This is a genomic window from Leclercia sp. UBA2479, assembly GCF_002341985.1.
Classification (GTDB): domain Bacteria; phylum Pseudomonadota; class Gammaproteobacteria; order Enterobacterales; family Enterobacteriaceae; genus Enterobacter; species Enterobacter pneumoniae.
This window is the reverse complement of record NZ_DDPB01000010.1, coordinates 57672-114829: the sequence shown is the minus strand read 5'-3', so window position 1 is coordinate 114829 and position 57158 is coordinate 57672. Positions and strand designations below refer to the sequence as shown.

The 57158-nt window shown below is 56.4% G+C and carries 54 protein-coding genes and 1 pseudogene (2 of these 55 cut by a window edge); 16 read left to right on the top strand and 39 right to left on the bottom strand.

What is annotated here, in order from left to right; genetic code table 11:
* Positions 1-1012, top strand: the 3' end of a protein-coding gene (gene malT / locus B3B59_RS16485; protein ID WP_046886773.1) for an HTH-type transcriptional regulator MalT. It extends 1694 nt beyond the left edge of the window; 1012 of the gene's 2706 nt are visible here — the last part of the coding sequence; the start codon falls outside the window, past its left edge; its stop codon occupies positions 1010-1012.
* Between the two features lie 134 nt (positions 1013-1146).
* Here malT and B3B59_RS16480 read toward each other — a convergent pair whose 3' ends face one another.
* From B3B59_RS16480 to glpE, 3 genes are read right to left on the bottom strand one after another with little or no spacing between them, the layout of a single operon-like run.
* Positions 1147-1905: a DeoR/GlpR family transcriptional regulator gene (locus B3B59_RS16480; RefSeq protein WP_040078270.1), complete on the bottom strand. Its 759-nt coding sequence runs from the start codon at positions 1903-1905 to the stop codon at positions 1147-1149.
* Positions 1906-1923: 18 nt separating this feature from the next.
* Positions 1924-2754, bottom strand: coding sequence for a rhomboid family intramembrane serine protease GlpG (glpG, locus tag B3B59_RS16475; protein WP_040078268.1), 831 nt, complete (start codon positions 2752-2754; stop codon positions 1924-1926).
* A gap of 44 nt (positions 2755-2798) precedes the next feature.
* Entirely contained in the window at positions 2799-3128 is a 330-nt protein-coding gene (gene glpE / locus B3B59_RS16470) for a thiosulfate sulfurtransferase GlpE (RefSeq protein WP_040078267.1), read from the bottom strand.
* A 211-nt stretch (positions 3129-3339) separates the two neighbouring features.
* Between glpE and glpD the strand changes: the two genes are divergently transcribed.
* Positions 3340-4848, top strand: a complete 1509-nt coding sequence (glpD, locus tag B3B59_RS16465) for a glycerol-3-phosphate dehydrogenase (RefSeq protein WP_046886775.1) — start codon at positions 3340-3342, stop codon at positions 4846-4848.
* A gap of 81 nt (positions 4849-4929) precedes the next feature.
* Here the strand turns inward: glpD and glgP are convergent, their stop codons facing one another.
* The 6 genes from glgP to asd all read right to left on the bottom strand — a co-directional run bounded on the left by glgP (position 4930) and on the right by asd (position 15653).
* Positions 4930-7377 (bottom strand): glycogen phosphorylase, encoded by a 2448-nt coding sequence (gene glgP / locus B3B59_RS16460; protein ID WP_040078265.1) that lies wholly within the window; start codon positions 7375-7377, stop codon positions 4930-4932.
* A gap of 19 nt (positions 7378-7396) precedes the next feature.
* On the bottom strand, positions 7397-8830 hold the full coding sequence (gene glgA, locus B3B59_RS16455; RefSeq protein WP_046886776.1) for a glycogen synthase GlgA: 1434 nt from the start codon (positions 8828-8830) through the stop codon (positions 7397-7399).
* Positions 8830-10125, bottom strand: coding sequence for a glucose-1-phosphate adenylyltransferase (gene glgC / locus B3B59_RS16450; protein WP_040078263.1), 1296 nt, complete (start codon positions 10123-10125; stop codon positions 8830-8832). The genes glgA and glgC overlap by 1 nt, the downstream gene beginning before the upstream one ends.
* A 17-nt stretch (positions 10126-10142) precedes the next feature.
* Positions 10143-12116: a glycogen debranching protein GlgX gene (gene glgX, locus B3B59_RS16445; protein WP_286809561.1), complete on the bottom strand. Its 1974-nt coding sequence runs from the start codon at positions 12114-12116 to the stop codon at positions 10143-10145.
* Positions 12113-14299 carry a 1,4-alpha-glucan branching enzyme gene (gene glgB / locus B3B59_RS16440; RefSeq protein ID WP_207292535.1) on the bottom strand — a complete coding sequence of 729 codons (2187 nt, stop codon included), beginning with the start codon at positions 14297-14299 and terminating at the stop codon, positions 12113-12115. The genes glgX and glgB overlap by 4 nt, the downstream gene beginning before the upstream one ends.
* 250 nt (positions 14300-14549) lie before the next feature.
* On the bottom strand, positions 14550-15653 hold the full coding sequence (gene asd / locus B3B59_RS16435; RefSeq protein ID WP_286809560.1) for an aspartate-semialdehyde dehydrogenase: 1104 nt from the start codon (positions 15651-15653) through the stop codon (positions 14550-14552).
* 178 nt (positions 15654-15831) lie between these two features.
* Between asd and yhgN the strand changes: the two genes are divergently transcribed.
* On the top strand, positions 15832-16425 hold the full coding sequence (gene yhgN / locus B3B59_RS16430) for an NAAT family transporter YhgN (protein ID WP_015960802.1): 594 nt from the start codon (positions 15832-15834) through the stop codon (positions 16423-16425).
* A gap of 467 nt (positions 16426-16892) precedes the next feature.
* Entirely contained in the window at positions 16893-17339 is a 447-nt protein-coding gene (locus B3B59_RS16425) for a hypothetical protein (protein ID WP_286809559.1), read from the top strand.
* Positions 17340-17606: 267 nt separating this feature from the next.
* On the opposite strand, the gene gntU is transcribed toward B3B59_RS16425, so the two are convergent.
* The 5 genes from gntU to B3B59_RS16400 form a co-directional block, all read right to left on the bottom strand.
* Positions 17607-18947, bottom strand: a complete 1341-nt coding sequence (gene gntU / locus B3B59_RS16420) for a gluconate transporter (RefSeq protein ID WP_286809558.1) — start codon at positions 18945-18947, stop codon at positions 17607-17609.
* Positions 18948-18950: 3 nt separating this feature from the next.
* Positions 18951-19478, bottom strand: a complete 528-nt coding sequence (gene gntK / locus B3B59_RS16415; protein WP_040078255.1) for a gluconokinase — start codon at positions 19476-19478, stop codon at positions 18951-18953.
* Positions 19479-19604: 126 nt separating this feature from the next.
* Complete coding sequence (gene gntR / locus B3B59_RS16410) at positions 19605-20600, bottom strand: gluconate operon transcriptional repressor GntR (protein WP_040078254.1); 996 nt, start codon at positions 20598-20600, stop codon at positions 19605-19607.
* A 90-nt stretch (positions 20601-20690) separates the two neighbouring features.
* The gene (locus B3B59_RS16405; RefSeq protein ID WP_286809557.1) at positions 20691-21386 is read right to left on the bottom strand and encodes a pirin family protein; all 696 of its coding nucleotides are present in this window, start codon (positions 21384-21386) and stop codon (positions 20691-20693) included.
* 123 nt (positions 21387-21509) lie between these two features.
* Positions 21510-22547, bottom strand: a complete 1038-nt coding sequence (locus B3B59_RS16400; protein WP_286809589.1) for an oxidoreductase — start codon at positions 22545-22547, stop codon at positions 21510-21512.
* 228 nt (positions 22548-22775) lie between these two features.
* Between B3B59_RS16400 and B3B59_RS16395 the strand changes: the two genes are divergently transcribed.
* Both B3B59_RS16395 and yhhY read left to right on the top strand, forming a co-directional pair.
* On the top strand, positions 22776-23447 hold the full coding sequence (locus B3B59_RS16395; protein ID WP_286809556.1) for a bactofilin family protein: 672 nt from the start codon (positions 22776-22778) through the stop codon (positions 23445-23447).
* 186 nt (positions 23448-23633) lie between these two features.
* Positions 23634-24122 (top strand): N-acetyltransferase, encoded by a 489-nt coding sequence (gene yhhY, locus B3B59_RS16390; protein WP_046886781.1) that lies wholly within the window; start codon positions 23634-23636, stop codon positions 24120-24122.
* A gap of 140 nt (positions 24123-24262) precedes the next feature.
* On the opposite strand, the gene ggt is transcribed toward yhhY, so the two are convergent.
* Positions 24263-26008 (bottom strand): gamma-glutamyltransferase, encoded by a 1746-nt coding sequence (ggt, locus tag B3B59_RS16385; RefSeq protein WP_046886782.1) that lies wholly within the window; start codon positions 26006-26008, stop codon positions 24263-24265.
* Positions 26009-26130: 122 nt separating this feature from the next.
* Between ggt and B3B59_RS16380 the strand changes: the two genes are divergently transcribed.
* Positions 26131-26508: a DUF2756 family protein gene (locus B3B59_RS16380; protein WP_040078248.1), complete on the top strand. Its 378-nt coding sequence runs from the start codon at positions 26131-26133 to the stop codon at positions 26506-26508.
* Here the strand turns inward: B3B59_RS16380 and ugpQ are convergent.
* From ugpQ to livK, 12 genes are all read right to left on the bottom strand, one after another.
* Positions 26495-27238: a glycerophosphodiester phosphodiesterase gene (gene ugpQ, locus B3B59_RS16375; RefSeq protein ID WP_286809555.1), complete on the bottom strand. Its 744-nt coding sequence runs from the start codon at positions 27236-27238 to the stop codon at positions 26495-26497. The two genes, B3B59_RS16380 and ugpQ, sit on opposite strands and share 14 nt — an antisense overlap.
* Positions 27235-28305 carry a sn-glycerol-3-phosphate import ATP-binding protein UgpC gene (locus tag B3B59_RS16370; RefSeq protein ID WP_040078246.1) on the bottom strand — a complete coding sequence of 357 codons (1071 nt, stop codon included), beginning with the start codon at positions 28303-28305 and terminating at the stop codon, positions 27235-27237. The genes ugpQ and B3B59_RS16370 overlap by 4 nt, the downstream gene beginning before the upstream one ends.
* Before the next feature lies 1 nt (position 28306).
* A complete protein-coding gene (ugpE, locus tag B3B59_RS16365; protein ID WP_046886785.1) occupies positions 28307-29152 on the bottom strand; it encodes a sn-glycerol-3-phosphate ABC transporter permease UgpE in 846 nt (281 codons plus the stop codon).
* Positions 29149-30036: a sn-glycerol-3-phosphate ABC transporter permease UgpA gene (gene ugpA, locus B3B59_RS16360; protein ID WP_040078244.1), complete on the bottom strand. Its 888-nt coding sequence runs from the start codon at positions 30034-30036 to the stop codon at positions 29149-29151. Before ugpA ends, ugpE begins: the two co-directional genes overlap by 4 nt.
* 116 nt (positions 30037-30152) lie before the next feature.
* Entirely contained in the window at positions 30153-31469 is a 1317-nt protein-coding gene (gene ugpB / locus B3B59_RS16355; protein WP_040078243.1) for a sn-glycerol-3-phosphate ABC transporter substrate-binding protein UgpB, read from the bottom strand.
* A gap of 282 nt (positions 31470-31751) precedes the next feature.
* Positions 31752-32120 (bottom strand): type II toxin-antitoxin system death-on-curing family toxin, encoded by a 369-nt coding sequence (locus B3B59_RS16350; RefSeq protein WP_286809554.1) that lies wholly within the window; start codon positions 32118-32120, stop codon positions 31752-31754.
* Positions 32117-32338, bottom strand: a complete 222-nt coding sequence (locus tag B3B59_RS16345; RefSeq protein WP_040078241.1) for a type II toxin-antitoxin system Phd/YefM family antitoxin — start codon at positions 32336-32338, stop codon at positions 32117-32119. The genes B3B59_RS16350 and B3B59_RS16345 overlap by 4 nt, the downstream gene beginning before the upstream one ends.
* An 86-nt stretch (positions 32339-32424) precedes the next feature.
* Positions 32425-33138 (bottom strand): high-affinity branched-chain amino acid ABC transporter ATP-binding protein LivF, encoded by a 714-nt coding sequence (gene livF, locus B3B59_RS16340; RefSeq protein ID WP_046886786.1) that lies wholly within the window; start codon positions 33136-33138, stop codon positions 32425-32427.
* Between the two features lies 1 nt (position 33139).
* On the bottom strand, positions 33140-33907 hold the full coding sequence (livG, locus tag B3B59_RS16335) for a high-affinity branched-chain amino acid ABC transporter ATP-binding protein LivG (RefSeq protein WP_046886787.1): 768 nt from the start codon (positions 33905-33907) through the stop codon (positions 33140-33142).
* The gene (locus B3B59_RS16330; RefSeq protein WP_207292543.1) at positions 33904-35181 is read right to left on the bottom strand and encodes a high-affinity branched-chain amino acid ABC transporter permease LivM; all 1278 of its coding nucleotides are present in this window, start codon (positions 35179-35181) and stop codon (positions 33904-33906) included. Before B3B59_RS16330 ends, livG begins: the two co-directional genes overlap by 4 nt.
* Complete coding sequence (gene livH / locus B3B59_RS16325) at positions 35178-36104, bottom strand: high-affinity branched-chain amino acid ABC transporter permease LivH (protein ID WP_040078237.1); 927 nt, start codon at positions 36102-36104, stop codon at positions 35178-35180. The genes B3B59_RS16330 and livH overlap by 4 nt, the downstream gene beginning before the upstream one ends.
* A gap of 46 nt (positions 36105-36150) precedes the next feature.
* Positions 36151-37260: a high-affinity branched-chain amino acid ABC transporter substrate-binding protein LivK gene (livK, locus tag B3B59_RS16320; protein ID WP_286809552.1), complete on the bottom strand. Its 1110-nt coding sequence runs from the start codon at positions 37258-37260 to the stop codon at positions 36151-36153.
* Between the two features lie 423 nt (positions 37261-37683).
* On the opposite strand from livK, the gene panM reads away from it, so the two are divergent.
* Positions 37684-38067, top strand: a complete 384-nt coding sequence (gene panM / locus B3B59_RS16315) for an aspartate 1-decarboxylase autocleavage activator PanM (RefSeq protein ID WP_040078652.1) — start codon at positions 37684-37686, stop codon at positions 38065-38067.
* 178 nt (positions 38068-38245) lie between these two features.
* Here the strand turns inward: panM and livJ are convergent, their stop codons facing one another.
* From livJ to ftsY, 6 genes are all read right to left on the bottom strand, one after another.
* Complete coding sequence (gene livJ / locus B3B59_RS16310; protein ID WP_072039552.1) at positions 38246-39346, bottom strand: branched chain amino acid ABC transporter substrate-binding protein LivJ; 1101 nt, start codon at positions 39344-39346, stop codon at positions 38246-38248.
* Between the two features lie 229 nt (positions 39347-39575).
* Complete coding sequence (locus B3B59_RS16305; RefSeq protein WP_286809551.1) at positions 39576-40841, bottom strand: 4-aminobutyrate--2-oxoglutarate transaminase; 1266 nt, start codon at positions 40839-40841, stop codon at positions 39576-39578.
* A 258-nt stretch (positions 40842-41099) separates the two neighbouring features.
* Positions 41100-41957 (bottom strand): RNA polymerase sigma factor RpoH, encoded by an 858-nt coding sequence (gene rpoH / locus B3B59_RS16300; protein ID WP_040078232.1) that lies wholly within the window; start codon positions 41955-41957, stop codon positions 41100-41102.
* Positions 41958-42212: 255 nt separating this feature from the next.
* Entirely contained in the window at positions 42213-43268 is a 1056-nt protein-coding gene (ftsX, locus tag B3B59_RS16295; RefSeq protein WP_040078231.1) for a permease-like cell division protein FtsX, read from the bottom strand.
* The gene (ftsE, locus tag B3B59_RS16290) at positions 43261-43926 is read right to left on the bottom strand and encodes a cell division ATP-binding protein FtsE (protein WP_040078229.1); all 666 of its coding nucleotides are present in this window, start codon (positions 43924-43926) and stop codon (positions 43261-43263) included. The genes ftsX and ftsE overlap by 8 nt, the downstream gene beginning before the upstream one ends.
* A 2-nt stretch (positions 43927-43928) precedes the next feature.
* Positions 43929-45440 (bottom strand): signal recognition particle-docking protein FtsY, encoded by a 1512-nt coding sequence (gene ftsY, locus B3B59_RS16285; RefSeq protein WP_040078228.1) that lies wholly within the window; start codon positions 45438-45440, stop codon positions 43929-43931.
* A gap of 137 nt (positions 45441-45577) precedes the next feature.
* On the opposite strand from ftsY, the gene rsmD reads away from it, so the two are divergent.
* On the top strand, positions 45578-46180 hold the full coding sequence (gene rsmD / locus B3B59_RS16280; protein ID WP_046886836.1) for a 16S rRNA (guanine(966)-N(2))-methyltransferase: 603 nt from the start codon (positions 45578-45580) through the stop codon (positions 46178-46180).
* Positions 46164-46445, top strand: a complete 282-nt coding sequence (locus B3B59_RS16275; protein ID WP_040078227.1) for a DUF1145 family protein — start codon at positions 46164-46166, stop codon at positions 46443-46445. Before rsmD ends, B3B59_RS16275 begins: the two co-directional genes overlap by 17 nt.
* A 60-nt stretch (positions 46446-46505) precedes the next feature.
* Here B3B59_RS16275 and B3B59_RS16270 read toward each other — a convergent pair whose 3' ends face one another.
* Positions 46506-46862, bottom strand: a complete 357-nt coding sequence (locus B3B59_RS16270) for a DUF2500 domain-containing protein (protein ID WP_046886792.1) — start codon at positions 46860-46862, stop codon at positions 46506-46508.
* Positions 46863-46989: 127 nt separating this feature from the next.
* Between B3B59_RS16270 and B3B59_RS16265 the strand changes: the two genes are divergently transcribed.
* Complete coding sequence (locus tag B3B59_RS16265) at positions 46990-47616, top strand: lysoplasmalogenase (RefSeq protein WP_040078225.1); 627 nt, start codon at positions 46990-46992, stop codon at positions 47614-47616.
* Positions 47617-47691: 75 nt separating this feature from the next.
* On the top strand, positions 47692-49866 hold the full coding sequence (gene zntA / locus B3B59_RS16260) for a Zn(II)/Cd(II)/Pb(II) translocating P-type ATPase ZntA (protein WP_286809549.1): 2175 nt from the start codon (positions 47692-47694) through the stop codon (positions 49864-49866).
* A 74-nt stretch (positions 49867-49940) separates the two neighbouring features.
* On the opposite strand, the gene B3B59_RS16255 is transcribed toward zntA, so the two are convergent.
* The 4 genes from B3B59_RS16255 to tusA all read right to left on the bottom strand — a co-directional run bounded on the left by B3B59_RS16255 (position 49941) and on the right by tusA (position 53163).
* Positions 49941-51227 carry a TRAP transporter large permease gene (locus B3B59_RS16255; protein WP_286809548.1) on the bottom strand — a complete coding sequence of 429 codons (1287 nt, stop codon included), beginning with the start codon at positions 51225-51227 and terminating at the stop codon, positions 49941-49943.
* Positions 51228-51237: 10 nt separating this feature from the next.
* Positions 51238-51747, bottom strand: a complete 510-nt coding sequence (locus B3B59_RS16250; RefSeq protein WP_207292551.1) for a TRAP transporter small permease — start codon at positions 51745-51747, stop codon at positions 51238-51240.
* A gap of 12 nt (positions 51748-51759) precedes the next feature.
* Positions 51760-52731, bottom strand: coding sequence for a TRAP transporter substrate-binding protein (locus B3B59_RS16245; protein WP_046886796.1), 972 nt, complete (start codon positions 52729-52731; stop codon positions 51760-51762).
* A 186-nt stretch (positions 52732-52917) separates the two neighbouring features.
* Complete coding sequence (tusA, locus tag B3B59_RS16240; protein WP_046886797.1) at positions 52918-53163, bottom strand: sulfurtransferase TusA; 246 nt, start codon at positions 53161-53163, stop codon at positions 52918-52920.
* 169 nt (positions 53164-53332) lie between these two features.
* On the opposite strand from tusA, the gene B3B59_RS16235 reads away from it, so the two are divergent.
* Positions 53333-53998 (top strand): 7-cyano-7-deazaguanine/7-aminomethyl-7-deazaguanine transporter, encoded by a 666-nt coding sequence (locus B3B59_RS16235; RefSeq protein WP_040078217.1) that lies wholly within the window; start codon positions 53333-53335, stop codon positions 53996-53998.
* 72 nt (positions 53999-54070) lie between these two features.
* Positions 54071-54628, top strand: a complete 558-nt coding sequence (locus tag B3B59_RS16230; RefSeq protein WP_046886799.1) for a DcrB family lipoprotein — start codon at positions 54071-54073, stop codon at positions 54626-54628.
* A gap of 4 nt (positions 54629-54632) precedes the next feature.
* Here B3B59_RS16230 and B3B59_RS16225 read toward each other — a convergent pair.
* Positions 54633-55881, bottom strand: a pseudogene (locus tag B3B59_RS16225) (MFS transporter).
* Positions 55882-55991: 110 nt separating this feature from the next.
* On the opposite strand from B3B59_RS16225, the gene B3B59_RS16220 reads away from it, so the two are divergent.
* Both B3B59_RS16220 and acpT read left to right on the top strand, forming a co-directional pair.
* Complete coding sequence (locus tag B3B59_RS16220; protein WP_046886801.1) at positions 55992-57041, top strand: AI-2E family transporter; 1050 nt, start codon at positions 55992-55994, stop codon at positions 57039-57041.
* Positions 57042-57143: 102 nt separating this feature from the next.
* A protein-coding gene (gene acpT, locus B3B59_RS16215) for a 4'-phosphopantetheinyl transferase AcpT (protein WP_006177964.1) crosses the window boundary here: on the top strand, positions 57144-57158 show its start. It continues 606 nt past the right edge of the window; 15 of the gene's 621 nt are visible here — the first part of the coding sequence; the start codon lies at positions 57144-57146; the stop codon falls past the right edge of the window.

The window sequence follows — 57158 nt, the reverse complement described above, 5'->3', positions numbered from 1 at the left end:
ATTACCGATGCACGAATTCCTGCTGCGTATTCGCGCACAGCTGCTGTGGGCCTGGGCCCGTCTGGATGAAGCAGAAAGCACCGCCCGCCACGGCGTGGAAGTGCTTTCGGCATTCCAGCCGCAGCAGCAGCTGCAGTGCCTGGCGCTGCTGGTGCAGTGTTCACTGGCGCGCGGCGATCTGGATAACGCCCGTAACCACCTTAATCGCCTGGAAAACCTGCTTGGCAACGGCCAGTACCATAGCGACTGGGTCTCTAATGCGGATAAAGTGCGGGTGATTTACTGGCAGATGGTGGGTGATAAAAAATCGGCCGCCAACTGGTTACGCCAGACGCCGATGCCAGAATTTGCCAATAACCACTTCCTGCAGAGCCAGTGGCGCAACATCGCCCGGGTGCAGATTTTACTGGGTGATTTCGAACCGGCAGAGATCGTGCTGGAGGAGCTGAACGAAAACGCACGCAGCCTGCGTCTGATGAGCGACCTGAACCGTAACCTGCTGTTGCAAAACCAGCTCTACTGGCAGGCAGGTCGTAAAACTGATGCCCAGCGCGTCTTACTGGAAGCGCTGCAGCTGGCTAACCGCACCGGTTTTATCAGTCACTTTGTGATTGAGGGCGAAACCATGGCGCAACAGTTACGTCAGCTGATTCAACTGAACACCCTGCCCGAGCTGGATCAGCATCGTGCGCAGCGTATTCTGCGTGAAATTAACCAGCACCATCGGCACAAATTCGCCCATTTCGATGAGACCTTTGTCGAGCGTCTGCTGACCCATCCGGAAGTGCCTGAGCTTATCCGCACCAGCCCGCTCACCCAGCGTGAATGGCAGGTACTGGGGTTAATTTACTCGGGATATAGCAATGAGCAGATCGCCGGGGAGCTGGCGGTAGCCGCAACCACTATCAAAACCCATATCCGTAATCTGTACCAGAAACTTGGCGTGGCGCATCGCCAGGATGCAGTACAGCATGCCCAGCAGCTGCTGAAGATGATGGGGTATGGCGTGTAGTTATGCGCGTACAGAAATGAAAATGGCAACCTCGGGTTGTCATGCCATATTCCGCTGAACATGAGGTGAACGGAACAATTTCACCCTGTTTAACCGATCGGCATGACAACCGAAGTTTTCGTGTTGCTTTTACCTCAGCACAGCTCAAGCTGCATTTTATGGTCGTTAATCACCTTCAGCACCCCTTCAGGCGGCACCTCATCGGTATAGACCGCATCCACCATGCTGATACTGCCCATATTCACCATCGCGTTACGCCCGAATTTCGAGTGATCGACCACCAGCATGACGTGGCGGGAATTCTCAATAATGGCGCGCTTGGTACGCACTTCATGGTAATCGAATTCCAGCAGCGAGCCGTCGGTATCAATGCCGCTAATGCCAAGAATGCCGAAGTCGAGGCGGAACTGGGAGATAAAATCGAGTGTCGCTTCGCCAATGATCCCGCCGTCGCGGCTGCGCAACTCTCCCCCGGCGAGGATGATGCGGAAATCCTCTTTCTGCATCAGCGTATTGGCCACGTTCAGGTTGTTCGTCACCACGCGCAGATTCTCATGGTCCAGCAGCGCGTGGGCCACCGCCTCCGGTGTGGTACCGATATCGATAAATAAGGTGGCGCCGTTTGGGATCTGGCTCGCGACCTTACGGGCGATACGCTCTTTTTCTGACGTCTGGGTCGCTTTACGATCATGCCAGGAGGTATTGACCGAGCTGGAGGGAAGCGCCGCACCGCCGTGGTGGCGTAAAATTCGGTTCTGATCGGCCAGGTCGTTCAGGTCACGGCGAATGGTTTGCGGGCTGACGGCGAACTGTTCAACCAGCTCTTCCGTACTGACATACCCCTGCTTTTTCACCAGTTCGATAATGGCATCATGACGTTGTGTCTGTTTCATCAAATATCCCTGCCAGAATTATGTTCGTTTTCGCGCATGCAGCGTATCGGCAAACGCCATCGCCAGCCCAACGGCCAGACCGGCCACGTGTGCACCGTTAGCTATCGCCATTCCGAACAGATCAAACCATCCGGCAATTAACCATATTAACGCAAAGGCAATTAAGCCGCGCTGAAGAAAGATGCCGCTTTCAGGATCGCGCTCGCCGCGCAGCCAGACGTAGCCCATCAAGGCGTAAACGACGCCCGAGAGCCCACCGAACCACGGGCCGCTGAATTTATGCTGCACATAGCCGCTCAGCAAGGCGCTGATAAGGGTGATAACAATGAGTTTACCGCTGCCGAGCCGTTTCTCTACGGCACCGCCGAGATACCACCACCACAGCAGGTTAAAGAGAATGTGCAGGAAGGAGAAGTGCATCAGCGCATGGCTGAAGTAGCGCCAGACATCGAACTGCACCGACGGATCATAGGGCCAGGCCAGCAGCACCATCACACTTTGGTCACCTACGACGTTCATGATGATAAACGTCAGGATACAGGCCGCCATCAGCAGCAGCGTGAACGGGCCGGCACGCTCACGCACCGTGGCTAAAAACGGAAAACGGCGGTAGTGCAGCCCGCTACCGGTGTGGCCGGATTGCCAGCTGGCCGCCAGATAGCGCGGGTCGCCCGGGTTTTCCAGAAAGCGCGCCAGCTCGGCATGCACGCGTTCGGCCTGGCTCTCATCTGCCAGCCAGACGTCCGTTTGCGTATGTTGTTGGATAGTCAGGATCACACCCTGCGTCGCCATGTAATCGACAAACGCCTGAGCGACGCGCGGGTTGGTAAAGGAGGTAATCATCAGCATTGGCAGCGGTCGCTTATTCCACACAAAGGGGGACAGTATATACCTTAAAACCCAGTGTGCTCGACTTCCGCCGGGAAATGACGGTGCCAGGCGTCGAAACCGCCATCCACGCTGTAGACCGCGTCATAACCCTGTTGCAGCAAGTATTGTGCTGCACCTTTGCTACTGTTGCCGTGATAGCACATCACCATCACCGGGGTATCGAAGTCGTTGTCACGCATGAAATCACTAAGGGAGGCGTTAGTGAGGTGAAACGCACCCGGGGTGTGACCCATGGCAAAGCTTTGCGGGTCGCGAATATCTACCAGTACAGCGGTTCCCTGGTGCATCTTCTGGTGGGCTTCTTCGACATTAATACATTCAAACTGATCCATGCGGCTCTCTTTCGGTTATTCAAGGTGGTGCGAAGTGAGGTAAGGACCCCACTATTTTACCTTCTAGTGTACGTCCTGGCGGCGGGTAAACGCCATTATGTTAGCTGTATCACTCTAAATTGTTTTTTTAATGTTACCAAAGGCGCGTTCCTTTGCTATTATGAGCGATATCGAACATTTTTGAACGTAAGCGAAAGTGCGTGAGGATACGATGGAAACCAAAGATCTGATTGTGATAGGTGGCGGCATCAACGGTGCCGGGATTGCGGCCGATGCCGCTGGCCGTGGTCTGTCGGTATTAATGCTGGAAGCGCAGGATCTCGCTTGCGCAACCTCCTCCGCCAGCTCCAAGTTGATTCACGGCGGCCTGCGCTACCTTGAACACTACGAGTTTCGCCTCGTGAGCGAAGCGCTGGCTGAGCGCGAAGTGTTACTGAAAATGGCCCCGCATCTCGCCATCCCGATGCGCTTCCGCCTGCCTCACCGCCCGCACTTGCGCCCGGCGTGGATGATTCGTATCGGTCTCTTTATGTACGATCATCTGGGTAAACGCACCAGTCTGCCCGGCTCTACCGGTGTGCGTTTTGGCGCAGAATCGGTCCTTAAGCCAGAAATCGTGCGCGGATTCGAATATTCAGACTGCTGGGTCGATGATGCCCGTCTGGTGCTCGCAAACGCGCAAATGGTGGTTCGCAAAAATGGTGAGGTGAAAACCCGCACCCGCGCGACCTCCGCACGCCGCGAGAATGGTCTGTGGATTGTTGAAGCAGAAGATATCGATACCGGCGAGAAGTTCAGCTGGCAAGCGCGCGGGCTGGTTAATGCGACCGGTCCATGGGTGAAACAGTTCTTTGACGACGGCATGAAGCTGCCTTCGCCGTACGGTATTCGCCTTATCAAGGGCAGCCATATCGTCGTGCCTCGCGTGCATACCCAGAAGCAGGCTTATATTCTGCAGAACGAAGACAAGCGCATCGTGTTTGTGATCCCGTGGATGGATGAGTTCTCCATTATTGGCACCACCGACGTGGAGTACAAAGGCGACGCCAAAAATGTCGAAATCGACGAGAGCGAAATCAGCTACTTGTTGAAGGTGTATAACGCGCACTTCAAAAAGCAGCTGGGTCGCGAAGATGTGGTCTGGACTTACTCCGGCGTGCGTCCGCTGTGCGATGACGAATCCGATTCGCCGCAGGCCATCACCCGTGATTACACGCTGGATATTCACGATCAAGACGGTAAGGCGCCGCTGCTCTCCGTGTTTGGCGGTAAGCTCACCACCTACCGTAAGCTGGCGGAACACGCGCTGGAGAAATTGACTCCGTATTACACCGGCATTGGCCCGGCATGGACCAAAGGCGCTACCCTGCCGGGGGGTGATATCGACGGAAACCGGGATGACTACGCGGCAAAACTGCGTCGCCGTTATCCGTTTATCAGCGAATCGCTGGCCCGCCACTATGCCCGTACTTATGGCAGCAACAGCGTCCAGCTCCTCGGCGATGCCAAAGAGATAGCCGATTTGGGCGAGCACTTCGGACATGAGTTTTACGAAGCGGAGCTGCGCTACCTGGTTGAGCACGAGTGGGTGCGCCGTGTAGAGGATGCGCTGTGGCGTCGTACGAAAGAGGGGATGTGGCTGGATGCCGAACAGCAATCGCGCGTGGCGCAGTGGCTGGTCAGAAACGCCCCAAAGCGTGAATTATCGCTTGCGTCCTGATGGGACAGTGCGGGCTGATGCCCTCACCCATAGGGTGAGGGTGAAAAAATGAAAACGGCAACCGACGTTGCCGTTTTGCTTTTACAACCTTACCGGGTCGATATGCCATATAGTCTCGGCATACTCTTTAATCGTCCTGTCTGAAGAGAAATACCCCATATTGGCGATATTGTGCATCGCTTTGGTGGTCCACTCTTCGGGACGGCGATAAAGCTCGTCAACCTTATCCTGACAATCCACATAGCTCCGGTAGTCGGCCAGTACCTGATAGTGGTCACCAAAGTTAATCAGCGAATCCACCAGGTCGCGGTAGCGGCCAGGCTCGTCCGGATTAAAGACCCCGGTGGCGATCTGCGTCAGCACCTGACGAAGCTCTTCATCCTGCTCGTAGTAGTCACGCGGTGAATAGCCCTTCGCCCTTAGCGCCTCAACTTCTTCGGTGGTATTGCCGAAGATAAAGATATTCTCTTCACCCACGTGCTCCAGCATCTCGACGTTGGCCCCATCCAGCGTGCCGATAGTCAGCGCACCGTTAAGGGCAAATTTCATGTTACTGGTGCCGGACGCTTCCGTCCCTGCAGTGGAGATCTGCTCAGAGAGATCCGCCGCCGGAATGATCAACTGCGCCAGGCTCACGCTGTAGTTAGGTATGAAGACCACCTTCAGCTTATCGCCAATCTGCGGATCGTTGTTGATCACTTTCGCTACATCGTTGATCAGATGAATGATGTGCTTCGCCATGTAGTAGGCCGAGGCCGCTTTACCGGCAAAGATATTGACCCGCGGCACCCAGTTGGCGTCCGGATCGGCCTTGATGCGGTTGTAACGGGTGATCACGTGCAGCACGTTCATGAGCTGGCGTTTGTACTCGTGGATACGTTTAATCTGCACATCGTAGAGCGCTTTCGGGTTCGCGACTACGTTCAGATGCAGCGCCATCCATACCGACAGCCGTTTTTTATTCAGCAATTTGGCGTCACGCACCGCTTTGTTCACGGTCGGGAAGTCGGCATGCTGCTCCAGCTCGCTAAGCTGGCTCAGATCGGTACGCCAGTTGCGGCCAATGTTCGCATCCAGCACCTCAGAGAGCGGCTTATTGGCCAGCGCCAGCCAGCGACGCGGGGTAACACCGTTGGTGACGTTACAGAAACGCATCGGGAATATTTTGGCAAAGTCAGCAAACAGCGACTGCACCATCAGGTTGGAGTGCAGTTCCGACACACCGTTGACCTTATGGCTAATCACCACCGCCAGCCATGCCATGCGCACGCGACGGCCATTAGACTCATCGATAATAGAGGTGCGGCTCAGCAGCCCGGTGTCGTTCGGGTACTGTTCCTGAAGCGTTTTCAGGAAGTAGTCATTGATCTCGAAGATAATTTGCAGATGGCGCGGCAGAATTTTGCCCAGCATGTCCACCGGCCAGGTTTCCAGCGCTTCGCTCATCAGCGTGTGGTTGGTGTAGGAGAAGACCTGGCAGGTTACCTCAAAGGCATCGTTCCAGCTGAACTTATGTTCGTCGATCAGCAGGCGCATCAGCTCCGGAATCGAGAGTACCGGGTGGGTGTCATTAAGGTGGATGGCGGTCTTCTCCGCCAGATTGTTATAGGTTTTATGCAGCTGGTAGTGGCGGTTCAGAATGTCCTGCACCGTCGCCGACACCAGGAAGTACTCCTGACGCAGGCGCAGCTCACGGCCCGAATAGGTGGAGTCGTCCGGGTAGAGTACGCGTGACACATTCTCCGAGTGGTTTTTATCTTCCACTGCCGCAAAGTAGTCGCCCTGGTTAAATTTACCCAGGTTGATTTCACTACTGGCCTGCGCGTTCCACAGGCGTAGGGTGTTGGTGGCGTCGGTGTCATAACCCGGGATAATCTGGTCATAGGCGACGGCAAGGATCTCTTCGGTTTCAACCCAGCGGGATTTTTTCCCTTCCAGTTGAACGCGGCCGCCAAAGCGCACTTTATAGCGGGTATTGTGGCGCTTGAACTCCCAGGGGTTACCGTATTCGAGCCAATAGTCCGGCGACTCTTTCTGCCGCCCGTCGACGATGTTCTGCTTGAACATGCCGTAATCATAGCGAATACCGTAGCCGCGCCCCGGCAACGCCAGAGTCGCCAGCGAGTCGAGGAAACAGGCCGCCAGGCGCCCCAGACCCCCGTTGCCAAGGCCCGGGTCGTTCTCTTCGTCGATCAACTCTTCTAAATCTAACCCCATCTCTTCCAGCGCGTTTTTTACGTCGTCATAAATCCCTAGCGACAACAAGGCGTTGGAGAGGGTGCGGCCAATCAAAAACTCCATCGACAGATAGTAAACCTGACGTGTCTCTTGCGACAGCTGGGCGCGGTTGGATCGCAGCCAGCGTTCTACCAGGCGGTCGCGCACCGCGAATAAGGTGGCGTTAAGCCACTCGTGTTTATTGGCGATGACTGGATCTTTCCCAATGGTGAACATCAGCTTATAGGCAATGGAGTGCTTTAAAGCCTCTACGCTGAGGGTGGGTGATGCATAAGAAAAAGGTGCATTCATATCTATGATTCCAGCGTTGTTATATCAAGCGTTGATAAAGATCGCGGTAAGACTGCGCCGCAACTTGCCAGCTAAAATCCATCGCCATCGCCTGACGCTGCACAAAACGCCAGAGAGAAGGACGAGACCACAACACGAAAGCACGGCGGATCGCACGCAACAGCGACCAGGCATTACTGTCTTCAAACGCAAAACCGGTGGCGATGCCGTCCGCCAGGTTCTCCAGCGAGGTGTCGGATACCGTATCCGCCAGCCCCCCGGTGCGACGCACAAGCGGCAAGGTACCGTATTTCAGGCCATACAGCTGAGTCAGGCCGCAGGGCTCGAAACGACTCGGCACCAGAATCACGTCCGCACCGCCCATAATGCGATGCGAGAAGGCTTCGTGATAACCAATCTGAACCCCCACCTGCCCCGGATGCTCTGCCGCAGCGGCCAGGAAGCCCTCCTGCAACACCGGATCGCCCGCCCCCAGTAGCGCCAGTTGCCCGCCTTGCTCCAGCAGGCCTGGCAAGGCTTCCAGCACCAGATCCAACCCTTTCTGGCTGGTCAGACGGCTGACGACCGCGAACAGCGGGACTTTGTCGTTAACCTTCAGCCCCATTGCTATCTGCAGCTGGCGCTTGTTTTCGGCCTTATCTTCAACCGAATCCCGGTTGTAGCGCGAGGCCAGCAGCAGGTCTGTTTCCGGACTCCAGATCTTCTCATCCACGCCGTTAAGAATGCCCGATAAGCGCCCTTCACGGTGGCGCTGGGTCAGCAATCCTTCCATACCGTAGCCAAACTGCGCTTCGGTAATTTCCCGCGCGTAGGTCGGACTCACCGCCGTAATGTGATCGGCGTAATAGAGGCCGGCCTTCAGGAAAGAGATCTGGCCGTTGAACTCCAGCCCGTGCATGTTAAAGAATGACCATGGCAGTTCGATGTCATCCATGTGCTGCGCATAAAACATGCCCTGATAAGCCAGGTTGTGTACCGTAAACACCGACTTTGCCGGACGCCCTCGCGCCGCCAGATAGGCAGGCGCTAGCCCGGCATGCCAGTCGTGCGCATGAACCACATCCGGGTGCCAGAAAGGATCCAGGCCGCAGGCCATTTCACAGCCTACCCAACCCAGCAGCGCAAAACGCAGCACGTTGTCGGTATAGGCAAATAAGTTAGTGTCGTGATACGGGCTTCCAGGTCGGTCATACAGGTGTGGCGCATCAATCAGATAGATACCCACGCCGTTGTAATGCCCGAACAGCAGTGTGATACGCCCGGCAAACGTCTCCCGGCGGCTCACCACCTGTGCATCAGGTATGCCGCGACGGATGTCTGGAAAAGCGGGCAGCAGCACGCGCGTATCAACACCACCGGCAATTTGCGCAGCCGGTAAAGCACCAATAACATCCGCCAGCCCGCCCGTTTTCAATAATGGGAACATCTCCGAACATACATGTAAGACCTGCATTATCGCTCCTGTTTGACCTGCAGTTTGCGCAGCATTTCACGCGTAACCAATACAATGCCTTCTTCTGAGCGGTAGAAACGACGCGCGTCCTCTTCCGCGTTCTCACCAATCACCATCCCTTCCGGAATGACGCAGGCACGGTCTATAACACAGCGGCGCAAACGGCATGAGCGCCCTACCCACACATCCGGCAGCAGTACCGCCGAATCGATATTACAGAATGAGTTCACCCGTACTCGCGGGAAGAGCACGGACTGCACCACCACGGAGCCGGAAATAATGCAGCCGCCAGAAACCAGCGAGTTCAGCGTCATACCGTGGCTACCGGAACGGTCCTGCACAAACTTCGCGGGCGGCAGCGACTCCATATGGGTGCGGATCGGCCAGTTCTGGTCGTACATATCCAGCTCCGGCGTAACGGAGGCCAGATCCAGGTTCGCCTTCCAGTAGGCTTCCAGCGTTCCCACATCGCGCCAGTAAGGCTCTGAGGCCGGATCGGACTGAACGCAGGAGAGCGGGAAAGGATGTGCATAGGCCATGCCAGATTTCGTGACCTTCGGAATAATGTCCTTCCCGAAGTCGTGGCTGGACTGCTCGTCATTGTCGTCCTCTTCCAGCAGTTGGTAGAGGTAGTCGGCGTCAAAGACGTAGATGCCCATACTGGCCAGGGAACGATCGGGGTTACCGGGCATGGCGGGCGGATTGGCAGGTTTCTCGACAAAATCGATCACTTTGTCGTGTTCATCCACGGCCATAACGCCAAAGGCGGTTGCCTCGGCAATGGGCACCGGCAAGCACGCCACGGTGCAACGTGCACCCTTTTCAACGTGATCGATGAGCATGCGCGAGTAGTCTTGCTTGTAGATATGGTCCCCGGCGAGGATCACCACATACTCCGCATCGTAGCGACGAATGATATCCAGGTTCTGGGTGACCGCATCCGCTGTACCGCGGTACCAGTTCTCACCATGCACACGTTGCTGGGCAGGCAACAGATCGACAAACTCGTTCATCTCCTCACTGAAGAACGACCAGCCGCGCTGAATATGTTGCACCAGCGTGTGGGACTGGTACTGAGTGATCACGCCAATGCGGCGAATACCTGAGTTAAGGCAGTTTGAAAGTGCAAAGTCGATAATACGGAACTTGCCGCCAAAGTGGACGGCGGGTTTGGCACGCGTGATTGTTAAATCTTTTAAACGGGTACCGCGACCACCAGCAAGAATCAGGGCTACAGATTTTAATGGCAGTTGACGCGCTAGCATTAATGGATCGTTCTTATCTAACCTAACCATGACTAACTCCTTTTTTATCATTTCTGGAATACGCACACTCCGTGCGCAGGCCCATGCCAGACGGCCATCACCACCGGGTTGTCCTCACCGGCAAAGGGGGGAATAGCTCGCCACTCCCCATCAGGTAAAACCATTTCTGCTACTTCAGTGGTCGCGTTTAGCGTAATCAGCCATCGCTCTGAAAGCAGGATCTGCAGACGTGGAACGCCCCACTGCCACTCTTGCGCACTTAAAGGTTGCGCTTTGCTATTGAGCCAACGAACGTTGCCGTCACCCTCTTCCCACCACCGATCGGCCGTGAGTGCCGGGATTTGCTGGCGCAGGTGAATCAGCGCAGCAGCGAAGTTTGTTAGCCCGGTATTTGCCTCGTCCCAGGCAAGCCAGGTGAGTTCGTTATCCTGGCAATACGCATTGTTGTTGCCATGCTGGCTGTGGCCGTGTTCATCTCCGGCCAGCAGCATCGGTGTACCTTGCGAAAGCAGTAGCGTGGTCAGTAGCGCATGCACGCTGGCCCGCCGACGCTCAATCACATCCTGACTGCCCCCTAAACCTTCTATACCATGATTAAAGCTATGGTTATTGTTGGTTCCGTCGCGATTCTCTTCGCCGTTGGCCTCGTTATGTTTTTGGTCATAACAGACGCAATCACGCAGGGTAAAACCGTCATGCGCCGTGACCAGGTTGATCGAGGCCGACGGCAACCGCCCGCTGCGTTTAAACAGATCGCTGGAGGCGGCAAATCGTCCGGCTACGTCACCGAGCGACAGGTTACGCGTGAGCCAGAATCGGCGGGCTGCATCGCGAAAGTGGTCATTCCACTCGGCAAAGGGGGGCGGGAAATTTCCCACCTGATACCCGCCTTCACCAATGTCCCAGGGCTCGGCTATCAGCTTGACGCGAGAGAGCAGCGGACAATTTTTTATAGCCTCAAACAACGGCGCCTGCTGGCTAAACGTCGGCGTGCGTCCGATAACGGAGGCTAAATCAAAACGAAAACCGTCCACATGGAAGGTCTCGACCCAGTATTTCAGGCACGCATACGCATACTGCATGACTGCCGGGTGGCTAAGATTCAGCGTGTTACCGCATCCGGTCCAGTTGTGATAATCGCCATCCTCTCTGATCCAATAATAGCTACGGTTATCAATTCCGCGCAGGGAGAACGTCGGTCCCTCATAATCCAGCTCCGCGCTGTGGTTCAATACCACGTCGAGGATGACCTCGATTCCCGCCGCATGTAGCGCTTTAACCGCATCGCGAAACTCATCCCGGGCTTTAACAGGATGCGCGGCATAGCGCGGGCTGAGGGCAAACATTGCCATGGGGTTGTAGCCCCAGTAGTTGCTTAACCCCAGCCGTTGCAGACGCGGCTCGCAGGCGTAATGGGCGACAGGCAATAGTTCCAGCGCCGTAATGCCCAGATGTTTGAAATAGCGAATCATGGCCGGATGGCCGAGCGCTTTATAGGTGCCGCGCATCTCCGCCGGAATGGCCGGATGTTTGAAGGTAAGCCCTTTGACGTGGGCTTCATAAATGACCGTATTGCCCCAGGGCGTCGCGGGAGGTGTATCGTCTTCCCAGTCGTAACGGTCGGCGATCACTACCCCTTTGGGCGCGGCGGGCGCACTGTCGCGGCTGTCGGGTTGATCCAGACCGCCGCACAGCAGACCGGTATCCCGCAGCTCGCCCTCCACCTGAAGGGCATAAGGGTCGAGCAACAGTTTCGCCGGGTTAAAGCGGTGTCCGTTAGCCGGATCCCAGGGGCCATGAACCCGATAGCCATAACGCAGACCCGGTTTGACGCCGTCGAGGTAGCCGTGCCAGACCTCACCGGTACGGCCAGGGAGATCGAATCGTTGCTCATTCCCGTGGGCATCAAACACGCAGAGTTCGACCCGCTCCGCATGAGCGGAGAAGAGGGTAAAATTTACCCCCTTACCGTCAAAGCTTGCGCCGAGCGGTTCGGACTGGCCTGCGCTGAGCTGGGTCATTCCCCCTCCCTGACCAGCCAGATGGTAGACAATGGCGGCAGCGTCACGCTGAGGGAGTGAGGACGACCGTGGCTTTCGTGCTCATCGCTTTGCACCAGCCCACCGTTTCCGGCATTGCTGCCGTGGTAGTGCACAGAGTCGGTGTTGAGTATTTCACGCCACTTGCCCGGCTGGTTGATGCCAAACCGATAATTATGGCGCGGCACCGGGGTGAAGTTACTGGCAACGATAATTTCATTCCCGGCTTTATCACGACGCACAAAGACGAAGATTGAGCGTTCGTGATCGTCTACCACCAGCCACTCGAAGCCGTATGTGTCGAAATCCAGTTCATGCAGTGCTTTGTGGTAACGGTAGGTCAGGTTAAGGTCGCGCACGAGGCGCTGTACGCCGTGGTGCCAGTTGTCGCCCCCTTCCAGCAGATGCCAGTCAAGGCTGGCGTCGTGGTTCCACTCTCGTCCCTGGGCGAATTCATTCCCCATGAACAGCAGCTTTTTACCCGGGAAGGCGAACATCCAGCCGTAGTAGGCGCGCAGATTGGCGAACTTCTGCCACGCATCGCCCGGCATCCGATCAAGGATCGATTTTTTGCCATGCACAACTTCATCGTGTGAGAGCGGCAGAACGAAGTTCTCGGTGCCGTTATAGAGCATGCCAAAGGTGAGTTTGTCGTGGTGATACTGACGATGCACCGGATCCAGCTTCATATAATCCAGCGTGTCGTGCATCCAGCCAAGGTTCCACTTATACCAGAAGCCCAGCCCCCCCATTGACGGTGGACGAGAGACGCCTGGGAAATCGGTAGACTCCTCGGCCATGGTTACCGCGCCAGGTACCTGCTCGCCGAGAATACGGTTCGTGCTGCGCAGGAAGTCTATGGCCTCCAGGTTTTCGCGCCCGCCGAACTCATTCGGGATCCACTCTCCCTCTTTACGGCTATAGTCGCGATAGATCATGGATGCCACCGCATCCACGCGCAGAGCGTCGATGCCAAAGCGTTCAATCCAGTAAAGGGCGTTACCCACCAGATAGTTGGTCACTTCACGACGGCCATAGTTGTAAATCAGGGTATTCCAGTCCTGATGATAACCTTCGCGCGGATCGCTGTGCTCATACAGGTTGGTACCGTCGAACTCAGAGAGACTAAAGTCATCCGACGGGAAGTGGCCTGGCACCCAGTCCAGGATCACGTTCAGCCCGGCCGCATGCGCGGCGTCGATGAAGTAGCGGAAGTCGTCACGGGTCCCGAAGCGGCGGGTCGGAGCGTAGAGTCCAGTGGGCTGATAGCCCCAGCTTCCATCGAAGGGGTGTTCGTTAATCGGGAGCAGTTCCAGATGGGTAAAGCCCATCCACTTCGCATAGGGGACCAGTTGGTCAGCCAGCTCACGATAGCTCAACCAAAAATTGTTGTCCGTATGACGGCGCCAGGAGCCGAGATGCACTTCATAAATGGAAATGGGCTGATCGAACTGGTTGGCCTTGACGCGCGCTTCGCTCATGGCGATCTTCTCTGGCAGGCCGCAGATCATTGAGGCCGTATCCGGACGCATCTGCGCCTCAAAGGCATAGGGGTCCGCTTTAATGCGCAGCTGTCCGTGGGCATCGACCAGCTCAAATTTATACAGTTGTCCGGTGTGCGCGCCGGGGATAAACAGCTCCCAAATACCGGTTTCACGGCGCAGGCGCATCGGGTGGCGGCGGCCATCCCAGTAGTTGAACTGACCCACGACCGAAACACGACGCGCATTAGGCGCCCAGACGCTGAATCGGGTACCGGTGATGCCATCCATCGTATCGGCATGGGCACCCAGGGTTTCGTAAGGACGCAGGTGCGTACCTTCAGAGAGGAGCCAGGCATCCATCTCCTGCAGAAGCGGGCCGAAGCTGTAAGGATCGTCAATCAGGTTTTGCTGACCATGCCAGAGTACGGCAAGCTGGTAGCGGAAGGGATTTTTACGACGGGGCATAATGCCCGAGAAGAAACCACGTGAGTCAAGGCACTCCAGTTTGCCCACTTTGCGGCCCGTTTTGGGTTCGATGACCCAGACTTCCGTCGCGTCAGGTAACAGCGCGCGGACTTCCAGTCCGGCCTCTGTACGGTGCATGCCAAGTACAGAAAAGGGGTCCGCAAAATGACCCGTAATAAGCGCATTAATCACGTCTCTATCAATACGAACGGACATGGTGTTCATCCTGTTTTTTTTGTTGTCGGCCCTGGCGTGCTAAGGGTTCGACCTTATTGTGACCTGAATGGAACAGCACATTGTGCATCCTCTCTGTTCCACCCATCCTCCAGGCTGGATGCCACGCATCCAACTTAAAGCATAGCCAACGCTTTATATGACTCCCGATAAATAATGACTCATCTGCGTTTTACTCCGTGTATTACGCAAAAAAAGGGGTGTCTAAGCACCCCTGAGATTTAACAAATTATTACGCCAGCTGGCGAAGCATCCTGCGAAGCGGCTCGGCGGCCCCCCACAGCAGCTGGTCGCCAACGGTGAAGGCGGAGAGATACTCCGGCCCCATATTGAGTTTACGCAGGCGCCCTACCGGGGTAGAGAGCGTGCCGGTGACCGCCGCCGGGGTCAGTTCGCGCATCGTGATGTCGCGATCGTTTGGCACCACTTTTGCCCACGGATTGTGCGCCGCCAGCAGCTCTTCCACGGTCGGAATAGACACATCTTTTTTCAGTTTAAGGGTGAATGCCTGGCTGTGGCAGCGCAGCGCGCCAACGCGCACGCAGAGGCCATCGACCGGGATCGCGGAAGAGGTATTGAGAATTTTGTTGGTCTCTGCCTGGCCTTTCCACTCTTCACGGCTCTGACCGTTGTCGAGCTGTTTGTCGATCCACGGAATCAGGCTACCCGCCAGCGGTACGCCGAAGTTATCGACCGGCAGCTCGCCACTGCGGGAGAGCTGAGTTACTTTACGTTCGATATCCAGAATGGCCGATGCCGGATTCGCCAGCTCGTCTGCAACGTGATGATGCAGCTGGCCCATCTGCGCCAGCAGTTCACGCATGTGACGCGCCCCGCCGCCGGAGGCTGCCTGATAAGTTGCCACGGAAACCCACTCCACCAGGTCCTGTGCGAACAGGCCGCCCAGCGACATCAGCATCAGGCTAACGGTGCAGTTCCCGCCAACAAAGGTTTTCACCCCTTTGTTCAGGCCGTCGGTGATAACATCCTGGTTGACCGGGTCGAGAATGATGATGGCGTCGTCTTTCATGCGCAGTGAAGAGGCTGCATCAATCCAGTAGCCCTGCCAGCCGCTTTCACGCAGCTTTGGATAGATTTCGTTGGTATAATCGCCGCCCTGGCAGGTGACTATAATGTCGAGTGCCTTCAGCGCTTCCAGATCGAAAGCATCCTGCAACGTACCAGTGCTACCGCCGAAAGAAGGCGCAGCCTGGCCGAGCTGGGAAGTTGAGAAGAAGACCGGGCGGATGGCGTCAAAGTCGCGCTCTTCAACCATGCGTTGCATGAGTACAGAGCCGACCATACCGCGCCAGCCGATGAAACCAACGTTTTTCATAGCGTATTTTTCCTGCAGAGGTGTGTGCTGAGTGTGCCGAACCAGATTCCAACTGGCTCCAGCCTTCACATTACAAAATGCAGCCAAAGTCGCAAGCGAAATTAATCGATGATTGCGCCGCAATCAGTAATACCACTTATTACGATAATAACCATAAGGATTCAGGGGATAAATAATAATGACTGAAATAATTTCCGCGGCGGTTCTTTTAATCCTGATTATGGACCCCCTGGGGAACTTGCCCATCTTTATGTCGGTGCTGAAACACACCGAGCCGAAGCGCCGGCGGGCGATCATGATCCGCGAACTGCTCATCGCGCTGCTGGTGATGTTTATCTTCCTGTTTGCCGGGGAAAAGATCCTCGCCTTCCTTAACTTGCGCGCCGAGACCGTCTCCATTTCCGGCGGGATTATTCTGTTCCTGATTGCTATCAAGATGATTTTCCCGAGCGCGGAAGGCAGCAGCAGTGGTCTGCCTGCCGGTGAGGAGCCGTTTATCGTACCGCTGGCCATCCCGCTGGTGGCCGGCCCGACCATTCTGGCCACGCTGATGCTGCTGTCGCATCAATACCCAAATCAGATGAGCCACCTGGTGATTGCCCTGCTGATTGCCTGGGGCGGCACCTTTATTATTCTTTTACAGTCGTCGCTGTTTTTGCGTCTGCTGGGCGAGAAAGGGGTGAATGCTCTGGAGCGCCTGATGGGGTTGATCCTGGTAATGATGGCGACCCAGATGTTCCTCGACGGGATCCGGGCGTGGATGAAGGGCTAGAATGTGTGCCCCCTCTCCCTGTGGGAGAGGGCTGGGGTGAGGGCACCAGACCGCACTGTTGCCCCCTCTCCCCGTGGGAGAGGGCTGGGGTGAGGGCAACAGACCGCACTATTGCCCCCTCTCCCTCTGGGAGAGGGCTGGGGTGAGGGCAACAGACCGCACCATCAAAAATAATCCTGCGTTTTGCGAGCCGCCTTCCAGAGCCTCTCTTGCCACCTGTTCAGCAAAGCAATATCGTCTCGCCACGCCTGCAAAATGAGGCGTCAGGGTTGGTCCCCTGTTATCCTCATCCGTGATAAATAACGTTTTTATCGCGTGGCCAGTTACACCTCAATGGTGGGCTGGACGGTGGCGCCGTAAGGCGCGCCGGTAGCTGATGAGGCCGGTAGGACCAACGCCGTTCAGTCCGCCACCAGTGAGGTTGGTCCCTCCTTTGGCGGCCCATTCAACTCATCAGAGGCTGTCTTATGACTACTACCCCAGGCTTTTCTCACGCTTTATTCACAACTGCGTTCGATCACACCACCGATTTCACCGACCTGGCAGACAACTGCGAGCGATTCGTAGATGTGCTGGTTGAGTGTGAAGACCCGGTACAAAAGATGGCGCTGTGTGGGCGGCTCGCAGCCCGCCTTGCTCTGCTCCAGCCCATGCTGCTTGATCCTGTGCCGGAACATTTGAAAGCAAGTCTCACGGTGGATGACCTGCCGCTGGAGGCGCCGCGCTTCGACCCGGAAATCGATCAACTGGGGAGATACTGCCAACTGCTAACGCAACTGCTGTTGTCTCGCTCGCTCTCGGCGGGTGATGAAAGAGTTGCAGGAGATTTGTTGCAGGATTTGGTGGGGTTTTATAGTGATACGCTGAAAGCGCCGCGCTGGCTGCGCACGGAGAAAGGTGCCGTACTGCTGTAGAAGCTTGCGCTACCGGGGCTGCGGTTCGAGGCGTTTTTCTGGTCGGGTATGGCGAAGCTGCCGCCCGACAAAATAGCACCTTTGCGGCCTGATGCCCTCACCCCGACCCTCTCCCACAGGGAGAGGGGGAAAACAAGGGTCAGCCCGGCGGTTGGATACCCTCACCCCGACCCTCTCCCACAGGGAAAGGGGGAAAACAAGGGTCAACCCGGCGGTTGGATACCCTCACCCCGGCCCTCTCCCAGAGGGAGAGGGGGAAAACAAGGGTCAGTTCAGCAGTGAAAACGCAATCATCCCGACAATCGCGCCTGTGGTGCCGAGAATCGTCTCCATCAGCGTCCAGGTCTTCAGGGTTTGCGCTTCAGTGGCGCCGGTAAATTTACCGAACAGCCAGAAGCCGGCATCATTCACGTGTGAAACCACAATTGACCCACCCGCGATACAGATAGAGAGCGCCGCCATCTGCGCACCGGAGTAGTTCAGCTGTTCAATGACCGGCATCACCAGCCCCACGGCAGTTAAACACGCCACGGTAGCAGAGCCCTGAATAATACGTACCGCTGCCGCCAGCACGAAGCAGGTCACCGCAATCGGCAGCCCCATGCCGGTTAACGCTTCACCGAGCGCCGGGCCGACGCCGGAATCCACCAGCACCTGCTTGAACACCCCACCGGCACCGATCACCAGCAGGATAATCCCCGCAGGTTGCAGCGCCGCGCCGCAGATCTCCATCACTCTGTCTTTCGGCATGCCCTGACGCATCGCCAGACCATAAATCGCTACCAGACAGGCTACCAGGATCGCCGTGAACGGGTGGCCGATAAACTCGAACCACTCGTAGGCGCTGGAACCGACCGGCACAAAGCGTGCGGCGATGGTCTTCAGGCCCACCAGCACCAGCGGCAGCAGGATCAGCGCCAGGCTGAAGCCGAAGGAGGGCATTTTGCCTTCGCCCAGGTGCGGCTCGGTGATGTCGTCAGGAATATGAAGTTCAACGTAGCGGCTAATGAAGTTGCCCCACAGTGGGCCAGCAATAATCATTCCCGGGATAGCGGCGCAGAGGCCAATCAGGATCATCCAGCCGAAGTCAGCGTGCATCTGCGAGGCCAACAGCATCGGCGCGGGCCCAGGCAGCAGGAATGCCGCCGCTGCCGCCACCCCCGCAAACAGCGGAATGACCAGCTTCACAAGATTGGTACCGGTATGGCGCGCCATGGAGAATGCCACGCTTATCAGCAGCACAACGGCCACTTCAAAGAACAGCGGCAGGGCGCAAATCAGACCGGCCAGGCCAATGGCATAATGTGCGCGGCTATGGCCGAACGATTTCAGCATCTTGACGGCAATCTGATCGACCGCGCCCGTTTCATGCAGAATCTTGCCAAACATCGCGCCCAGCGCGACCACTATCGCCAGAAAGCCCAGCGTGCCGCCCATCCCTTTTTCCATTGTCGCTGCGATCTTGTCGAGCGGCATACCGGAAAAGAGACCTGCACCAATAGACACCACCATCAATGCCACGAAAGCGTGCATACGCGCTTTCATGACCAAAAACAGCAGCAGTAAAACGGAGCCCACTGCTGTCAAAACAAGCGTTAAAGTACTCAAAACTTACTGCCTTTTATTAATAACCTCGATGGTGCTTGCTACCACACCGTCCAGCGGCTGATCGATATCAACCACTAATACATCTTGCTCGTCCGCACCCGGCTCTTGCAGAGCTTCAAACTGGGTGACCAGCATCTGGGTTTTGAAGAAGTGACCTTTACGCGCCTTCAGACGGCTTTCAATCACCGCAAAATCGCCCTTTAGATAGATGAAAGAGAGATTCGGGTTACCGTCACGCAGCAGGTCGCGGTAGGTTTTTTTCAGCGCAGAGCAGACAATCAGCGACACTTTATTGGTGCGCTGCATGGCAAAGGCGGCGTCATTCAGCGCCTGCAGCCAGGGCTTACGATCGTCGTCGTTCAGCGGCTCGCCGGCGGCCATTTTCGTGATATTGCTGCGCGGATGGAGGAAGTCACCATCAAGAAACGCAGCATGGAGTTGATGCGCCACTTCGCTGGCCACCGCAGATTTACCGCTACCGGAAACGCCCATCAGGACGTATACGTGGTGATCGTGGTTAGTCGTGCTCAAAGGGAGTCCCTCGGTCAATTGTTACGGGTAACTGTTATCGGTAACATTGTCCTGCCGGGGCTATGGAGAAGCAATATCCAAAGGTGCGAGAAATAAATAAGTGTGAGCTACTTCAAATTTGTCACACTAAATGGATCCACCCGGTGACAAGGTGAAACCTAAATCTAACATTTTCGGCGTCACCGCTTCCCCACGAATACGCGCCAGCAGACGTTCTGCACCGATGCGGCCCATACGCTCGCGCGGTGTTAACACGCTCGCCAGACGCGGCTCCATCACCTGGCCGATGTCGTGGCCGTGGAAACCGGCAATGGCCATATCTTGCGGAATTTTTAACCCCAGGCGCTGGCATTCGAAGGCCGCGCCAACCGCAAGGTCATCGTTAGTGCAGAAGATACCGTCGAGCTGCGGATACTCGCGACGTGCCTGACGCATCAGTTCAATACCGGAAGTGTATGAGGATGATTGTTCCACCATCACGCTGTAGGGCGTTAAACCGGCATCGAGCATCGCCTGCTCATATCCCTTCTGTTTGATGATAGTACGTTCATCCAGACGTGCGCCAAGATAGGCGACGTGACGATGACCACGGGCAATAATGGCTGCGGTCATCTGCCGGGCCGCTTCAAAGTTATCGAAGCCAACGGCAATATCGAGACACGGCGACTGGCTGTCCATCAGCTCCACCACCGGGATACCCGCCACTTCAATCATTTTAAGGGTACGCGGAGTGTGAGTACGTTCCGTTAAAATCAGGCCGTCGATGTTCCAGGAAAGCATGGATTCAAGACGCTCTTCTTCCAGTTCCGGTTTATACCCATAGTGCGCAAGCATGGTCTGATAACCAAAGGCATCCGTCACGCTTTCGATACCGCGTAAGACTTCGGCAAACACCTGGTTAGTTAAGGAAGGTAACAGGACACCCACCGCGCGGCTGGTGGCATTCGACAGAATATCGGGTGCGCGATTGGGGATATAGCCCAGTTCATCCAGAGCAGCGGCAATCTTGCCACGCAACGCCACGGAAACCTGTTCCGGGTTACGTAAAAAGCGGCTGACCGTCATTTTGGTCACACCGACGCGATCGGCGACATCCTGAAGTACGGGGCGTTTCTTTTTCATCGTCCTGAGAAATCGGTAGGGAAAGATTCCTTCAGTTTATCACGGACAAAGCTCAACCTTCCCCGTTTAAAGGGAAGGTTGAGTAATTATTTATACCGGTGGCAGATCGAACAGCAAGATTTCACTTTCGCTGTCGGCATGCACAGAGAGTGCCTGCTCATCCCAGATAGCCAGGCCATCGGCCGTGGTCGCTTTGGTGCCGTTGATAGACACTTCGCCTTTCACCACCTGGATCCAGACGCGGCGGTTAGCAGCAATCTGATGAACAGACTGTTCGTCTTTCGCCAGCGCCCAGCGGTACAGCTCCATATCCTGATGCACTTTCAAAGACCCGTCACGCGCATCCGGAGAGAGCACCAGCTGTTTGCCCTGCTCTGCATCGAAGCGGCACTGTTCATAGCGTGGCGTGATGCCAGTTGTTTCTGGAATGATCCAGATTTGATACAGGTGCAGTTTGTCTGTTTTGCTCGGGTTGTACTCCGAGTGACGCACGCCGGTACCCGCGCTCATAATCTGGAACTCACCTGCCGGAACCTGCTCTTTGTTGCCCATGCTGTCCTGGTGCTCTACCGCCCCTTCCAGCACATAGGTCAGGATCTCCATGTCTTTATGCGGGTGGGTACCGAAGCCCTGGCCTGCATCAATCACGTCATCGTTAATTACCCGCAGTGCCGAGAAGCCCATAAAGTTCGGGTCATAATAATCGGCAAACGAGAAGGTGTGCCATGAGTCCAGCCAGCCATGATTTGCGTGACCACGTTCGTTAGCTTTGCGTAAGAAGATCATCTGTTTTTACCCCAGTTCGTTTCGATGGAGTAAGTGTGGACGCAATCGACCTGGGATCATAGAGGGTGAAAATTGACTCCTCTGTTCAAAATCATTGAACAAGAACAAAGGAGTCAGAACTGCTTATTTGGCGAGGGTTACCGTGGAGGGTGATGCCTGCTCGAAGGCCCGCTCAAGGATTTCAAGATTGGTGAGAACTTCAGTTTCCTTGACGTAATTCAGGACGCCATTGCTGAGGGTGTCATACAGCGCATCGTAGACCCGACCGTAGTCCCCGATTTCCGGCGCAAGCGTCTCTTTTACCGTCTCGCCCGCCTCGTTGACATACTCCAGCACCCCTACGGAGTCATCCGCCGCAAAGCCCGCTTCGCCCGGCATGATATTGGCCTTCAGGCTGGTCTCCTGTTGGTCGATGCCGTATTTGATAAACGAGCCCCGGGTGCCGTGCACGATAAATTTCGGGTAGTCGATTTTCACCAGATGGCTGGTTTTGACGATGGCTTTCAGGTCACCGTAGAACAGCTGAGCCTCGAAGGTGTCATCCGGGTTGGCTTTGTTGCGCAGGCTGCGGATGTCATAGGCCACATGATCCGGGCGGCCAAACAGGGAGATAATCTGGTCCATGGTGTGTACGCCCAGACCGTAAAACGAGCCGTCCTGCGGCAGGCCCGGTTTGGTCTCTACGACCGGGCGGTAGTAATCGAAGTGGCTTTCAATTTCGACAATGTCACCCAGCTTGCCGCTCTCAATCGCCTTCTTCGCGGTCAGGAAGCAGCTGTCGAAGCGGCGGTTCTGATACGGCGTGACGGTCAGCCCTTTGCTGTTTGCCAGCGCGAACAGCTCTTTTGCTTCCGCAATGGTCGGGGTGAAGGGTTTTTCCACCAGCACGTTTTTACCCGCTTCCAGCGCACGCTTCGCGTAATCAAAGTGGCTATCCGCATGGGTGCAGACAATCACCAGTTTGACCTGCGGATCTGTAAGCACGTCATCGAGATCGCTGGTGAAGTGGATATGAGAATATTGCGGGGCCTGCTCTTCGGGCTTTGCGCTGCGGCGAAAGATATGGGCGACATGCCAACTCTCTTTCCGGTTAAGAACGTAAGGCAGATGATACCGGGTGGTGCTTTTACCAAAGCCAATAAAGGCGCAATGTAATGTCATCATGTTGTCCTGATTCAGAAAACTGCTTTAACCATAGCGCAACCCGCGGGTGAATTTAATCAGACCGCTTCACCCTTTCACGATCCCATGCGCTTAAACGCGTTAACAGAGCGGCTAATAGCAGGCTTTGTCCATTCCTAAAATGCGGGCAACAGCTTGACCTGAAGAGAGCGAATCCCGATAAATACTAGCCAAAACCACATGGTCGCTAAGGGAGTAGCTACGCATATGGCTGGCAATTATTTCGCGTTAAATATCGCGCTGGTTTTCTGGTTTCTCACACTGATCTGCTGGACCTTATCAGCCAACCTGCCGGCGCAGATATTCGGCGCGCTCTCCTTACTCCACTTCACTATCCACGCTTTTTCTAATCAGGTTAATCGTATGTTTAAGAAGAAAAAATCCGAAGAGATCGAACAGCCCGTTATCTCCCGTCCCGCCCCCGTTGAAGTTCGTGAAAAAGAGCCGACCGCAACGGAAAAACAGGCCACAACGGTTATCGCCAGCGACGTCTGCTTTGAGGGAAATATCGTGGCCGGCGGCCACGTCTATATTCACGGCACGCTGAAAGGCGATGTTGATGCTAAAGAGAACCTGATCAAGGTGATGCGTGGCGGCGTGATTGAAGGGAATATTAGCTGCCGTGAACTGATCATTGACGGCAGCGTGAATGGCCAGTGCACCTGCGACATCGTGGATATTTGCGAGAATGGCCATGTCACTGGCACCCTCACCTACCGCACGCTGGCGGTGAAAAAAGGCGGTACTTTCTCTGGCCAGGCGGAAGTGATGCCCCTGAAGATTGAGAAGACCAACGTGGTGGGATTGACGCCAGAGGTGGCTGAAAACGCGGTCGAGGCAAAATCGCAGGCAAAAAAAAGCCAGCACGCGGCTGGCTAAAGTAATACTGGAAGCAATGTGAGCAATGTCGTGCTTTCAGGTTCCCGTAGTGGTCTTCCTGAATGCAGAGCAATAATAATCATTCTCATTCGCACTTGTCCAATACTTTTTGCAAAAAAGGTGGGTTGACTCAAATTTTAAAGTCACTGATGTTAAAGAGGACATTAACCTACAGAGGATGAAGGAATGAGTGAGATAGTGATACGCCACATTGAAGCCAGCGATGCCGCAGCATTACGCGAGATCATGACGCATCCGGAGGTGTATCAAGATACGCTACAACTTCCTCACCCCTCTCTGGAGATGTGGCAAGAACGCGTGGCCGCCAGGCCGGGCAGGCGCCATCTCGTCGCCTGTCTGGAAGAGCGCGTGGTGGGGCATATGGCACTGGATGTGATGGAAAATCCACGCCGTAGTCATGTTGCAACCTTCGGCATCAGCGTCGCCGCGGATATGCAGGGACGGGGCGTGGGTCGCCGCCTGATGAGCGAGATGGTTAACCTGTGTGATAACTGGTTACGCATTGAACGTATTGAACTGACGGTGTTTGCCGATAATCCCGCCGCCGTCGCGCTCTATAAAAGTTTCGGTTTTGAAATTGAAGGGACCGGCAAGAAATTTGCCCTGCGCAACGGGGAGTATGTGGATGCGTATTATATGGCGCGGATGAAGTAAGCCTCCCCCCTCACCCCGGCCCTCTCCCCAAAGGGGCGAGGGGGAAAAGACTGCACCGGGCAAATACTCTCCCTATAGGTGCAGACCGCACCGGGCAATCCCCTCTCCCTTAGGGAGAGGGTTAGGGTGAGGGGAAAACATCAATATCCCGCCGTCAAATCATCCACCGAACGCGGATCCGATGCCCCATACAACTCGCCGTCCGGCCCGACCATGATGCTCTGAGTGCTACCCATCGCCTCTTTCACCACCACTTTCTGCCCGCGCTGCTCCAGCAGTTTCAGGGTATCCGGGCTAAAGCCCTTCTCCACGCGTAGCTCGTCCGGTAGCCACTGGTGATGGAAACGCGGGGCGTTGGTCGCTTCGGCAACGTTCATCCCAAAATCGATACTGTTAACCACCATCTGCAGCACGGTGGTAATAATGCGGCTGCCGCCAGGGCTGCCGGTCACCAGCCAGGTCTTACCGTCTTTTACCACGATCGTCGGTGACATAGAGGAGAGCGGGCGTTTCTTCGGCCCCACCGCATTCGCATCACCGCCCACCAGACCATAGACGTTCGGCACGCCAGGTTTGGCCGAGAAGTCATCCATCTCGTTATTCAGCAGAATACCGCTGTTGCCCGCCACGATCCCGGTGCCGAAGGTGGTGTTGAGCGTGTAGGTCACCGCCACCGCATTGCCCTCTTTATCCACCACCGAGAAGTGGGTGGTCTGGTTACTCTCATACGGGGCGAGCTTGCCGGGGCGGATCTGGCTCGAAGGTTTAGCTTTATTGATATCGATCTGCTCCGCAATGGATTTGGCATAGGCTTTACTGGTTAGCGCCTGCCACGGCACCTTCACAAAATCGGGGTCGCCGAGATACTCCGAACGGTCAGCGTAGGCGTATTTCTCCGCCTCGGCCATTACCTGCATCGCATCCGCGCTGCCGAAGCCAAATTTGTGCATGTCGAAACTTTCGAGAATGTTGAGGATCTGCACGATATGGATCCCCCCGGACGAAGGCGGCGGCATTGAGAACACCTGATAGCCGCGATAATCGCCGCTGACCGGCTCGCGCTCAACGGCTTTGTACTCCGCTAAATCCGCTTTGGTGATAAGCCCGTTATGCTTCTGCATCTCGTCGGCAATCTGGTCGGCAATGGCCCCTTTGTAGAAGGCGTCCGGGCCGTTTTCCGCAATCAACTCCAGACTTTTAGCGAGATTCTTCTGCACCAGCTTGTCGCCCTTTTTCAGCGGCTCGCCCTCTTTCCAGAAAATGGCCTTGCTGTTTTCATGATTCGGAATCACTTCACTGCCGTAGGTTTTGAGATCGTCCGCCAGGGCGTCATTCACCACAAAGCCATCACGCGCGAGCTTAATGGCAGGCTGTACCACTTTGTTTAGCGGTAAGGTGCCATATTTTTCCAGCGCCAGTGAAAAGCCCGCGACGGTGCCTGGCGTGCCGGTAGCAAGGTGTGAAGTGAGCGATTTTTTACTGTCCGGATTGCCCTGATCGTCTAGGAACATATCGCGCGTGGCCTGAGACGGCGCCATTTCACGGAAGTCGATGGCGGTTGTTTTCCCGTCTTTGGTGCGCAGCATCATAAAGCCGCCGCCCCCCAGGTTCCCCGCCTGCGGGTGGGTCACTGCCAACGCATAGCCTACGGCGACGGCCGCATCCACGGCGTTACCGCCCTGCTTCAGGATATCGACCCCCACCTGCGTTGCCAGCGCGTCTACCGAGGCGACCATCCCCTGCTTCGCGCGCACCGGATGGAAGACATCCTCCTCTACGCCGTAAGAGACGGGAGGCGCCGCGGGGGGATTGGCTGCCACGCTAAAGGTGCCGCCTGCCATCAGGGCAGCAATGGCTACCCAGCGTAAAAACGTTGGTTTTATCATTGTTGTTCTCCAGGTGAAGGGACCCATATTCCCGTTTAAGCCTGGTTCACAACTCCTAAAAAATCATCGTAGTGACGGAATAGAGGTAAACTTAGAGGAGACCTCAGAAGGGGGAAATCACAATGAAACGACTTCTTTTACTGACGACGTTATTGCCTTTTGCCGTGCTGGCACAGCCGATTAATACGCTGAATAACCCTAATCAGCCGGGTTATCAGAATCCGAGCCAGCAACGGATGCAGACCCAGATGATGAACCAACAGCAGCAACAGAAAGGGATGCTGAATCAGCAGTTGCAGACGCAGACGCGCATCCAGCAACAGCAGCTGCAAACGCAGATGAATAACAATACGCAGAGGATCCAGCAAAGCCAGCCGGGTGTGCAGACGTTACCCAACACCAGCGGCGGCATGCTCAACAGCACCACCAGTCAGAGCGGCATGCAGCAACAGCATATGTTGCCGCAGCAGCAGAATGGCACCCTGCTTAACCAGCCGTAAAGTTCGGGCCTATCTGGTCAATGGCATCGGTGCAGATGCAATCCACTCCCCAGCGCAGCAGCTCGGCTGCACGCTGGGGTTTGTTGACGGTATACACCAGGATATACAGCCCCGCCTCTTTCAACGCCTTAACCCGTGCTTCATCCAACAGCTTGTGGTTTAAGTGAATCGACACGCATTGCAGGCGGGTCGTTAACTCGCGCCAGTCTTCACGCCATTCATCCAGCAGCACTCCGCGCGGCAGTTCCGGAACGGCGGCCTGGGCCGCCTCAAGCGCGTCAATATCAAACGACGATAGCAGCGGTGCGGTCATCCCTTCCCACAGTTGACGTGCGGCGAGGGCAATCACTTTCCCCGTGAGCGGCCCGGTGCCGGTCGTGGGTTTGATCTCAATATTGGCCATCATCCCGTGTTGACGACAACGGTCCGCCACCTCCGCTAACAGCGGCAGCGGTTCGCCTTTGAATTCACCGCTGTACCAGCTTCCGGCATCCACTTTCAGCAGGTCACGCCACGGCAACTCCCCCGCCACGCCCCAGCCGTTGCTGGTGCGCTCCAGGTTGTCGTCGTGCAGCAAGAAGATTTCGCCATCTTTTGACAGCTTGGCGTCAAACTCGATCATCGTATGGCCGAAACGCGCGCCGGTGTCGATAGCCGCCAGGGTGTTTTCCGGAGCCAATTTACCGCCGCCACGGTGGGCGACGATGTGGGGATAAGGCCAGTTACTCATAGTCGTTGTCCTGTTTCACCATCAAAGAGATGCAGGTGATTTTCCGGCAGGTGCAGCCATAGCGTGCTGCCTGCTTTAGGGCGTTCCTGATGGGCCAGACGCACCACCAGCTTTTGCTCGCCCCACCGTCCGTGCGCCAGGTTGTCTGCCCCCAGCATCTCGAGCGTGTCCATCACCAGCGGCACGCCCCCGTCCGCCTGAGAGGTTAAACCGATATGTTCCGGGCGGATACCGAGCGTCATTTTACGCCCGGCGTAACCACGATAGTACCAGTTGATGGGCAATGCCATCCCGCTTTCCAGTTCAAAGTGGGTGCCCGCGCTGCTGATACGCCCTTCCAGCAGGTTCATCGCCGGGCTGCCGATAAAGCTCGCCACAAAGCGGGTGGCCGGCTTCTCGTACACTTCCACCGGCGTGCCAATCTGCTCGGCAATCCCTTTGTTCATTACCATGACCCGCTGGGCGAGGGTCATGGCCTCCACCTGATCGTGGGTCACGTATAACGAGGTTGTTTTCAGGCGGCGATGCAGTTGCTGTAGCTCGAGACGCATCTGCACACGCAGCTTGGCGTCAAGGTTAGAGAGAGGCTCATCGAACAGGAACACCGCCGGATCGCGCACGATGGCGCGCCCCATCGCTACGCGCTGACGCTGGCCGCCGGAGAGTTCACGCGGGCGACGCTTTAGCAGGCCGTCCAGCTCCAGAATGCGCGCCGCCTCTTTAACACGCTCCTCAATATGGCCTTTGCCCATGCCGCGGATTTTCAGCCCCCAGGCCATGTTCTCTTCCACGCTCATGTGCGGATAGAGGGCGTAGTTCTGAAACACCATCGCAATGCCGCGATCTTTTGGCTCCATCTCGGTGACGCGCTGGCGGTCAATCCAGATATCCCCGGAGGTCACGCGCTCCAGCCCCGCCACCATCCGCAGCAGCGTCGATTTGCCGCAGCCGGACGGGCCGACCATGACGATAAACTCGCCGTCCGCTACGTCGAGCGTGAGCGGCTGAATGACCTGGGTTTTGCCATCCCAGCTTTTGGTTACTGCCTGAAGTTTTAAACCTGCCATGTTATTTCTCGCTATCGACCAGGCCGCGGACAAATGCACGCTGCATGGCTAAAACTATGACGACGGGTGGGATAAGGGTGAGCAGCATCGCCGCCATCACCTGGTTCCAGAGGGTGGTGCCTTCGCCGGTGGCGATCATGCCTTTGATGCCTGCCACGGCCGTGCCGAGGTTGACGTCCTGAATAATCAACAGCGGCCACAGGTACTGGTTCCAGCCGTAGATAAAGGTGATCACAAACAGCGCCGCGAGGTTGGTGCGTGAGAGCGGTAGCACGATGTCGCGGAAAAAGCGCATCGGCGAGGCACCGTCGATACGCGCCGCTTCAATCAGCTCGTCCGGCAGGGTCATAAAGAACTGGCGGAACAGGAAAGTGGCGGTGGCCGAGGCCATCAGCGGCAGGGTTAAGCCCGCGTAGCTGTCGAGCATGCCGAGGTTAGCGATCACCTCCACCGTCGGGAAGATACGCACTTCTACCGGTAGCATCAGGGTGATGAAAATCATCCAGAAGAAGAGGTTACGCAGCGGAAAGCGGAACCAGACGATGGCGAAGGCCGAGAGCATCGAGACGGTGATTTTGCCCACCGTAATGCCAAACGCCATGATGAAGCTGTTGAGCATCATCAGCCAGAACGGCGCGCTGTTGGCGCCCACGCCCTGGGTCCAGATGGTCCTCATGTTTTCTAGCAGATGCGTGCCGGGGATCAGCGTCATTGGCGTATCAAACACCGCTTTGGTGTCCAGCGTGGCGGCCACAAAGGCCACGTACAGCGGGAACAGAATAACGACGATCCCCAGAATCAACATGGTATGGCTGAAAATCGTCAGCCCACGACGGTTCTCAATCATTGGTAGCGCACCTTACTTTCAACATAGCGGAACTGCACCACCGTCAGGAGGATGACGAGGAACATGAGCACGACGGACTGGGCGGCGGAGGCCGAGAGATCCAGGCCGGCGAAGCCTTCGCGATAGATCTTATAAATCAGGGTGGTGGTGGCCTGTACCGGGCCGCCTGCGGTGGCGGCGTCGATCACCGGGAAGGTGTCGAAGAAGGCGTAGACCAGATTGACCACCAGCAGGAAGAAACTCACCGGCGCGATTAGCGGCAGGGCAAGACGAAAGAAGCGGCGTACCGGGCCTGCACCATCAATGGCGGCGGCCTCTACCAGCGATCGCGGAATAGACTGCAGCGCGGCGAAGAAGAACAGGAAGTTGTAGCTGATCTGCTTCCACACCGAGGCGAAGACCACCAGGAACATCGCCTGACCGCTGTTCTGCGCATGGTTCCAGTCATAGCCGAGCTCTGCCAGGAAGTGGGTAATCAGCCCGCGCCCCGGATTAAACAGGAAGATCCACAGCACGGCGGCCACAGCAGGCGCCACGGCGTAGGGGAGCAGCATCAGGGTTTGATAGAGGCGGCTGCCGCGCACCACGTAATCCACCAGCGCGGCGAAGAACAGCGAGACGAGCAGGCCGCTGACGGTAACCAGCGCGCTGAATTTCATCGTTGTCCAGAATGCGTCGAGGTAATAGCTGTCGTGCCAGAGGGCAGCGAAATTATCCAGGCCAACAAACTGGCTGGAGAGCCCGAACGGATCGACGCTTTGTACCGAGTACCAGAGCGCTTCGCCCGCAGGCCAGATAAAGAAGATAACGGTGATAACCAGCTGCGGCGCGACCAGCAGATAGGGTAGCCAGCGGGAGCGGAACACCGGACGGGATGAGGACATAGGTTAGCTCAGGTAGTTTTTCACCCCTCACCCTAACCCTCTCCCCAAAGGGGAGAGGGGACGATGACACCCTCTCCCCTTTGGGGAGAGGGCCGGGGTGAGGGGATGAGTTTTAATTACGATTTCGTCGACTGTTCAAAGCGGCGCAGCAGCTGGTTCCCGCGCTCTACCGCAGAATCCAGCGCCTGCTGTGGCGTTTTCTTCCCGGTCCAGACGCTTTCCAGCTCTTCATCCACGATGGTACGGATCTGCGGCATGTTGCCCAGACGCAGACCTTTAGTGAACGGCAACGGCGGCTTGTTCAGCATCTGACGCGTGGCGATATCCGCCCCCGGGTTCTTCTCATAGAAGCCCTGCTCGCGGGTCAGGTCGTAGGCGGCTTTGGTGATCGGCAGGTAGCCGGTCTTCTGGTGCCATTCGGCCGCATTTTCTGGCTTCGCCAGGAAGTCGAGGAACTCGGCCACACCCTTGTAGGTGCCGTTATCTTTACCCTGCATGACCCACAGGCTCGCCCCGCCGATGATGGCGTTCTGCGGCGCGCCCTTCACGTCGGCGTCGTAAGGCATCATGCCCACGCCGTAATTGAATTTGGCGTAGTGACGGATGTCCGCCAGCGAGCCGGAGGAGGCGGTAGTGATAGCGCAGTCACCGCTGTAGAACTTCTCGGTGGATTCGTCTTTACGACCGAAGTAGCTGAAGTCGCCCTTCTTGTTCAGATCGGCAAGCAGCGCGATGTGTTTTACCTGCTCTGGCTTGTTGAACTCCAGCACTGCGTCGGTGCCGTCGAAGCCGTTGTTTTTGGTCGCCACCGGCAGGCCGTGCCAGGCGCTGAAGTTTTCAATCTGGATCCAGCCCTGCCAGCCGCTGGCGTAGCCGCACTTCATCCCTGCAGCTTTCAGCTTCGCAGTGTACTCGGCGAGATCCTGCCAGGTTTTTGGCGGCTGCTCCGGGTCTAAACCGGCTTTCTTAAAGGCGTCTTTGTTGTAGTACAGCACCGGGGTAGAGCTGTTGAACGGCTGAGACAGCAGGTGGCCGGTTTTGGAATCGGTGTAGTAACCGGAAACCGTCGGCACGAACTGGGATTCGTCGAAGTTGATGCCCGCGTCTTTAAACACTTCGTAGACCGGTTTGATGGCTTTCGAGGCCATCATGGTGGCAGTGCCCACTTCATATACCTGCAGCAAGGCCGGTGCGTTGCCGGTACGGAAGGCGGCGATGCCCGCGCTCAGGCTCTGCTCGTAGTTACCTTTGTACACCGGCACAATTTTGTAATCCGGGTGGGTGTCATTGAAACGCTGCGCCAGGGAGTCTACTTCTTTACCCAACTCCCCTTCCATGGAATGCCAGAATGGAATGGTAGTGACAGCCATTGCGTTCGTTGCAAAAGCCAGACCGATTGCCAGACCCAAAGCTGTGTGTCGTAACGATGTCATTGTCATCTCTCTTATTGTGCCGGATGCGCGATATCACGCGTTTTGTGCTCGCGAGGTAACATGACATGCTCGAATGACAGAAAAATAACTGTTTGTTTACAGATAGGTTACAACAAGACGTCAGGGGGATGATGGTTGTGTGAAGGGGATCGTTGCTGTTTGATGCCCTCACCCCGGCCCTCTCCCACGGGAGAGGGAGCAAACACTAAAAAAGGCAACGTACGTTGCCTTTTTGCTTTTACCTTGGTCTGGTACTTACCCACGCGAAGAGAAGGCTTCGGGCTAACAACGTAGACGCTGGACAACCTCGTCAAGCGTCAAATGCCCTGCCGCTGCCTCAACGGTCATATCCACATAATCGGGATTGGCCTTTAACGAAATACCATTACGTTTGAGAAACAGCAGGGTAATAAACAAAGCCGTTCGCTTATTGCCGTCATTGAAGATGTGACCGCGAGAGATAGCCAGCAGGTGCATCGCCGCCAGCATCCAGACATCGGTAACGCCTTCGTATTCGTACTTATTCAGCACGCGATACAGCAGGGCTTCCGCCCGGCCTGGATCCGGCATTCCCGCAACGCCCGGCGTCACGCTAAGCAGCTTGTCGTGAAACAGCACTATCTCTTCCGCTGAGATAAATTGCAGCGTCATTTGTCAGCCAGCTCCCTGATTTCGCTGCCATGAATACCCATAATGGCGTCAAACTCTGCGTCGAGCTTTGCCGTCTGATAGCGCTCAAACTCTTCCATACTGATGATCACCGCAGACTTATGACCACGACGTGAAATAGTGACTGGCGTTCCTGCTGCCGCGGACTCGAGCGCGGAGGCAAGATTCTGCCGGGCTTCGCTATAGTTCATTGTACGCATAGAGCCTCCTTTTAAGTACAGGTTTATTGTACAGGTAAGGCGTACAAAAAAGGAGCCAGATGGCTCCTTTTTAAAAGATGAATCTCTCAACCGCCCAAATACGCACTCCGCACGGCTTCGTTCGCCAGCAGCGCGTCGCCGGTATCGGACAGCACCACGCGACCGTTCTCCAGCACGTAGCCGCGGTCGGCGAGCTTCAGCGCCTGGTTGGCGTTCTGCTCGACGAGGAAGATGGTCATCCCCTCTTTGCGCAGCTGTTCGATGGTGTCGAAAATCTGCTGGATAATGATCGGCGCAAGGCCGAGCGAGGGTTCGTCAAGCAACAGCAAACGCGGCTGGCTCATCAGCGCGCGACCAATCGCCAGCATCTGCTGTTCACCGCCGGACATGGTGCCGGCACGCTGCACGCGACGCTCCCACAGACGCGGGAAGAGTTCGTATACCCATTTGATGCGGGTCTGAAACTGGTCGCGGTGGGCGAAGAAACCGCCCATCGCCAGGTTCTCTTCCACCGTCATGCGCGAGAAGACGCGGCGCCCTTCCGGAACAATCGCCACCGCCTCGCGCATGATTTTGGCGGTCTGCCAGTCGGTGATCTCTTTGCCGTCGAACACAATCTGCCCGCTGCTGGCGCGCGGGTCGCCGCACAGGGTGCCGAGCAGCGTGGTTTTACCCGCGCCGTTGGCCCCAATCAGGGTGACGATTTCGCCCTGATTAATGTGCAGGCTGACATCGTGCAGCGCCTGGATCTTACCGTAGTGCGCATTGACCTTGTCGAACGTTAACATCGCTTTTTCCATCTTATGCCTCACCCAGGTATGCGCGGATCACGTCCGGGTTGTTGCGGATCTCTTCCGGCGTGCCGTTGGCCAGCGGTGTGCCCTGATTTACCACGTAGATACGGTCAGAAATGCCCATCACCAGCTTCATATCGTGTTCGATAAGCAGGATGGTGGTGTCGTGATGATCGCGCAGCTCAGCAATCAGCTCGTCCAGCTCTTTGGTCTCTTTCGGGTTGAGGCCAGCGGCCGGTTCGTCGAGCATCAGAATTTCCGGCTGGGTCACCATGCAGCGGACAATCTCCAGACGACGCTGATCCCCGTAGGCCAGGTTACTCGCCTGGCGGTTAGCGTGCTGCAGCAGACCGATACGATCCAGCCAGGTAGCGGCGCGGTCGAGCGCTTCTTCCTGCGCGCGGCGGAAGGCCGGGGTTTTCAGCAGGCCGGAGAAGAGGCCGGTTTTAAGCTGCTGATGTTGCGCCACCAGCAGGTTCTCAATCACCGTCATTTCACGGAACAGGCGCACGTGCTGGAAGGTACGCACTACGCCCATGCGGGCAATCTGCTGGCCCGGCAGCCCTTCCAGGTGCTGCTCGCGCAGCATGATGGTGCCGCCCGTCGGCTTATAGAAGCCGGTCAGGCAGTTAAAGACCGTGGTCTTTCCTGCGCCGTTCGGGCCTATCAGGGAGACGATCTCTTTCTTATGCAGATCCAGATTCACATTGTTGACGGCCAGCAGGCCGCCAAAACGCATCATCAGACCGTTAACGGATAATAATGGCTGACTCATGCCTGCTCTCCTTTCACTTCCGCACGCTTAAGCTTCAACTGCGGACGGGTCATCGGCAGCAAGCCCTGCGGACGCCAGATCATCATCAGCACCATCAAACCACCCAGCATCAGCATGCTGTATTCGTTAAAGTCGCGCATCAGCTCGCGGGAGACCACCAGCAGGACGGCTGCAAGAATAACGGCGAACTGCGATCCCATCCCGCCCAGCACCACAATCGCCAGCACAAAGGCAGATTCGGCAAAGGTGAAGGATTCCGGGCTGACGAAGCCCTGACGCGCGGCAAACAGCGTTCCGGCAAAGCCGGCAAACGCGGCGCTGATGGTGAACGCGGTCAGCTTGATGCGGGTCGGGTTCAGACCCAGCGAGCGACAGGCGATCTCATCTTCACGCAGCGCTTCCCACGCGCGGCCCAGCGGCATGCGCAGCAGACGGTTAATCACGAATAGCGTGATGACCACCAGCAGCAGTGCCACCAGATAGAGCCAAATCACACGGTCGGACGGATCGTACTTAATGCCAAAAAAGTTGCTGAAGGTGTCCCAGCCGCCTTCGCGGGCGGTGCGGCTGAACTCCAGGCCGAAGAAGGTCGGTTTCGGGATCTGGCTAATGCCGTTCGGGCCGCCGGTCACTTCGGTGTTGTTGAGCAGCAGGATACGGACGATTTCACCGAAGCCTAAGGTCACAATCGCCAGATAGTCGCCGCGCAGGCGCAAGACCGGGAAGCCAAGCAGGAAGCCCGCAGCAGCCGAGACCAGCCCCGCCAGCGGCAGACAGGTCCAGAAGCCGAGGCCGTAATAGTGGTTCAGCAGCGCAAAGGTGTAGGCGCCGATGGCGTAGAAACCGCCGTAGCCCAGCACCAGCAGGCCCGACAGGCCCACCACCACGTTCAGACCGAGACCGAGGATTACGTAAATCATGGTCAGGGTGGCGATATCCACCGTGCCACGAGAGACCACGAACGGCCACGCTACCGCGGCCACCAGCAGCGCCACGAGGAACAGCTTCTGCTTAACGGTCGAGCCGTCGATTGCCGGCAGCACGAATTTCGGCCCTGAGACGTTTTTCAACGTCTTCTGGAAAATCGGGCGCAGCAGCTGGAAGAAGAAGACCACCGCCGTGCCGATAAATACCCACTGCCAGCGAATGTCAGCCGCGGAATCCACGACCAGTTTGGTACCACTCAGCTCCAGCTGGACGCCCATAAAGACGCCCGCCAGCACGAAGAACATGGCGGCAGAGAGCAGCGCCATCGCGAAATGCATCGGTTTCATACTTTCTCTACCTCCGGACGGCCCAGAATACCGGTAGGCATCACCAGCAGCACCAGAATCAGCAGGGCGAACGACACCACGTCTTTATATTCTGTACTCAGGTACGCCGAAGAGAGCGCTTCCGCCACGCCGAGGATCAGGCCGCCAATCATCGCGCCCGGGATACTGCCGATACCGCCCAGTACCGCTGCGGTGAAGGCCTTCATCCCGGCCATAAAGCCGATGTAAGGGTTGATTACGCCGTAGAACTGGCCGAGCAGGACACCTGCCACGGCAGCCATCGCCGCGCCGATCACGAAGGTCAGGGCGATCACGCGGTCGGTGTTAATCCCAAGCAGGCTCGCCATTTTCAAATCTTCCGCGCAGGCGCGGCAGGCGCGTCCCATGCGGGAGTAGCGGATAAAAATAGTCAGGGCGAGCATCGCCAGGAAGGTCACGATCCAGATCACCAGCTGCATGGTGGTGATAGAGGCAGAGAAGTTCTCGCTGGCCCCCACAATCCACTGGCCGTTGAACAGGCTTGGCAGCGCCACATCGCGCGAACCTTCGGTCAGGCTGACGTAGTTTTGCAGGAAAATGGACATCCCGATGGCGGAGATCAGCGCAATCAGGCGTTTGGAGCTGCGCACCGGCCGGTAGGCGACGCGCTCGATGCTCCAGCCGTAGGCGCTGGCGATCACAATCGCGCCGACAAACCCGGCGGCGACCAGCAGCCAGCTGCTGTCGATGCCCATCATCATTAGCGCGGCGATGATCATAAAGGAGACATAACTACCGATCATGTACACCTCGCCGTGGGCGAAGTTGATCATGCCGATAATGCCGTAAACCATGGTGTAGCCGATAGCGATCAGCGCGTAGGTGCTTCCCAGCGTGACGCCGTTAAACATCTGCTGCAGGAAATAGAGAAACTGCTCGGACATATGCAAACCTTTTTATACCCGCCCGGAGAGCCGGGCGGTGGGATAATTATTTGGCGGCCGAAGACGAACCATCGGCGTGCCACTTAAAGACACCAAACTCAAATCCCTTCAGATCGCCTTTCTCATCCCAGTTCAGCGGCCCAATCACGGTGTTCGCCCCGTGTGCTTTTAAATCTTTCACCAGATCCAGCGGCTCTTTGCTGCCGGTACGCTCCAGCGCCGTGGCCAGAGACTGCACGGCGGCATAGGTGATCCAGACATACGGACCACTTGGATCTTTTTTCTGCGCCTTGAGCGCATCCACGATAGCTTTGTTTGCCGGATCCTGGTCATAGCGTTTTGGCATCGTGACCAGCATGCCTTCGCCCGCATCGCCCGCGATGTTAGAGAGGGAGGCGTTGCCCACCCCCTCTGGTCCCATAAACTGGGTTTTCAGACCGGTAGCGCGCGCCTGGCGCAGCATCTGACCCATTTCCGGGTAGTAGCCGCCGTAATAGACGAAGTCGATGTTCTCTTTTTGCAGGCGGGCAATCAGCGCGGAGAAGTCTTTCTCACCGGCGGTAATGCCATCGAATAAGACCACGTTCGCATTGCCTTTTTTCAGGCCGTCCTGCACGGAGCGCGCCAGCCCTTCTCCATACTGCTGCTTATCGTGAATGATGGCGATGCGCTTTGGCTTAACGGTCTCGAGAATGTATTTGGCGGCGGTCGGCCCCTGAGAGGAGTCGAGCCCGGCGGTACGCATAATGTGCTCATAGCCGCGCTGGGTCAGCTCCGGGTTAGTGGCGCCCGGGGTGATCATCAGAATGCCTTCATCTTCGTAGATATCAGACGCCGGCTGAGTTGAAGAGGAGCAGAGGTGACCAATCACGTACTGGATACCATCGTTAACCACTTTGTTGGCTACGGCGACGGCCTGTTTAGGGTCGCAGGCATCGTCATACTCGACGGCCACCAGTTTGTCGCCTTTGATACCGCCTTTAGCGTTGATATCCTGGATAGCCTGACGCGCGCCGTTAAACTCCATATCACCCCACTGGGCAACAGGACCGGACAGCGCGCCTACCACGGCAACTTTAATCTCTTCCGCTATCGCTGCCTGCGAAATTGCCAGTGCAACCATCCCCGCGATTAATGCTTTCGCGTTCCTTTTCATCTGTGAATCCCCATTCGTGACGTGATGTTTATATTTTGTTTTATTATGGTTAAAAAGCATTCTGTACTTTTAATGAACAACGCTATTTTTACCAGTGCCTTTAATGGTTTAGCGCAGTTTTTTGGCAAAAACCAGACTAAAATCTCTATTTTTCAGGCGATTAAGCAAAGATAATATTCTGAAATTAGTCGGAGATAAACAAATAAAAGTGGAGTTTGCAGCATAAAATAACGGTACAAAGCGCGGAATAAAACGCTGCCTTACAGGGTAATATTCTGCTTATTTTTCGATCCCTGCGTTTTATCCCTACCCATGCGACTGCTAAAAAAGTAATCACCTGGATAATGGATTAAAAAAGAGGACGCCGGTCAGGATATAAATTGAGTACACTGCCCCTACTTTTTAAATGTGGACATGCTGCTAATGAAACTGACTATCATTCGTCTGGTGACCTTTAGCGACCAGGATCATATCGACCTGGGCAAAATCTGGCCGGAATACTCCCCCTCTTCTCTGAACGTTGATGACACCCATCGTATTTACGCTGCCCGTTTTAACGAACGTCTGCTGGCCGCCGTTCGCGTGACCCTGAGCGGTACGCAGGGCGCGCTGGACTCGCTGCGCGTGCGTGACGTGACCCGCCGTCGTGGCGTGGGGCAGTATTTAATTGAAGAGGTGATCCGCGATAACCCGAGCGTGACGTCATGGTGGATGGCGGATGTCGGTGTGGAGGACCGCGGCGTGATGGCGGCATTTATGCAGGCTTTAGGGTTTACGGCGCAGACCAATGGGTGGGAGAAGCGCTAGATTTTTGCGGTTAGGTATGTGCGGCCTGATGCCCTCACCCCGGCCCTCTCCCACAGGGAGAGGGAGAAAGGCGGTTCCGGCACTCCCTTCCCTCAGCGAGCGGGAGAAAAGCCCCCACCAAACAGTCCCCTCTCCCCGTGGGAGAGGGTTAGGGTGAGGGCATCAAACCGCACCAGTCTTACTTAGCGTCGGTCGCCGTACCGTTAGCATGCCAGTCAAACACGCCAAACTCGAAGCCCTTCAGGTCGCCCTTCTCATCCCATGACAGCGGCCCCATTACGGTTTCAACAGAGTTCGCTTTCAGCCAGGTAGCAATCTCAGCCGGATCGGCTGACTGGTTCAGACCCGCCTGCAGAGACTGCAGCGCCGCGTAGGTAGTCCAGACGAACGCGCCGCTTGGATCCTGTTTCTTCGCTTTGATTGCATCTACGATCGGTTTGTTCGCAGGCACCTGGTCGTAGTTCTTCGGCTTGGTCACCAGCAGACCTTCGGCAGACTCACCCGCAATGTTAGACAGGGAGACGTTCGCAACCCCTTCCGGACCCATAAACTGGGTTTTCAGACCGGCAGCGCGTGCCTGACGCAGGATCTGGCCCATCTCCGGGTGATAACCACCGTAGTAGACGAAATCGATATTCTCTTTCTTCAGACGCGCCACCAGCGTAGAGAAGTCTTTCTCACCGGCGGTAATACCGTCAAAGAAGACCACATTGGCGTTGGCTTTTTTCAGGTTATCCTGCACCGCGCGCGCCAGGCCTTCACCGTACTGCTGTTTGTCGTGAACGATAGCGATACGCTGTGGCTTCACTTTTTCCAGAATGTATTTCGCCGCGGTTGGCCCCTGGTCGGAATCCAGACCGGTGGTACGCAGGGTCAGTTTGTAACCACGTGAAGTCAGCTCCGGTGCGGTAGCTGCCGGGGTAATCATCAGAATGCCTTCGTCTTCGTAGATATCAGACGCAGGCTGCGTGGATGAGGAGCACAGGTGGCCGATAACGTATTTAATCCCATCGTTTACCACTTTGTTCGCTACCGCGACCGCTTGTTTCGGGTCACAGGCGTCATCATATTTTACGATCTGCAGTTTTTCGCCTTTGATGCCGCCTTTGGCATTAATGTCTGCAACCGCCTGCTCTGCGCCCGTAAACTCCTGATCGCCGTACTGTGCTACCGGGCCGGACATGGCGCCCACAACCGCCACTTTAATATCTGCTTGGGCCATGGTGCTGAATGCCAGCGCGATACATCCTGCCAGTAACGCTTTACCCTTCATGTTCATCCTGAGAATCCCCATTGTTATGGTTTTTGCAATTGTTGTGATGTTGTTGTGCGGCACATTATTTTTCTTATCGGCATAAGAAAAGCATATGATAGTTATATTTTGGTGTGCTGCCGGTGCCAAAGCAGCATACTCTGCTAAAACATACCCCATTTTCATGGATATGGAATAGCTAATTTGAAATGAATATATGATAAACCCGGCAGTTTTTTCTGCCGGGTAAAAGGCTTTAACGTGTCAGCGCCGCAGAAATAATATCCAGCGCTTTACGGAACTGAGCTTCGGGAAGGGTAAGCGGATAGAGGAAACGAATCACGTTGCCATACACGCCGCAACTTAGCAGCAGTAGCCCCTCTTTCAGGGCGCGCTCCTGGACCTGCCGCGTAAATTCCGGCGAGGGCTGTCCGGTTTGCGGGTCGTTGAACTCCACCGCCACCATTGAGCCCTGGGCACGGATATCGGCGATATAAGGGCAACTCTCTTTGGCGTTGTTCAGTACTTCCACCAAATGATGACCGAGATGCGCCGCACGTGCGCAGAGATCCTCTTCATCGATCACGTCCAGCACCGCATGGGCTGCTGCAATCGCCAGCGGATTACCCGCATAGGTGCCGCCCAGACCGCCCGGCGCGGGGGCGTCCATCACCTCTGCGCGCCCCGAGACCGCCGAGAGCGGCATCCCGCCCGCCAGGCTTTTCGCCATGGTGATGAGATCCGCCTTTACGCGGTGATGTTCCATTGAGAAGAGTTTGCCGGTACGGGCAAAGCCCGTTTGGACTTCATCGGCAATCAGCAAAATGCCGTGGTTATCGCAGATGGCGCGCAGCCCCAGCATAAAATCGTCGGGGGCCACGTTGAACCCGCCTTCGCCCTGCACCGGTTCAATGATGATGGCTGCCACCTGATCCGGGGCGATGTCGGTTTTAAACAGGCGTTCCACGCTTTGCAGCGCCTCAGCGGTGCTTACCCCGTGCAGTTCGTTGGGAAATTGCGCATGGTAGACCGAGCCGGGGAAAGGGCCGAATCCCAGTTTATAGGGTGCCACTTTGCCTGTGAGGGCCATGGTCATAAAGGTGCGGCCATGGAAGGCACCGCCAAAGGTGATAAGGCCTGGACGACGGGTCCAGGCGCGGGCGATCTTCACCGCATTTTCAACCGCTTCTGCGCCGGTTGAGAAGAAGGCGGTTTTGGCCGGCCCGTCGATCGGCACGCGGGCATTAATGCGCTCTGCGAGGGCGACATAGCCTTCGTACGGGACAATCTGGTAGGCGGTATGCGTAAAGGCGTGAAGCTGTTTTTCGATGGCGGCGATGACTTTTGGATGACGATGGCCGGTGTTCAGCACCGCGATCCCGGCGGCGAAGTCGATGTATTCGTTGCCTTCCACGTCCCACACCGTGGCGTTTTCGGCTTTATCGGCATAGAAGTTACACATCACCCCAATGCCGCGCGGCGTGGCCTGCAAGCGCCGGTCATTAAGTTCTTTGTTGTTCACCTTATCCCCCTGAGGATCGCATGCGTAGCGCATCAGTAAGTGTTTGCCAGGGGGTAAAATTTCGCCAGAGTGGGCGTTAAAAAAACAGAACCCCCGGATTCACATCCAGGGGCTTTTATCCTTCATATTTCAAGCCGCAGGTACGTTGGCTGCTCTCGTTCACCCGAATCACTTACTCATGTAAGCTCATCGGGATTCACTCATTTGCCGCCTTCCTGCAGCCTGAACTATTTCGGCTAAGCGGGGACCTCGCAGAAATTACGCTTCAATAGCGGCGCGAAGTTTTTTCATGGCGTTCTTTTCAAGCTGACGCACACGTTCAGCGGAGACGCCGTAGCGGTCGGCCAGCTCCTGCAGGGTGGACTTGTTGTCTTCGTCCAGCCAGCGGGCACGGATAATATCCTGGCTACGCTCGTCGAGGCCTTCCATCGCAAAGCTCAGCTTGTTGGCGGCCTGATCTTCCCAGTTGTCCTCTTCAATGCCGTCAGCAAAGTTAGAGGTTTTATCCTGTAGATACAGAACCGGTGCCATCGGCTGGCTGTCGGACGCATCGTCGTCGGAAGACATGTCAAAGGTCATGTCCTGGGCGGCCATACGGGATTCCATCTCACGCACGTCTTTACTGGTTACACCCAGCTCGCGCGCCACCATTTCCACTTCATCCTGATTAAACCAGCCCAGACGCTGCTTGGTTTTACGCAGGTTAAAGAAGAGTTTGCGTTGCGCTTTCGTCGTGGCGACCTTCACGATACGCCAGTTACGCAGTACGTATTCGTGAATTTCCGCTTTGATCCAGTGCACGGCGAAGGAGACCAGTCGCACACCCACTTCCGGGTTAAAGCGACGTACAGCCTTCATCAGGCCAATGTTACCTTCCTGAATCAAGTCCGCCTGCGGCAGGCCGTAGCCCGAGTAATTACGAGCAACGTGAACAACAAAGCGCAGGTGAGACAGGATCAGCGTCTTAGCTGCTTCCAGATCGCCCTGGTAATGCAGCTTTTCAGCAAGCTCCTTTTCTTCCTCGGCCGTTAACATCGGCCAGGTGTTCGCAGCCCGGATGTAAGACTCCAGGTTACCAACAGGGGCTAAAGCTAAAGTTTGCATTTCTTTGGTCATTCATTCCTCTCAATATGATCTCTTCTGGTCCAGGTTATCCCCATCAGGCAATAACCATGCCAAAGCGTTTGAGCAACGAGAATAGCATCCACTCTTGTATCAGACAGTGATTTTATCCACAAGTTCCAGGTGCAACGGTGAATAAATTACGCACAAATTGTGACATGGAGATGATACTGCGGGGAAGAGACAACAGGGAGCTCTTTCCCTGCAGAGCGACAACTCGGTGCAGGGAAAGATTATATCACGCTTTTATTATTCCGGAGTAAAGCGACGTAAATGTTGGACGGTAGCAAGCCAGGCTGCGACCCACCCAATCATTGAGCAAACCAGCAGTAATAACAGGCACTCATCGAACCCTAAGCCACTGATATCAAACTTAGTTCCGAAAACCTGCGCCACTTCAGTAACGGCAGAAGAGAGCCGCATCACCAAAATTTCTGACAATATCAGTGAAAGAAATGCGCCGGTAAAACCGAGCAGCGCCCCGCCGTAGAGGAATGGACGCAGGATAAAGCCATCCGTTGCGCCGATCAGCTTTTGCACGTTGATAGTATCGCGACGGGCAAAGATGCTCAGACGCACGCTGTTACCAATGACGAGGAACACCGCCGCGACCATTAGCACGCCAATCATTGCCGCCACGCGCCCCACCAGCCCGGTAAGCGCCGCCAGGCGCGCGAACCAGCTATCGTCCATGCGCACTTCATCGATACCGTTAATGCGGGAAACCCGGTCACGCAGCGTGTTCAACGAATCCGTGCCCTGGAAATCAATTTTCGGGATCACCACCGCCACGGCGGGTAACGGGTTCTCTTCCAGCATATCCAGCGCGCCGCCAAAGCCAGACCAATTACGGAACTCCCCCAGCGCCTCTTCACGCGAAAGGTAGTTAACCTTCTCTACCCCCTGCTCGGCCTGGATCTGCCCCACAACCTGCGCCGCAGCGTTGTCATCGAGCGCTTTATCAAGGTAGACGGTGATTTGCGGCGATGGGTAATACTGCGACGCCGCCTGGTTTACGTTTTTGTAGACCATGTAGCAGACGCTGGGCAGCGTCAGGGAGATGGCGATCACCATCACCGTGAGGAAGGTCGCCAGCGGCTTGCTTTTCAGATCCTGCAGTGCGCCCTGGAAGGCGTAGCGAACCTGCTCGTTAAAGACGTTAGTTTTTCGCGAGTTTGGTTTCGGGGCGGCTTTCGCACGTCTCGGTTGATTGCGATTGCCGTCACCTCCGCTATGCGGTTTGCGGAAACGGTCGAATTTGCTGCCAAACTGGCGGATCTGGTTGATTGCGTCGCGCTTATTCACCAAGGCCTCCGTGCAGGTGCCCGTCGCTGAGCGTCAGCATGCGGTACGAACGACGGGAGATAAGGCCCAAATCGTGCGTCGCCATCAATACCGTCACCCCAACGCGGTTAAACTCCTCAAACAGACGCAAAATCCCTTCGGAGAGGGCTTCGTCCAGGTTTCCGGTCGGTTCATCCGCCAGCAGAACGGCAGGCTTGTTCACCACCGCTCGGGCGATGCCCACGCGCTGCTGTTCACCGCCGGAAAGCTGAATCGGAAAGTTCTTCGCTTTGTCCAGCAGCCCAACCTTGTCCAGCGCCGCAGAGACGCGACGACGGATATCATCATAGCTGGCCCCGGCAATAATCAGCGGGATCGCCACGTTATCGAAAACGGTGCGATCCATCAGCAGATGGTGATCCTGGAAAATCATGCCGATCTGACGACGCAGAAACGGCACTTCACGGTTTTTCAGACGGCTAATATCGTGGCCGCTAAACCAGATTTTCCCGGCGCTTGGCCGTTCGATCCCACAGATCAGCTTGAGCAGGGTACTTTTCCCCGCGCCGGAATGGCCGGTCAGGAATGCCATCTCGCCCGGCTGCAGGTGGAAGGTAACCCCCTGCAGCGCTTGTCTCCCACCGAGATAGGCCTTGCTGACGTGTTCAAAGCGAATCATTGTTAATCCTCTCGGGCAAATAGTGCCTCAATAAAGTCGTCCGATTTAAACGGACGCAAATCCTCGATACGTTCGCCAACACCAATGTAGCGGATAGGAATACCGAACTGATCTGCCACGGAGAAAATTACCCCGCCTTTTGCGGTGCCGTCCAGTTTTGTCAGCGTAATACCGGTCAACCCTACCGCTTCATGGAACAATTTCGCCTGGCTAATGGCGTTCTGTCCGGTGCTGGCGTCAATGGTCAGCATAATTTCATGCGGTGCGTCTTCATCCAGCTTCTTCATGACGCGAACAATCTTCTTCAGCTCTTCCATCAGGTGCGATTTGTTCTGCAAGCGCCCGGCGGTATCGGCAATCAGCACATCCACGTTACGCGCCTTCGCGGCCTGGATGGCGTCGAAGATCACGGAGGCGGAGTCTGCGCCGGTATGCTGAGCAATGACCGGAATGTTGTTGCGCTGGCCCCACACCTGCAGCTGCTCAACCGCGGCCGCACGGAAGGTATCGCCCGCCGCCAGCATCACCGATTTGCCCTGCTGCTCGAACTGACGCGCCAGCTTACCGATGGTGGTGGTTTTCCCTACGCCGTTAACGCCAACCATCAGAATAACAAAGGGCATTTTGCCTTCAATATTAAGCGGTTCGTCAACTTTTGCGAGGATTTCACCCATCTCGTCTTTCAGCAGACCGTACAGCGCTTCAGCATCGCGCAGCTGTTTGCGGTTTGCGCCTTCGGTGAGACTGGCGATAATTTTTCGCGTGGTCTCAACACCGACGTCGGCAATCAGCAGCTGTTCTTCCAGCTCTTCAAACAGATCATCGTCGATTTTTTTGCCGCGGAACAGGCTGATAAATCCGGAACCGAGGTTTTCTTTAGTTTTAAGCAAGCTGCGCTTCAGACGAGCGAAGAACCCCTCTTTCGTCGGTTTTTCTTGCTCCTGCACGGCCTCATCTTCTGGCTGCGCTTCCACTGGCACGACCATGACCGCTTCTTCAGCGGCCTCGGCTGCCAGCGCCTGGGCTTCCAGCTCTTCGTCGGTGAGTTCCGGTTCGCGTTCTGCTTCCTCTTCCACCGCGTCGACAATCTCGACAGTTTCCGCTTCGGCCTGCCACTCTTCGGCTGAGACCGCTTCGGCTTTCACCTCTTCCGGCAGCGGCAGCGCTTCGTGTTCGATAACCGCCTGCGGGGTTGGCTCAACCTTCTTCTCGGTTACCGGCTCTGGTTGTTCGACAGGCTCAACGTCAGGGAGAGGCTCAGGCTCAACCGGCTGCGGTTTTTCGCTCTCCTGTACCTGCTCCGTGACCTCGACAACCTCTTCGGCAAAGGCCTCTGTCTCTTCTTTCGAATGAGCGTGCTCTTCCGCTGCGGGTTCAGCAATCGCTTCTACTGGCGTTTCAGGCTCGGGCTGCGCGTCAACAGCCTGCTGCTCTTCAACCTGCTGTTCGGTTTCCTGCTCTTTCTGCCCAAAGCCCAGCCAGGAAAAGAAGCCACGTTTTTTCTCTTTTGCCATTTGCGACTACACCCCTCGCGGTTAATTTCCGGCGCTATATACATGGAAGCTAAAAAAATGATGAAATAGTTTATCACTTAACTTAACGCACATCACCGCCTGCAAGCGCAGGCCCAATGAGTGACCTGAGCAAAGATATGAAGAAACCCAACCGTGCTGCGGCCGGTCAGATACGTATCATCGGCGGCCAGTGGCGAGGCCGTAAACTTCCGGTGCCGGATAGTCCCGGCCTGCGCCCCACCACCGACCGCGTGCGTGAGACGCTGTTTAACTGGCTGGCACCGTCGATGGCCGATGCCCGTTGCCTGGATTGCTTTGCCGGCAGCGGCGCGCTGGGGCTGGAAGCCCTCTCCCGCTATGCCTCCAGCGCCATTCTGCTGGAGATGGAGCGCGGCGTAGCGCAGCAGCTACAGCAAAACCTTGCAACCCTGAAGGCGAGCCATGCCAAAGTGGTGAATACCAACACGCTCACCTTCCTCGCGCAACCCGGCACGCCGCACGATGTGGTCTTTGTCGATCCGCCGTTTCGTAAAGGGTTGCTGGAAGAGACATTAGCATTACTGGAAAACAACGGCTGGCTGGCAGATAACGCGCTAATCTACGTAGAGAGTGAAGTGGAAAACGGCCTGCCGCCGGTGCCCGTACACTGGGATCTGCACCGGGAAAAAGTGGCCGGTCAGGTGGCTTATCGTCTTTATCACCGACAATCACAAGGAGAGACCGATGCCGGTTCTGATTAATCTGGGGCGTTTGCTGATGCTGGGGGTCTGGGCATTTCTGATCCTCAATCTGGTGCACCCTTTCCCGCGTCCGATGAACATCTTTGTTAACGTGGCGCTGATTTTCACTTCGTTTATGCACGCCCTGCAGATGGTGATGCTGAAAAACGGCCTGCCAAAAGATGGCCCACAAATGACTGCCTGGCAGCAGGTACGGGTCTTTATTTTCGGCGTGTTTGAACTGCTGGTGTGGATGAAGAAGTTTAAGGCGCAGGTGAAGAAGTAAGGTGCGGCCTGATGCCCTCACCCTAACCCTCTCCCACAGGGAGAGGGGACCGATCGAGCATTACTCAGCCCTGAATCCTTCAAACCGCGATCCTTTGTAGCTCAACACCCCTTTCTCCCCCACCGTCAGCTGATGATACTGCTGCGCCTCCAGGCGGAAGGTCATCTCCAGCCCTCCGGTCTGCGGCCTGAAGCTCGCTTCATAGCGCACGGCGGTTCCGGCAGGCGTCACCTGCTGCTGGCGTGAACGGCGATCGTTAATGGGTTTCTCACGTTTATTGCTCACCACCACGCGCTTATGCAGCAGTGGCGCAGCATCATTATCCGCCTTCTCGCGGCGCTGCTGCACGAAGCGAAACGAGGCGGCAATGACAATAATCGCCACCACGATAATGAAAAAAAGCGGCATCTTGCTCATCAACGATTCCATCAGATTAGACGGAATTGAGGATACCTTGCCTTCCCCGCATTGCCAAACGCCCGCCCGCGTCACTACACTAAATCAGAAACTGATTATTCAGCCGTAACAGATACAGGGAGTTAATATGCTTTGGTCATTTATCGCTGTCTGTTTTTCCGCATGGCTTTACGTCGATGCGTCTTACCGTGGCCCAGCCTGGCAGCGCTGGTTGTTTAAACCCGTCACGCTGCTGCTTTTATTACTCCTTGCCTGGCAGGCGCCTATGTTCAACGCCGTCAGCTATCTGGTGCTCGCCGGGCTGTGTGCCTCGCTGGTGGGTGATGCGTTAACACTTCTTCCGCGCCAGCGGCTGCTCTATGCCGTAGGGGCGTTTTTCCTGTCGCATCTGCTCTATACCATCTATTTCGCCAGCCAGATGACGCTCTCCTTCTTCTGGCCGCTACCGCTGGCGCTGCTGGTTATTGGGGCGCTGTTGATTGCGGTGATCTGGACGCGGCTGGAGGAGATGCGCTGGCCCGTTTGCACCTTTATTGCCATGACGCTGGTGATGGTCTGGCTGGCGGGCGAACTGTGGTTCTTCCGCCCAACGGCCCCGGCGATGTCCGCCTTCTTCGGCGCGACCCTGTTGCTCATCGGGAATATCGTCTGGCTGGGCAGCCACTATCGTCGCCGTTTCCGGGCTGATAACGCGATTGCTGCCGCCTGCTACTTCGCCGGGCACTTCCTGATCGTGCGTTCGCTCTATATTTAAAAACGCTTGACTCTGGAGTCGACTCCAGAGTGTATGCTGCGGTTAATGAGAAAATTATCATTACCGGAGAGTGCCATGTCGACTCCAGAAACGTCAAAAAAAGTGCCACAATTCTCGGCACTTAAGCTTACGCCCGCCCAGCCCGAAGCGCCTTGCTGTTGCGATAGCGCCTGCGAAACAGAAGCGCTAAACCCGCAGACTGAAAGCGGAAAACGTTATAGCTGGGTCGTTAACGGCATGGATTGTGCCGCCTGCGCGCGCAAAGTCGAAAACGCGGTGAAACAGGTGCAGGGAGTCAATCACGTCCAGGTGCTGTTCGCCACGGAAAAGTTGCTGGTCAGCGCCGACAGCGATGTTACTTCTCGGGTTGAGGCCGCCGTCGTCAACGCCGGTTACTCCCTGCGCAGTGAATCCGCCCCGGTCGTACACACCTCCTTCCTGCGGGAAAATCTGCCGCTTATCACGCTGATTGTGCTGATGGCGCTGAGCTGGACGCTGGAGCAGTTTAACCACCCTCTCGGTAACCTGGCCTTTATCGCTACCACGCTGGTGGGACTTTATCCCATCGCCCGTCAGGCGCTACGCCTGATGAAAAGCGGAAGCTGGTTTGCCATCGAAACCCTGATGAGCGTGGCGGCCATAGGTGCCCTGTTTATCGGCGCGACGGCAGAGGCCGCTATGGTGCTGCTGCTGTTTCTGGTGGGTGAACGCCTGGAAGGCTGGGCAGCGAGCCGGGCGCGCAAAGGGGTAAGCGCGTTGATGGCGCTCCGCCCTGAAACCGCCACTCAGGTCGTTAATCACGAACGTAAAACCGTGGCCATCAGTGCGCTACGTCCGGGCGATGTTATCGAAGTGGCCGCAGGCGGGCGCCTGCCCGCCGATGGCGCCCTGCTAAATGCAATGGCAAGTTTCGATGAAAGCGCCCTGACCGGTGAGTCGATTCCGGTAGAACGCAAGACCGGAGAACGAGTTCCGGCAGGGGCCACCAGCGTGGATCGTCTGGTACAGCTTACCGTTCTCTCTGAACCTGGCGACAGCGCCATCGACCGCATTCTGAAGCTCATTGAGGAAGCCGAAGAGCGCCGCGCCCCGGTTGAGCGATTTATCGATCGCTTCAGCCGGATTTATACCCCGGCCATCATGCTGGTCGCCCTGCTGGTGGCCCTTATTCCGCCGCTGTTCTTTGGCGCGCCGTGGCAAGCGTGGATCTACAAGGGGTTAACGCTGCTGCTGATTGGCTGCCCCTGCGCACTGGTGATCTCCACGCCTGCGGCTATTACCTCTGGCCTTGCCGCTGCCGCGCGTCACGGGGCGCTGATTAAAGGCGGTGCCGCGCTGGAACAGCTGAGTCAGGTACAGCACGTCGCCTTCGATAAAACCGGCACGCTGACCGTCGGAAAGCCGCAGGTGACCGGTATCTATCCGCAGGAGAGCAGTGAGAACGAACTGCTTGCGCTGGCGGCGGCCGTTGAGCAAGGTTCCACGCACCCGCTGGCGCAGGCCATTGTTCGTGAAGCTCAATCCCGCGGGCTGACGATCCCGGCGGCAACCGCGCAGCGTGCGCTGCCAGGATCGGGCATTGAAGCCGAGGTCGAAGGTAAAAAGGTCGTGATTATCGCGGCGGGCAGCACCCCTGACGCACAGGCTCAGGCTTTAGAGGAGGCCGGGCAAACGGTTGTGGTTGTGCTGCAGGATGGCGTGACCAAAGGGGTTCTGGCGCTACGCGATACCCTGCGCGAGGATGCGAAACAGGCGGTCGCCGCATTGCATCAGATGGGCATTCAGGGCGTCATCCTCACCGGGGATAACCCTCGCGCCGCCGCAGCCATCGCGGACGAACTGGGGCTGGCCTACAGGGCCGGATTACTGCCCGCCGATAAAGTGCGTGCCGTGGCGAAGCTAAAAGAAGATGCCCCACTGGCGATGGTGGGAGATGGCATTAATGATGCCCCGGCGATGAAAGCCGCGACGCTGGGCATCGCGATGGGTAGCGGCACCGACGTGGCGCTGGAGACCGCCGATGCAGCCTTGACCCACAATCGCCTGACCGGGCTGGCGCAGATGATCGCCCTTGCCCGCGCCACCCGCGCCAATATTCGTCAGAACGTCGCTATCGCGCTGGGGCTGAAGGCTATTTTCCTGGTCACAACGCTACTCGGGATAACCGGCCTGTGGCTGGCAGTGCTGGCAGATACCGGGGCGACGGTGCTGGTCACCGCGAACGCGTTACGGCTTTTGCGTCGTCGGTAATACACCCAAATGACGGCTGGGGTGGGTCTGCTGCCCCACCCCAGCCTTGCTTCACGATGCCTGGGGCTACGGCGTTACTGCATCCCCAGTACGCCCGGTAACCACAATGAGATGGCCGGGATATAGGTCACCATCGCTAATACAATCAAGAGCATGCCGTAGAAGGGCAGCATGGCGCGGACCACGCTTTCGATCTTCTGTTTGCTCACCGCGCTGGCAACGAACAGCACGGATCCTACCGGCGGCGTAATCAGCCCGATCCCGAGATTCACCATCATGATCATGCCGAAGTGCACCGGATCAATCCCCAGAGAGTTGGTGACCGGCAGCAGCACCGGCGTCAGGATCAGGATGATCGGTGCCATGTCCATGAGGGTGCCGATCAGCAGCAACATGATATTGAGGTACATCAAAATCACGTATTTGTTGTCGGAGAGCGCGGTAAAGAATTCGGTGATGCGCATCGGCAACTGCATGTAGGTCATCACCGCGCCAAATGCCGCGGCAAAGCCAATCAGGATCATCACAATGGTGACCGTCTTGACCGTGCGGCACATCAGCTTCGGCAGCTCGCTCCATTTATAATCGCGGTAGATAAACATGGTGACGAAGAAGGCCCAGAGACAGGCCACCGCCGCTGATTCGGTCGCGGTAAAGATCCCGGACAAAATCCCGCCGAGGATAATCACCACCGTCATCAGCCCCCACAGGGCATCGACAAAAATCTTCAGTGCCTGTTTAAAGGGGATTTTTTCCCCTTTTGGATAGCCGCGTTTATGGGCAAATCCGAGGCAGAGGATCATCAGACTTAATCCCAATAGCAACCCCGGCAAAACGCCTGCGATAAACAGGGTGGCGATAGAAACCGTGCCGCCAGCCGCCAGCGAATAGATCACCGAGTTATGGCTGGGCGGGATTAAAATCGCTTGCACTGACCCGCTGGCCGTGACTGCCGCCGCGTATTCTCGCGGATAGCCCTTCTTTTCCATCTCCGGGATCATCACGCTGCCGATAGAGGCGGTATCCGCCACCGACGACCCCGAGATGGCGCCGAAGAAGGTCGAGGCCACAATGTTTACCAACGACAATCCGCCGCGAATAAAGCCGACAAAAATATAGGCAAAGTTCACCAGCCGCCGCGCAATGCCCCCTTCCGCCATGATCGCCCCGGCGAGGATAAAGAACGGGATCGCCAGCAGGGTAAATTTGTTTACCCCGCTGGTGATCTGAATCATCAGCGCCTCCAGCGGCAAATCAATCCACAGCGCCCCGGCAACGGCGCTTAACCCTACGGCAAAGGCCACCGGCATCCCCAGTGCCAGCAAAATGGCGAGGGTGAATAACAAAACAAAAGCGTCCATCGTTCACCCCTTAACTGTGGTTACCGATCATCACGACCGGGCGGTTTTCCTGGGAGCCAAAGAACAGCCGCTCCAGCACAAAGAGAATCAACATTGCCGATCCCACCGGCAGCGGCAGGTAGCTTTCGCCGGAGGTCAGTAAAGGAAATTCCGCCACGGGCTGCTCCCACAGCTCCATACACAGCAGGTAGCTGTACCAGAAGATGATGAGCGAAATCAGCAGCATCAGAAGATCCACCACCCTGGCGCAGAGCATTTTAAGCCCGTCGGGAAGGCGGTCGGTGAGCATGTTGACCGCGATGTGGGAACCGGCGCGGTAACCCACCGCCGCGCCGATAAAGGTGAACGTCACCATGCAGATAATGGCAATCGGCTCAGGCCAGGACTCACCGCGATTGAGCACATAGCGAGAGAAGATGCCGATTGGAATAACAATGGTCATGACCAGCAGCGACAGCCCGGCAATCGCCATCGCCAGCAGGTAGAGACGGTCCATCCACTTCAGGTAGATTTCGGACATACATACTCCGGTTTACTGAACGTCAGCGATGGCTTTCATCAGATCCTGGTGCTTGTCACCGTACTGGGCGCGCACCGGCTCTGTCGCTTTCACAAAGACCGCTTTATCGATATCGTGGAACTGCACGCCGCCCGCTTTCATTTTCGCCAGCGCCTGATCGTTATATTCTTTCCACAACTTGCGCTGTTCCATCTGAGCTTCGCGGGCCAGGGTCAAAATCTTCTGCTGCTCGTCGGCGCTGAGCTTGTCCCACTTCACTTTCGAGTAGAGCAGCATTTCCGGGGTGATGAAGTGACCGCTCAGGGTGTAGTTCTTGGCGACCGGCATGTAGTTGTGGGCGATATAGGTGGGTGGGTTGTTCTCTGCGCCGTCGATGACGCCGGTCTGCATACCGCTGTAAACCTCACTCACCCCCATCGCGACCGCGTTAGCGCCCATATCTTTCAGCGTGGCCAGCGCGACAGGGCTCCCCTGCACGCGAATCTTCAGCCCTTTCAGATCTTCAGGTTTCGCTACCGGGGCCTTGGTGATCAGGTTGCGGGTACCGGAGTCCATCCAGCCGAGGAAGACCAGACGCGATTTCGGGTTAGCCGTGAGCTTATCGCCAATCTGCTTGCCGATATCGCCATCAATGACCTTGTGCATATGGTCTTCATCGCGGAAGACGTACGGCAGGGTAAAGACTTCGATATCCGGCAGGATGGCGGCAACCGGCGCCATAGAGACGCGAATCATATCAATGGCCCCCATTTGCGCCTGCTCAATCATCTGTTTTTCATCGCCCAGCACGCCTCCGGGGAAGACTTTAATCTCCAGCTTGCCGTCAGTTTGTTGTTTAAGTTTTTCGCCCATGTGCTGTACCGCCACCACGTTCGGGTAGCCCTCGGGATGCACATCGGCAGCTTTAATAGTTTGAGCAGAGACGGATGCAGCAACGGCAGACAGACACAGCGCGGCCAGCAACGGCTTGAGGGTCGTTTTCATCGAGTCAACTCCAGGGTAGTGAGGTAAGCGTTAAAACAGTGTTTTAGTTTTCCGCTTAAAAACTAGCCTACGCCCTGAAAAGCGAAGGTGAAGCGCCTCACAAAAAAAGCTTAATTTTGAAACGATGGTTTGAAAATGTGATGGGCGTTCTGCCGGGAGGCAGTCACGCCCTGTCGGGCGAGAGGGCTACTGGCCTTTACGGATGAGGTAGCGGTACGGCAGCGCGCCGGTATCTTGTGCCACCAGCTGGTGTTCCATAAAGGTGCAAAAGCCAGGAATATCGCGGGTTGTCGCCGGGTCGTCAGCGATGATCAGCAACGTTTCGCCGGTCTGCATGTTACGCACGGTTTTGCGCACCATCATTACCGGCTCCGGACAACGCAGGCCCTGGGCATCAAGGGTGTGGTCTGGGGTAGAAAACAGATCGGTCATCTTCATCTCGTTCACAGAAAAACGGCAGTAGTTTACGCCGCGTTTCAGGCAAAGCAAACCAGGTTAACGATTGCGTGAAAATTAGCCATTGCAAACGCCTGTCAAAGCAGTATCATGCGGCGGCTTTATTGGGTTCCCTCACCCCAAATATTAATCAAAAAGGTACAATATGAACTCCTTTACACAATCGCAGCGCGTAAAAGCGTTGTTCTGGCTTTCGCTTTTTCATTTGCTGGTGATTACCTCCAGTAACTACCTGGTGCAACTCCCCATCTCCATTTTTGGTTTCCACACCACCTGGGGCGCATTCAGTTTCCCGTTTATCTTCCTGGCAACCGACCTTACCGTGCGGATCTTTGGCGCGCCGCTGGCCCGTCGCATTATTTTCGCGGTGATGCTGCCTGCGCTGTTTATCTCATATGTGATCTCCTCCCTGTTTTATATGGGAAGCTGGCAGGGCTTTGGCGCGCTGGCGCACTTTAACCTGTTTGTGGCGCGTATCGCCGCCGCCAGCTTTATGGCCTATGCGCTGGGGCAGATCCTCGATGTGCACGTCTTTAACCGCCTGCGGCAGAGTCGTCGCTGGTGGCTGGCCCCCACGGCCTCCACGCTGTTTGGCAATGTGAGCGATACGCTGGCCTTCTTCTTTATCGCCTTCTGGCGTAGCCCGGATGCGTTTATGGCGCAGCACTGGATGGAAATCGCGCTGGTGGATTACGCCTTTAAGGTGCTTATCAGCCTGGTATTCTTCCTGCCGATGTATGGTGTATTGCTGAATATGTGTATGAAAAAGCTGGCAGATAAATCTGAAATCTCGGCATTGCAGGCAGGGTAAAGGTTCCCCAGAGCAGTTGTGATAAGATGGAAGAATGAGCCGTTATGGCCGTTTATCGAAAGGAAGAAGTTAATGCGCAATCTGGTTAAATATGTCGGGATTGGCCTGCTGGTAATGGGGCTTGCAGCTTGTGACAACAGCGATACCAAATCTGCCGCTCAGGCCGCGTCTGCTGAAAGCAACGCAACGAGCCAGCCGATCAGCCTGATGGATGGCAAACTCAGTTTCTCTCTGCCGGCGGACATGACCGATCAGAGCGGTAAACTGGGCACCCAGAGCAACAATATGCACGTTTATTCCGACGCGACGGGGCAAAAAGCCGTGATCGTGATTGTCGGCGACGACACCTCAGAAGATCTGGGCGTGCTGGCGAAGCGCCTTGAAGATCAACAGCGTACCCGTGACCCGCAGCTGCAGGTGGTGACCAACAAGTCCATTGAACTGAAAGGCCACAAGCTGCAGCAACTGGATAGCATTATCTCGGCCAAAGGCCAGACCGCGTACTCATCCGTGGTGCTCGGCAAGGTCGATAACAAACTGCTGACTCTGCAGATTACGCTGCCTGCCGACGATCAGCAGAAAGCGCAAACTGCCGCTGAAAATATCATTAACACTCTCGTGATTCAGTAATCCATCACGTTGAAGTGGCCTCCGGCGCTGGCGTCGGGGGCCTTTTTTTTAGCCGCCAGGTCAATAACAACGCCACCGTGACCAGCCCCGCCGCCGCAAGATAAATCACTGGCACCCCTGCCCATGCCATCACCAGTCCGGCCAGCGGCCCGGTGATCCCGAGCGACATATCCATAAACACCGTATAGGTGGCCAGCGCTGCGCCCTGGTTTTGCTGCGGCACGGCCTTCACCGCCACCACGCCCAGCGCCGGGAAGACCAGCGAAAAACCAGCCCCCGCCAGGAAAACGCCAATTTTCGCGACCCACGGCTCGTTAGCGATCCCGGTCAGCAGCAGGCCGATAATTTCCACGGCAAAGCAGATCATCGCCACGTTCAGCCCGCCCAGGCGGTTAATGCCGTTGGGGAACAACAGGCGGGTGCCGACAAACGCACAGCTAAACAGCGTTAAGGCAAAGGCGGCACCGTCCCAGCCTTTAGCATCGTAAAACAGGGTGATAAAGGTGGCGATGACGCCAAACCCTGCCGAGGCCAGCGCCAGCGCCATGCCGTAAAGCCAGACGCGTCCCAGCACCGCCCGAAACGGCATCGGTTTTCCTTTGCTGGCTTTCACTTTCGGGCGCGGCAGCGCGAAGAGAATGGCGAGTAACGCCACTCCCATAATCGTGAGTGCCAGCCCCTGCAGGCCAATATAGCGATAGCAGAGCACGCCAAGCGGCGCACCTATCGCCATCGCGCCGTAAGTGACAATCCCGTTCCATGAAATCACCCGGCCAATGTGCGGCGCGCCGACGACGCCAACGCCCCACAGCGTTGAGCCGGTTCCCGCCAGGCTCTGGCCGATACCCAGAATCACGCGCCCCAGGCAGAGCAGCGCCAGGCTTGCCATCGGCCAGGCGTGGGTCCAGTCGGCCAGCAGGTAGCTCACGCCGCTGAGAAAACAGCCGCACAGCCCCAATACCACAATGCTCTTTGGCCCGAAAAGATCGGCGTAGCGGCCCGCGTGCGGGCGGCTCATCAGGGTGGCAAAGTATTGCAAGCTGATCACCAGCCCCGCCCAGAATGCGCTAAAGCCCATGGTTTCATGGACATAACCTGGCAGTACCGCAAGCGGCAGGCCGATGGTGAGGTAGCTGGCAAAGTTAAAAATAACGACAGAGACAATACGCAGATTGAGGCGCAATCCGCTCAGCGCCAGTTCGGCGGCAGGTTCGGGCATGGATATCACCAGGATTTTTACAACAGTGTTTCACTATTACCACGTCAGGGGCAGAAAATCAGCAGCGACTTTTCAGAATATCAGCGTCTAACGAAGCGTCTGCCGCGCACTACACTCTATATGCATACAACAAAAGGAATCGTCATGACGCCCACGCCTCCCGATAAAGCAGGACTTCACATTTTACTCAAGCTGGCCTGCCTGGTGGTGATACTGGCCGGGATCCACGCCGCGGCGGATATCCTTGTCCAGCTCTTGCTGGCGCTCTTCTTCGCAATTGTCCTTAACCCTCTGGTGACCTGGTTTTTACGGCGCGGGGTCAGTCGCCCAATCGCCATTACCATTGTGGTGGTGGTAATGCTGATTGTCCTCATCGCCCTCTTCGGCGTACTGGCGGCCTCGATGAATGAATTTGTCGCAATGCTGCCAAAATACAACCGGGAATTGACGCGCAAACTGGTGGATTTACAGCAGATGATGCCTTTTCTTAACCTGCACATTTCGCCAGAACGCATGCTGCAGCGAATGGATTCCGAGAAGGTGATGACCTTCGCCACCGCATTCATGACCCAACTTTCCGGGGCGATGGCGAGCATTGTGCTGCTGGTGATGACGGTCGTCTTTATGCTTTTCGAGGTGCGCCACGTCCCCTATAAAATGCGCTTTGCCCTGCACAATCCGCAGATCCACATCGCCGGCCTGCACCGCGCCCTGAAGGGGGTGTCGCACTATCTGGCGCTGAAAACGTTACTGAGCCTGTGGACGGGAGCCATCGTCTGGCTGGGGCTCGCGCTACTGGATGTCCAGTTTGCACTGATGTGGGGTGTGCTGGCCTTTCTGCTTAACTATGTTCCCAATATTGGCGCGGTCCTCTCCGCCGGGCCGCCCATGATCCAGGCCTTTTTGTTCAATGGTTTTTACGAATGCATGATGGTCGGTGCACTTTTCCTGGTCGTGCACATGGTGCTGGGAAATATTGTCGAACCCCGCATGATGGGCCACCGTCTGGGGATGTCGACGATGGTGGTCTTCTTGTCGTTATTAGTCTGGGGCTGGCTGCTGGGGCCGGTCGGCATGTTGCTTTCCGTACCGCTCACCAGCGTCTGTAAAATCTGGATGGAGACGACTCAGGGCGGCAGCAAGCTGGCGATACTGCTCGGACCAGGGCGGCCAAAAAGTCGATTGCCGGGGTAATCCGCTTCCCGGTTAGCTATTGTGAGCAGCAATAGATTATAGTAATGGTTTCGCCGCGCAACTGTGCGGATATCTCTATTTCGACTGAAGGCCAGACCTCTTATGTACCAGGTTTTT

Bases quoted from the DNA above. Each gene is read 5' to 3' on its own strand.
- B3B59_RS16480 (WP_040078270.1), bottom strand. From the start codon at position 1,905: ATGAAACAGACACAACGTCATGATGCCATTATCGAACTGGTGAAAAAG.
- glpG (WP_040078268.1), bottom strand. From the start codon at position 2,754: ATGCTGATGATTACCTCCTTTACCAACCCGCGCGTCGCTCAGGCGTTT.
- glpE (WP_040078267.1), bottom strand. From the start codon at position 3,128: ATGGATCAGTTTGAATGTATTAATGTCGAAGAAGCCCACCAGAAGATG.
- glpD (WP_046886775.1), top strand. From the start codon at position 3,340: ATGGAAACCAAAGATCTGATTGTGATAGGTGGCGGCATCAACGGTGCC.
- glgP (WP_040078265.1), bottom strand. From the start codon at position 7,377: ATGAATGCACCTTTTTCTTATGCATCACCCACCCTCAGCGTAGAGGCT.
- glgA (WP_046886776.1), bottom strand. From the start codon at position 8,830: ATGCAGGTCTTACATGTATGTTCGGAGATGTTCCCATTATTGAAAACG.
- glgC (WP_040078263.1), bottom strand. From the start codon at position 10,125: ATGGTTAGGTTAGATAAGAACGATCCATTAATGCTAGCGCGTCAACTG.
- glgX (WP_286809561.1), bottom strand. From the start codon at position 12,116: ATGACCCAGCTCAGCGCAGGCCAGTCCGAACCGCTCGGCGCAAGCTTT.
- glgB (WP_207292535.1), bottom strand. From the start codon at position 14,299: ATGTCCGTTCGTATTGATAGAGACGTGATTAATGCGCTTATTACGGGT.
- asd (WP_286809560.1), bottom strand. From the start codon at position 15,653: ATGAAAAACGTTGGTTTCATCGGCTGGCGCGGTATGGTCGGCTCTGTA.
- yhgN (WP_015960802.1), top strand. From the start codon at position 15,832: ATGACTGAAATAATTTCCGCGGCGGTTCTTTTAATCCTGATTATGGAC.
- B3B59_RS16425 (WP_286809559.1), top strand. From the start codon at position 16,893: ATGACTACTACCCCAGGCTTTTCTCACGCTTTATTCACAACTGCGTTC.
- gntR (WP_040078254.1), bottom strand. From the start codon at position 20,600: ATGAAAAAGAAACGCCCCGTACTTCAGGATGTCGCCGATCGCGTCGGT.
- B3B59_RS16405 (WP_286809557.1), bottom strand. From the start codon at position 21,386: ATGATCTTCTTACGCAAAGCTAACGAACGTGGTCACGCAAATCATGGC.
- B3B59_RS16400 (WP_286809589.1), bottom strand. From the start codon at position 22,547: ATGACATTACATTGCGCCTTTATTGGCTTTGGTAAAAGCACCACCCGG.
- B3B59_RS16395 (WP_286809556.1), top strand. From the start codon at position 22,776: ATGGCTGGCAATTATTTCGCGTTAAATATCGCGCTGGTTTTCTGGTTT.
- yhhY (WP_046886781.1), top strand. From the start codon at position 23,634: ATGAGTGAGATAGTGATACGCCACATTGAAGCCAGCGATGCCGCAGCA.
- ggt (WP_046886782.1), bottom strand. From the start codon at position 26,008: ATGATAAAACCAACGTTTTTACGCTGGGTAGCCATTGCTGCCCTGATG.
- B3B59_RS16380 (WP_040078248.1), top strand. From the start codon at position 26,131: ATGAAACGACTTCTTTTACTGACGACGTTATTGCCTTTTGCCGTGCTG.
- ugpQ (WP_286809555.1), bottom strand. From the start codon at position 27,238: ATGAGTAACTGGCCTTATCCCCACATCGTCGCCCACCGTGGCGGCGGT.
- B3B59_RS16370 (WP_040078246.1), bottom strand. From the start codon at position 28,305: ATGGCAGGTTTAAAACTTCAGGCAGTAACCAAAAGCTGGGATGGCAAA.
- ugpE (WP_046886785.1), bottom strand. From the start codon at position 29,152: ATGATTGAGAACCGTCGTGGGCTGACGATTTTCAGCCATACCATGTTG.
- ugpA (WP_040078244.1), bottom strand. From the start codon at position 30,036: ATGTCCTCATCCCGTCCGGTGTTCCGCTCCCGCTGGCTACCCTATCTG.
- ugpB (WP_040078243.1), bottom strand. From the start codon at position 31,469: ATGACATCGTTACGACACACAGCTTTGGGTCTGGCAATCGGTCTGGCT.
- B3B59_RS16350 (WP_286809554.1), bottom strand. From the start codon at position 32,120: ATGACGCTGCAATTTATCTCAGCGGAAGAGATAGTGCTGTTTCACGAC.
- B3B59_RS16345 (WP_040078241.1), bottom strand. From the start codon at position 32,338: ATGCGTACAATGAACTATAGCGAAGCCCGGCAGAATCTTGCCTCCGCG.
- livF (WP_046886786.1), bottom strand. From the start codon at position 33,138: ATGGAAAAAGCGATGTTAACGTTCGACAAGGTCAATGCGCACTACGGT.
- livG (WP_046886787.1), bottom strand. From the start codon at position 33,907: ATGAGTCAGCCATTATTATCCGTTAACGGTCTGATGATGCGTTTTGGC.
- B3B59_RS16330 (WP_207292543.1), bottom strand. From the start codon at position 35,181: ATGAAACCGATGCATTTCGCGATGGCGCTGCTCTCTGCCGCCATGTTC.
- livH (WP_040078237.1), bottom strand. From the start codon at position 36,104: ATGTCCGAGCAGTTTCTCTATTTCCTGCAGCAGATGTTTAACGGCGTC.
- livK (WP_286809552.1), bottom strand. From the start codon at position 37,260: ATGAAAAGGAACGCGAAAGCATTAATCGCGGGGATGGTTGCACTGGCA.
- panM (WP_040078652.1), top strand. From the start codon at position 37,684: ATGAAACTGACTATCATTCGTCTGGTGACCTTTAGCGACCAGGATCAT.
- livJ (WP_072039552.1), bottom strand. From the start codon at position 39,346: ATGAACATGAAGGGTAAAGCGTTACTGGCAGGATGTATCGCGCTGGCA.
- rpoH (WP_040078232.1), bottom strand. From the start codon at position 41,957: ATGACCAAAGAAATGCAAACTTTAGCTTTAGCCCCTGTTGGTAACCTG.
- ftsE (WP_040078229.1), bottom strand. From the start codon at position 43,926: ATGATTCGCTTTGAACACGTCAGCAAGGCCTATCTCGGTGGGAGACAA.
- ftsY (WP_040078228.1), bottom strand. From the start codon at position 45,440: ATGGCAAAAGAGAAAAAACGTGGCTTCTTTTCCTGGCTGGGCTTTGGG.
- rsmD (WP_046886836.1), top strand. From the start codon at position 45,578: ATGAAGAAACCCAACCGTGCTGCGGCCGGTCAGATACGTATCATCGGC.
- B3B59_RS16275 (WP_040078227.1), top strand. From the start codon at position 46,164: ATGCCGGTTCTGATTAATCTGGGGCGTTTGCTGATGCTGGGGGTCTGG.
- B3B59_RS16270 (WP_046886792.1), bottom strand. From the start codon at position 46,862: ATGAGCAAGATGCCGCTTTTTTTCATTATCGTGGTGGCGATTATTGTC.
- B3B59_RS16265 (WP_040078225.1), top strand. From the start codon at position 46,990: ATGCTTTGGTCATTTATCGCTGTCTGTTTTTCCGCATGGCTTTACGTC.
- zntA (WP_286809549.1), top strand. From the start codon at position 47,692: ATGTCGACTCCAGAAACGTCAAAAAAAGTGCCACAATTCTCGGCACTT.
- B3B59_RS16255 (WP_286809548.1), bottom strand. From the start codon at position 51,227: ATGGACGCTTTTGTTTTGTTATTCACCCTCGCCATTTTGCTGGCACTG.
- B3B59_RS16250 (WP_207292551.1), bottom strand. From the start codon at position 51,747: ATGTCCGAAATCTACCTGAAGTGGATGGACCGTCTCTACCTGCTGGCG.
- B3B59_RS16245 (WP_046886796.1), bottom strand. From the start codon at position 52,731: ATGAAAACGACCCTCAAGCCGTTGCTGGCCGCGCTGTGTCTGTCTGCC.
- tusA (WP_046886797.1), bottom strand. From the start codon at position 53,163: ATGACCGATCTGTTTTCTACCCCAGACCACACCCTTGATGCCCAGGGC.
- B3B59_RS16235 (WP_040078217.1), top strand. From the start codon at position 53,333: ATGAACTCCTTTACACAATCGCAGCGCGTAAAAGCGTTGTTCTGGCTT.
- B3B59_RS16230 (WP_046886799.1), top strand. From the start codon at position 54,071: ATGCGCAATCTGGTTAAATATGTCGGGATTGGCCTGCTGGTAATGGGG.
- B3B59_RS16220 (WP_046886801.1), top strand. From the start codon at position 55,992: ATGACGCCCACGCCTCCCGATAAAGCAGGACTTCACATTTTACTCAAG.